Here is a 56,852-nt window from a genome sequence, read left to right as displayed (position 1 = left end):
GCAGGCCGTGCTGGGCCAGATCCAGGGCGGTTCGGCGCAGGGGTTGGGGCTGGCGGTGATGGAGGAGATCCAGACCGCCGGCGGCAAGGTGCGCAACCCGTCCTTCACCGACTACCTGATCCCGACCGTGCTGGACATGCCGCCGATGAGCATCGACGTGCTCGAACTGGCCGACCCGAACGCCCCCTACGGCGTGCGTGGCGTCGGCGAGCCGCCCACGATCTCTTCGACTCCGGCCATCGTGGCGGCCATCCGCAACGCCACGGGCTTGGCCCTCACGCGCGTACCCGTGCGTCCCGAGCACATCACTGGAACCTGAGCTTTGGAGCTTCGCACAATGACCACCTCTGTTTCGCCCGACCACGCCTGGCTGCGGGAGTCCATCGAGCTGGCCACCCGCAACGTCGCCGCCGGCGGCGGGCCGTTCGGCGCGGTGATCATCTGGGACGGCGAGGTGATCGCCACCGGCACCAACCAGGTCACCCCCACGCTGGACCCGACCGCGCACGCCGAGGTGGTCGCCATCCGCGCCGCCTGCCAGGCCATCGGCGACTTCAAGCTCACCGGCTGCGTGCTGGTGTCGTCCTGCGAGCCGTGCCCGCTGTGCCTGTCCGCCGCGCTGTGGGCCCGGGTGGACCGCGTCGTCTACGCCGCCGACCGGCACGACGCGGCGGCGGCCGGCTTCGACGACCGCGAGTTCTACGAGCTGTTCGGCAAGCCCCGCGAACTGTGGAGCCTGCCGGTGCACCAGATCTCCACGGGCGAGGACAACGCGCCGTTCACGGCCTGGCTGTCCCGAACCGACCGCGTCGACTACTGACGCACCACCCGGAGCGGCCACGAGCCGTCGAGTGCTGACCGGAGCACAAACACTCAAAACGCGTTCGGTTGGGCGAGGGCCTGCCGGCATCGCTCGGCGATGCCGCGTCGGCCTGCCGCGGCGGCTTTTCCGACGATCACGCTTTTCGATCGGCGGAAAAGGCGTTGCGGTGGGCCGACCCGCAGGCGGCATCGCCGCGCCGCGACGGAGTCGCGGCCATCGAACACAGCGCCCACCGGCATGGGAAGGATCGTCATGACCCAGCTCAGGGATGACGTACCCACGCAGTCCACACAGCTCGACCGGTTCTTCCGCATATCCGAGCGCGGCAGCACCATAGGCCGAGAAGTGCGCGGCGGTATCACCACGTTCGTGGCGATGTCGTACATCGTATTGCTCAACCCGCTCATCCTGGGCGCGTCGGCCGACATCACCGGCGCGCGCCTGACCACCGAGCAGCTCACCACGGCGACCGCGCTGGCCGCGGGCGTGATGACCATCCTGATGGGTGTCGTCGGCAACGCCCCGCTGGCGCTCGCGGCGGGCCTGGGCGTGAACGGCGTCGTGGCGTTCCAGATGGCGCCGACGATGACGTGGGCGCAGGCGTTCGGCCTGGTCGTGCTCGAAGGCCTGTGCATCGTGGTGATGGCGGCCTCGGGCGTCCGGGAGAAGATCATCAACGCCATCCCGGGGCCGTTGAAGACCGCCATCACGGTCGGCATCGGCCTCTACATCGCCCTGGTCGGCCTGGTCAGCGCCGGGTTCGTGACCCGGACGCCGGACGCGGTCGGCTCGTCGGTGCCGGTCCGGATGGGCGTCGACGGTCACCTGTCCGGGTGGCCGATCGCGATCTTCTGCCTCGGCCTGCTGCTGATGATCGTGCTGATGGCCCGGGGCGTGCCGGGGGCGGTGCTGATCAGCATCGCGGCGGCGACCGTGCTGGCGATCGCGGTCAACGCCGCGTTCGACGTCGAGGGGTGGGGGCTGGTGACGCCGAACGTGCCGGACAGCGTCGTCGCCGCGCCGGACTTCGGGCTGTTCGGGCAGGTGGACCTGTTCGGCGGGTTCGTCTCAGCCGGGGTGATCACGGCGACGGTGTTCCTGTTCACGCTGGTCCTGTCCGGGTTCTTCGACGCGATGGGCACCATCACGTCGGTGTCGGACGAGGCCGGGCTGACCCGGGACGGCAAGGTCCAGGGCATGGGCAAGATCCTGCTGGTCGACGGCGCGGGCGCGGTGGCGGGCGGGGTGACCGGGTCGTCTCCGAACACGGTGTTCCTGGAATCGGCGGCGGGCGTCGGCGAGGGCGCGCGGACGGGGTTGGCCAGCGTGGTCACCGGCGGGCTGCTGGCGGCGACGCTGCTGTTCACGCCGCTGGCGGCGGTGGTCCCGGCGCAGGCCGCCGCGCCCGCGCTGGTGGTGATCGGCGGCTTGATGATGGCCCAGTGCCGGCGGATCCCCTGGCACGACACCGATTACACGATCCCGGTGTTCCTGACGGTGGCGGTCATCCCGTTCACCTACTCGATCACCAACGGCATCGGCGCGGGGCTCGTGTCGTACGTGGTGATCAAGATCTGCAAGGGCCAGTGGCGGTCCGTCGGCTGGCTGATGACCTCGATCGCGGCGCTGTTCGTCCTGTACTTCGGGGTCGAGGGCGTGACTGCGGTCCTGCACTAGAGGAGGACCCGAAGTGCGCGAGCTGGCTTCTCTCGTGGCGGACTGGGACGGTCCGTTCGCCGTGGCGTCCGTGGTGGCCGTGCGGGGCAGCGCGCCCCGCGAGGTCGGCGCGGCGCTGGCGGTCCACCCGGACGGGCGGGTCGTGGGCAGCGTGTCCGGCGGGTGCGTGGAGGGCGCGGTGTACGAGCTGGCGCTGTCCGTGCTGGAGACCGGCCGGCCGCAGCTCGCGCACTTCGGGTACTCGGCGGAGGACGCGTTCGCCGTGGGGTTGACGTGCGGGGGCGAGCTGGAGGTGTTCGTCCAGGTCGTGACGCCGGAGATCCGGGAGGCGCTGCGCGCGGCGCGCGAGGGTCGTCCGGTGGTGCTGACGCGGTCGTTGGAGGGCGGCTCCTGTGAGGTGGCGTTCCCTTCTCACGCGGTCAGTCGTTCGTCCGTTGTGGACGGTTGGCTGGTCGAATCCTGGGGTACTGCGCCGAGGTTGTTGGTGTTCGGCGCGATCGACTATGCGGCGGCTTTGGCACGGCAGGGGAAGCTCCTCGGCTACCACGTGACGGTGTGCGACGCGCGGCCGGTGTTCGCGACGCCCGAACGGTTCCCGGCCGCCGACGAGGTCGTGGTGGATTGGCCACACCGCTACCTGGCCTCGACCCCGGTCGACTCGTCCACGGCCGTGTGCGTGCTGACCCACGACCCGAAGTTCGACGTGCCGCTGTTGAAGGAGGCGCTGAGGATGCCGGTCGGTTTCGTCGGCGCGCTGGGTTCGCGCCGCACCCACCTGGACCGGTTGGCTCGACTGCGCGCCGAGGGCGTGACAGAGGGTCAACTGGCCCGTCTGCGCTCCCCCATCGGCTTGGACCTGGGCGCTCGGACGCCCGAGGAGACGGCAGTGTCCATTGCCGCCGAGATCATCGCGGTTCGGCACGGCGGCGGCGGGCTGCCCCTGACGACCACTGACACCCCGATCCACAAGGAGGACCCGAATGGCCCTGATCTTCCTCAACGGCGGCGGGATGCGTGGCGGCCCGCTGCACCACCAGTTGCAGGGGACGCCCCTGTTGTGTGTCGCGCGTAGTGCGCCCAAGTACCGGTATTTCTCGGTGGGTGACCGGTTTCCGGCGATGCATGCGTCGGGGAGCGGGGCGGTGGTGGGTGAGCTGTACGACCTGCCGCTGACCGTTCTGCGCGATCACCTGCTTCCGGCCGAACCGCCTGAGTTGGAGATCGGGGTGATCGAGTTGGAGGACGGGAGTGCGGCGTTGGCCACCGTGTTGCGCGATGCGTACTTGGACAGCGCGGAGTTGACCGACATCACCGCTGTCGGCGACTGGCGGGCGTACCGGGGATTGCCGGGGTGAGCCGGGGTGAGCCCACTGAGGGTGACTGAATTTCTAACGCTTCGGGTGAAATCTGCACCCTGATTCACCGCGCTGGTGTCGCGACCGCGTCGATACGCTCGCCTGCGCCATACGGACCCGAGGAAGGGAATCCCCGCATGTCCGAGCAGGTGCGCCTCGACAACATCTTCCGCATCTTCACCGCCCTCGACACCGACGACGACAGCGAGATCACCTGGGCCGACTTCGCGGTGAAGGCACACGGCATCGGCAGGGAGTTCGGGCTCGACGACGCCTCGCCGGAGGTGCGGGCGCTGACCAAGGCGTACCAGGGTGTGTGGGACTACATCCGGGGCGCGGACGTGGACCACGACGACGTGGTGACCCAGGCCGATTTCCGCGTGGCACACGAAAGCGGCCGGTTGACCACCAGCGGCTTGCTGGCCAAGTGGGAACTGGCGGCCCAGGCGGCATTCACCATCGCCGACCGCGACGGGGACGACCGGCTCGACGAGATGGAGTTCGGCCGGCTTTACCGGGGGGCGGGGATCACCGACCCGCAGGTGGCCTCGATCGCCTTCGACTCGATGGACGTCGACAGCGATGGCCTCCTCACGTTGGCCGAGTTCATCACCAACACGCGAGGGTTGTTCACGGCGACCGACGAGTCCGAGAAGGGCGCGCACATGCTCGGCGAGTGACGTCGGCGACTCTTCCGCCGCTGCGTGACGGCGAGCTTTTCGCCGCGCTCCGCGCGGCGGTGCGCCAGCACAAACCGAGGGCCTCGGTTCCCCCGCCGTACGGCCTGCCCGAAGGGCTACCACGCTTTCGGTCGGGTGCAGCCGAAATTGTTGTGAGGAACGAGCAACAATTTTAGCGGCACCCGACCGAAAGTGTGGTTGGCTTTGCCAGGCCGTGCGGCGGGGGAACCGACGCCCGTCCCCCACCGGTGGCCTCCCCAGCCGCTTTTGATCTTTAAAGCGCGAAGCGCGTTCGAGCTTGAGAGCGCGGAGCGCGTCCTGTTCTGACCCGCGAAGCGTGGATTGAGGAAGCGAAGCGCGGGTTCTAAAGATTAAAGAGCCTCGCCGGCGGGCGAGCCACCAAGGATGACACAAAGCAAGGGAGTGGGTTTCTTGTGTCATCCCCGTATGGCCCGGCAAAGCCAACCACACTTTTGGCCGGGTGCCGCTAAAATTTTTGCTCGTTCCTCACAAAAATTTCGGCTGCACCCGGCCAAAAGTGTGGTAGCCCTTCGGGCGGGCCATACGGGGATGACACAAGAAACCCGGCTTGCGTTGTGTCCTCCACGGCGGACACGCCCGCCGCGCTTCGCGCGACGAAAGGCAACCGCGCTGCGCGCGGTCGGAGATCAGCGCGCGGCGGGAGGCGAGCTGGTGGCGGTGTTGTGCGGCGGAAGCGGTGCTAGGAGGGTGAGTCGAGGCCGTGGAGGGTGTGGGTGAGTAGGGCGGATAGGACCGCTTCGCTTTGGGCCACGTCGCCGGGGCGCAAGGTTCGCGCAGCCGCCTCCACCGATCCGTGGATCAGCAGTGCCCGCAGCCCCGGCTGGGGTACGCGGGCCTCCAGCAGGACGCCCGCGAGGGGGGCCAGCAGCTTCTCGTGTTCCGCGCGGATGCGGCGGCGGGATTCCTCCGGCAGGGCGTGCGCGGACAGAGCCACGACCGCGCCGTGGCTGCCGTCCACGATGATCTCCAAGACCGTGCGCAGGTAGGCCTCGACCTTGGCCGGTACGCCGTCGACCGCGTGTACCGCTGCTGCCAGCCGCCGGGCCTGGTCGGGGAGTTCATCCGTGACGATTGCCGCGACCAGTTCCTCCCGCGACTTGAAGTACTCGTAAAGCGACGGCCTCGACAGGCCCACCCGGCGGGCCAGGGCGGCCAGGGTCAGGGCGTCCGGGCCCTCCTCCGCGACGATCTCACGGCCTGCCGCCAGCAGGGAGCGCAGCCGGTTCGCGCGGTGTTCCGCGAGGGTCTCGGCGCTGATCCTGGGCACGCCGGAGAGCGTACCCCCTTGTTTTCCCGACGCCGCGTTGGAATAGTTGCCTACACAGCGTCGGGAACCTGGAGGTGCCGGATGTTCGTGGCGACCAACCGCCTGTTCGTGCCCGCCGAGCGGGCCGAGGAGTTCGAAGAGCACTTCCGCGCCAACATGCGGACGTACCTTCCCGGGGTGCCGGGATTGCGTCGCAGCACCCTGCTCCGGCCTACCCGGCCCGACCAGCCCTACGTCTCGGTGAACGAGTTCGACACCGAGGAGGACTTCAAGGCGTGGGTGGCCTCGGCCTCCTTCAAGGAGGCGCACCGGCGCAACGCCGGCATCGCCCGCCATGTGACGGGCAACGCCGTGGAGACCTTTCAGCCCAGTGAGGACCTCGTGCTCACGGGATCGTGAGGGCCTTCATCGTGTTGATCTCGTCCTGTTGCGAGACCATCACGTCGTTGGCCATCTCCTCGACCCGTGCGTCCGCGCCCGAGGACAGCAGGTCCAGCGCCATCTTCAGCGCGCCCTCGTGGTGGGCGATCATCAGCTGGAGGAACAGCCGGTCGAAGTCGGCGCCGCGGGCGGCCTTGAGGGCGTTCATCTGGTCGTCCGTGGCCATGCCGGGCATGGACTTGTGGTCCACTTCGGGCATCTTGCCCGAGTGGCCGTGTGCGGGGGCCTTCTCGCCGAACTGGCGTTGCCACTGCTCCATCGCGCCGATCTCCGGGCCCTGGGTGTCGTAGATGCGCGAGGCCAGGGCCTTCACCGTCTCGTTCTGCGCGCGTTCGGGCGCCAGCGCGGACATCTCCAGCGCTTGCCGGTGGTGGGCGATCATGCCGACGACGTACTTCAGGTCGGCCTCGTTGGGCGCCACCCAGCGGTCGGTGCCGACGTCCTCAGGGGCGAGCGTCTGCGCCTGCTCACCCGGTTTGCCCGGCACGATCACGTCCGGCGCACTCGACTCCTTCGCCGTGCACGCGGCCAGGAACGCCACCACCGCCGCCACGAACAAGATCCGCATCTGCTCCTGACCCCCTCGACTCGGCGACAACGTACCCGCCCGTCCCACGAGCCGGAAGTCTGCTCCTTACCGACTAATGGGTCTGGTGGTTAGCGTTGCGAAGGGCAATACTGCGGTCCCTGCTACAGGTTTGGAAGGGGAGACCTGAAGTGAACGCACGCGATTCGGCCCGCCGCCGCAGAGCCGGCGCGGCTCTGGGGGCGTTGGCACTGGCCGCCACGTCACTCGTGCTCGGCCCGCAGGCGCTGGCCGCGCCCGAGGTGGACGCGGACGTCGCTGGGCTGTCGGAGGCCCAGCTGTCCGAGCCCGCCCAGACGGGCACCGAGATCCCGGGTGTCGACGAGATCCGCCACACCCGCAACATCAAGCACCTCGCGAACCTGCCGAAGCCGGCTCCGTTCACCGAGGCGTCGACGTGGTCCGACCTGGCCTTCCAGGGCGGCTACGCGTTCGACGGCAACTACGACGGATTCGTCATCTACGACATCCGCAACCCGCACAAGCCGTCGATCGTGAGCACCGTGCTGTGCCCGGGCTCGCAGAACGACATCTCGGTGCACGGGAACCTGCTGTTCCTGTCCACCGACTCGTCGCGCACCGACAACTCGTGCAGCAGCAAGCCGCAGCCGGCCACGATCAAGGAGTCGTGGGAGGGCGTCAAGGTCTTCGACATCAGCGACAAGCGCAACCCGCGCTACATCGCCGCCGTCGAGACCAAGTGCGGTTCGCACACCCACACGCTGGTGCCGGACAAGAAGGGCAAGGACGTCTACCTGTACGTGTCGTCCTACGCGCCCAACGCGACCTTCCCGGACTGCCAGCCGCCGCACGACCTGATCTCCATCGTCAAGGTCCCGCTGAAGGACCCCGCCTCGGCCAGCCTGCTGACCGAGCGCGTGCTGTTCCCCGACGGCGGCAACCCGGGCCGTGACGGCGACGTCGACACCGGTTACGTGCGTGCTACCTCAGGTTGCCACGACATCACCGTGTACCCGTCCAAGGACCTCGCCGCGGGCGCGTGCATGGGTGACGGCGTGCTGTGGGACATCTCCGACCGCGAGAACCCCCGCGAGATCAACCGCGTGCAGGACAACGTGAACTTCGCGTTCTGGCACTCGGCCACGTTCAACAACGCCGGCACCAAGGTCGTCTTCACCGACGAGCTCGGCGGCGGCAGCGCGGCCACCTGCAACCCGAAGATCGGTCCCCTGCGCGGTGCGGACGGCATCTACGACGTCACCGGCCAGGGCGACGCCCGCAAGCTGGAGTTCCGGTCGTACTACAAGATCCCCCGGACCCAGGCCGACTCCGAGAACTGCGTGGCGCACAACGGTTCGCTGATCCCCGTCCAGGGCCGCGACATCATGGTGCAGGCGTGGTACCAGGGCGGCTTCTCCGTGTGGGACTTCACCGACTCCCGCAACCCCAAGGAGATCGGCTGGTTCGAGCGCGGCCCGCTGCCCGACCGCAAGGGCGGTGGTGCGTGGTCGACGTACTACTACAACGGCTACATCTTCTCGTCCGACATGGCGAAGGGCTTCGACGTCTTCGACATCCGCGACCCGCGGACGGCGACGGCGAAGCTGATCCGCGTGGGTGAGCTGAACGTCCAGACCCAGGGCCACTACCGGGAGCTGTTCCCGCGGTAGTGCACTTGAGTCGATTGTGGGGGCCTGTCCGTTCGCCGGGCAGGCCCCCTTTTCGTCAGCCGAGTTCGGTGAAGAGGGTGAGCTGGAGCCCGGCAGGCGCTTCGAGCCGGGCGTTGAGCGAGTTCCACGGCGTCTTGGTGGGCTCGGCGACCACGGTCGCGCCCGCCTCTTCGAGCTCCCGGGTGGTGGCCGTGGAGTCGTCCACCTCGAAGGCGACCCGGATGTGCCCGGCGACCCGCCGGCCGACCTCGACCTGGTCGATGTACTCGGCGTGCGGCGGGTCGGTGATCTCCAACGTGGCCCGCCCGGCCTCCAGGATGGTGACCCGCCCGCCGGGCGAGCTGAACGCGGCCCGTTCGGGCAGCCCCAGGACGTCCCGGTAGAACTGGAGTGCCTCGTCGTAGTCGTCGGCGGTGACGACCAGGCGCAGTTCGCGGACCATGTGTTCCCCCTCAGTGTCGTACGGGTTCGTTCCTGCGCTCCACGGCTACCAGCACCGCGACCAGCGCCGCCAGCACCAACGCGACCACGTGGATGGGCGCGGGCGAGAACGACGCCAGCAGCGCCAGCAGGGCCGTCACCGGGAACGCCCACGTGATCAGCCCCCGCCGCATCGGGCGCACCTGGATGTACCACACCACCAGCAGGAACACCGCGATCGGCACCGTGGTCGCGAGCCCGGCGGCCAGCGCCGACAGGTGCGACACGTGCAGGTCGTGGTCCACCGCCACCTCCAACCCCGCCCCCACCGCCGCGACCGAGGCGAAGATCAGGAAGTGCCCGTACCCCCAGGTCATGGAGAACCGCAGGGTGGTCAGCAGGTCCTGCGCCGGGTGGTCGAAGTAGAGCCACCACAGCGAGAACACGATCACCAGGCCCGCCACCGCCAGTGAGATCAGCCGGGTCTGCGAGTGGCCCGCGTCCAGGGCCTCCGCGATCGCCCCGGTGGCCGCCAGGATCGACTCGCCCAGCACGATGAGGGTGAACAGCCCGTACCGCTCGCTGATGTGGTGGGGGTGCCAGGTCGTGCGCCCGGCCCGCTCGGCCCACACCGGCACGGCCAGCTCGGCCACGACCAGCACCAGGAACCCGACCCAGAACACGCTGTCCGGCAGCCACAGCCGCGCCACCCACCCCAGCTGCACGACCGTGATGCCCAGCGCGTACCGACGGGCGCCCGCGGCCCGCTCCCGGTCCGACCGCGCGGCGCGCAGCCACTGGGCGACCATCGCCAACCGCATGATCACGTACCCGACCGTGATGACGGTGAAGTCGGCCCGGTCGAACGCCCTCGGCACGCCCGCCGCCACCACCAGCACGCCGGCGATCTGGACCAACGTGGTCAGGCGGTAGGGGACGTCGTCGGTGTCGTAGGCGGAGGCGAACCAGGTGAAGTTCAGCCACGCCCACCAGATCGCGAAGAACACCGTCAGGTAGCCGGCCACGCCGTGCCCGATGTGGTCCTCGCTCAGCGCGTGGTGCAGGTTGGCGGCGGCGGAGGCCACCGCGACCACGAAGCACAGGTCGAACAACAGCTCCAGCGGGGTGGCGACCCGGTGCTCCTCGTCGGACCTCCGGGCCGTCATCGGCCGGTACCACGCCCTCGTCATGCCCGGATCATGCACACCGCGCCGCGACATCGCACACCCGGCCCCGCCGATAGGTAGGCTCTCTATATGTAGCGTTCCTACTAATGCGGAGGTACCGGTGGCGCGGAAGTTGTTGGTGTGGCTGCACGTCATCACGTCCACGGGCTGGATGTGCATGGCGTTAGCGCTGTTCGTCGTGGTGACCTACGCCCTGGAGAACCCGGCCGCCTTCGAGGTGGCGCTGCTGCTCGACGTCGAGGTGCTCCAGTTCATGGCCACGACCTCGGCGTTCAGCGGCCTGATGCTCTCCGGCCTCACCCCGTGGGGCTTCTTCCGGCACTGGTGGGTGCTGGTGAAGACCGTGGTCACGTTCTCGCAGCTCTACATCGGCATCTTCGTGCTCAGCCCCAACCTGCACCCCGGCGGCTCGCCCACGCTGATGCGCGTCGGGTCGCTGCTGATGGCGTCGGCCCTGGCGTGCCAGGTGTGGCTGTCGGTGGCCAAGCCGTTCGGCCGGACGGCCTGGGCCAAGCCCGGCAAGCTGCCCACCGCCCAGGCCCGCGCGTTCGTCGCCTGCCTCGCCATACCGGCGGTGGACTACACCCTCGGCGAGTTCGTCCTCGACACCCACATCCCGGCGCTATCGCTGCTCACGGTGGTGGCGTTCCCCGTGGTCCGCGCGGTGCGCAGGCGCCCGGCGACCCGGTTCACCCACCCGGCGGCGTGACCTGAAACTGATAACGGTTACCATTCCCGACGATCACCGACTCGCGGGGAGGAACCGGGCGTGGCGCACTTGCTGATGGTCGAGAGTTGGGTGGGTGCGATGAGCACCCTGCTGCCGCGCGCGATCCGCGAGTCGGGGCACCGCTTCACCTTCCTGACCCGGGACCTGCACCACTACCTGCGCTCGGCGCCCAGCCACCCGCACCCGCTGCTCACCGCGGACAACGTGCTCACCACCGAGACCAACGACCTGGACACCCTGCTGCCCTTCGTGGACCAGGCGCACGCCCTGCTGCGCTTCGACGGCGTGATCTCCTCCTGCGACTACTACCTGGCCACGGTCGCGCGGGTCGCCAACCACCTCGGGCTCCCCGGGCCGCGGGCCGACGCCGTCGAACGCGCCTACCGCAAGGACCTCACCCGGCAGGCCACCACCGGCGTCCCCGGACCGCGCTGGGCGCTGGCCCACGACTGGCCCTCCACCGCGAAGGCCGCCGCCGACCTGGGCTACCCGCTGGTGGTCAAGCCGGTGGACCTGTGCGCCGGCATGCACGTCCGGGCCGTCCGCGACGAGAACGGGCTGCGGGAGGCGTTCCTGGCGCTGGAGGCGTTCCCGGTCAACGCCCGCAACCAGCCGCGCGTGCCCACGGTCCTGCTGGAGGAGCTGCTGGTCGGCCCGGAGGTCAGCGTCGAGACCGTCACCACCGGCGGCACCACCCACGTGATCGGCGTGACGGACAAGAGCATCGCCGGCGACCCGTGGTTCGTGGAGAGCGGCCACATGTTCCCCGCCGCGCTCGACGAAGACCAGGCGCGCCAAGCGGTCGACACCGCCAAGGCCGCCATCGAGGCGCTCGGCCTGGACGACTCCGTCGCGCACACCGAGGTCAAGCTGACCGCCGACGGCCCCAAGCTGATCGAGGTCAACCCGCGCCCGGCGGGCAACCAGATCACCGAGCTGGTCCGCCGGGTCACCGGTGTCGACCTGCCCGCCGTGTTCGCCCAGCTCGCCGTGGGCGAACGGCCCGACCTGCGACCGCGCACGACCGGCGTCCGCAGCGCCGCGATCTCCTTCCTGCTGCCGCCGCGCGCGGGCGTCGTGGCCGGCATCGACGCGCCCGAGCACCCGGACGTCGTGGACTGGTCGGTCAAGCCCGCCGGCCACCGCGCGGGCGAGCCCACCAGCAACAACACCTACCTGGGCCACGTCATGACCACCTCCCCCGACCACGACGCCCGCGCCCGCGCCGAGCAGGCCGTCGCGGCGATGGAGGTCCGCTACGCCGAGGACGGCCAGTGACCCTCGCCGACCTCCTGCACCGGGCGAGAACCGGTGCACTGGGACCCGACCCGGCCGGTTGCACGGTCAGCGTCGCCTTCACGACCCGCCAGGGCGCCCGGCACGCCGGGCGCGGCCAGACCTACCGCAACACCGTCGTCAGCCTGCGGGTCGGCGAGGCGGTCGGGTCGTGCGCGGTCGAACCCGGCGACGAGCCGGACGTCGCCGACTGCGCCGGGGTGACCGTCGCCGACCTGCTCGACCACCCGGACGCGGCGGTGCGCACCGCGGCCCTCGACGCCTACCTCATGCACGCCCACCCGCACGAGACGGCGAAGGCGGACATCGTGCGGATCGGCGCCGGCGACTCGCTGACCAAGTCGATGGACCGCGCCGAGGCCGTGGTCGACCTGCTCGACGCCCAACCGGGCCAACGGGTCCTGGTCGTCGGAGTGGTGAACTCCCTGCTGCACCACCTGCGGGCCAGGGGCGTCGAGTACGTGCCGTGCGACCTCAAGGGCGGCCGGACGGAGTGGGACGAGCCGATCGTCACCGACTTCCAGGACACCACCTTCGACCTGGTCATGGCCTCGGGCATGACCCTGGGCAACGGCACCTTCGAGGAGCTGCTGGCCACCGGGGCACCCGTCACCCTGTTCGCCCAGACCGCCAGCGCCATCGCGCCCTGGTTCCTCGGCGCGGGCGTGCGGGCCGTCTCGGCGGAGCCCTACCCGTTCTTCTGGCTGCACGGCGGCCCGACCACCCTGTTCCACTACCGGGAACCGTGACCATGCGCACGTCATTACTGGACCTGCTCGGCAACACGCCGGTGGCCCGCATCGACACCCCGCTCCCCCACCGGCACGGCGGTTTCTGGGCCAAGCTCGAACACCTCGGCGCCGGCGGCATGAAGGCCCGCTCGGCCGTGGCCATGCTGTTGGCCGCCAAGAAGCGCGGCGACCTGCGGCCGGGCGCGGTGGTCGTGGAGTCCACCAGCGGCACGCTCGGGCTGGGCCTGGCGTTCGCCGGCCAGGCGCTGGGCCACCCCGTGGTGCTGGTGGTGGACCACGAGCTGGAGCCGTCGATGCGGGCGCTGCTGCGCGCCCACGGCGCCCGGCTGGAGATCGTGGACCGGCCGCACCCCACCGGCGGCTGGCAGCAGGCGCGGCTGGACCGGCTGCACGCCGTGCTGCGCGGCCTGCCCGGCGCGTACTGGCCCGACCAGTACAACAACCCCGACAACCCGGCCGGGTACGCGGGCCTGGCGCGCGAACTGGTCGAGCAGCTGGACCGGGCCGACGTGCTGGTGTGCAGCGTGGGCACGGGCGGGCACAGCGCCGGGATCGTGAGCGCGCTGCGCCGGTACTGGCCGCTGCTGCGGCTGGTCGGCGTGGACACCGTGGGCTCGACGATCTTCGGCCAGCCCGCCCGGCAGCGCGTGATGCGCGGGCTGGGCAGCAGCATCCACCCGCGCAACGTGGCCTACCACGAGTTCGACGAGGTGCACTGGCTCGGCCCGGTCGAGGTGGTGGACGCCTGCCGGCGGCTGGCCCGCGACGGGTTCGTCACCGGCGGGTGGAGCACCGGCGCGGTCGCGCTGGTGGCGGCGTGGGTGGCGCGGCTGGAGCCGGGCGCGCGGGTGGTGACGGTGTTCCCCGACGGGCCGCACCGGTACCTGGGCACGATCTACGACGACGACTTCTGCGAGTCGCGCGGCCTGCTGGGCGTGCCCGCCGACCGCCCGGTCGAGATCGGGCACTCCGGCGAGATCGAGGTGACCAGCTGGGCGCGGTGCTCGACCATCACCGCACCACTCGCGGTGGGGGTGCCGGCGTGAAGCTCTCCTGGCACGTGTACGGCCTGGACCTGCGGACGCCGCTGCGGATCTCGCGGTCGGTGACGACCCGGCGCGACGCCGTGCGCGTGGTGCTGGAGCACGACGGGGTCAGGGGCCACGGCGAGGTCGTGACCAGCGTCTTCTACGACCTGGACGTGCCCCGGATCGTGGAGCTGCTCACGGGGGTCGCCCCGGTCGTGTCGGCGGTGCGCCCGGAAAACCTGCTCGCCGAACTACCGCCCTTGCCACCCGGTGTGCTGGCGGCCTTGGACGCGGCGGTGCACGACTTGCTCGCGACACGCGGCGGCGTCCCCCTGCACTCACTGCTGGGCGATCCACAGTGGACAGATGTGCCGACCGCCTTCACCATCGGCATCGGCGATCCACAGTCCTGCGCCGCCCAGGCCGCCGAGTTGACCGGTCGCGGTTTCTCGGTGCTCAAGGTCAAGGTCGGCGGCCCGGATGACGTGGCCGCCGTCCAAGCGGTCCGTGCAGCCGCCCCCGACGCGCGGCTGATCCTCGACCCCAACGGCGGCTGGACGGCGGAGCAGGCCGTGCGCGTGCTCGACGGCCTGCAAGTCGATGCGCTCGAACAGCCTTTCCCCACCGGCCGGTTCGCGGAGCTGGCCTGGTTGCGGGAGCGCACCTCGGTACCGCTGATCGCGGACGAGGACGCCGCCACCGCCGCCGATGTGAAGGCGTTGGCGGGCTTGGTGGACGGCGTGAACATCAAGCTCGCCAAGTGCGGCGGGATCACGAAGGCCCGCGAGATCATCGACACCGCCCGGGACGCGGGCCTGGATGTCATGCTCGGCTGCCTGGTCGCCAGTTCGTTGGGCATCGCGCCGGCGGTCCACCTGACCTCGCACGCCCGCTGGGTCGACCTCGACGGCCACCTGCTGCTCGCCCGTGACCCCTGGCAGGGCCTCGGTGGCGAGGACGGCACACTGCGACTCTCGGGGGCACCGGGGCTCGGCGTGGTGCCGCGATGAGGCGGTTCCCGCTGCCGGTGCGGCTGCTGCTGGTCAACCAGTTCGGCGTCAACACCGGGTTCTACCTGCTCATCCCCTACCTGGCCACGCACCTGGGCGACGTGGGCCTGTCGGCGGCGGCGACCGGCGTGGTGCTGGGCGTGCGGACGCTGAGCCAGCAGGGGCTGTTCCTGCTGGGCGGCTCGGCGTCCGACCGGCTCGGGCCGCGCCGGGTCATCATCGCCGGCTGCGCTCTGCGGACGGTCGGCTTCGGCCTGTTCGCGGTCGGCGACACGATGACCGTGCTGCTGGCCGCGTCCGTCCTCAGTGGACTGGCCGGGGCGCTGTTCAACCCGGCGGTGCGCGCCTACATCGCCGAGGAGTCCGACGACAGGGTCGGCGCGTTCGCGTTGTTCAACGTCTACGGGCAGGCGGGGGCGCTGGTCGGTCCGCTGCTGGGCAGCTTGTTGCTGCTGTGGGACTTCCGCGTGTCGGCGCTGGTCGCGGCCGGGATCTTCGCGGTGTTGACGGTGGCCCAGGCGCTCGTGCTGCCCGCCCGGGACGTGCCGCCGCACCGGGGCACCGTGCTGGACGACTGGCGGGAGAGCCTGGCGGACAAGCGGTTCCTGGCCTTCACGGTCGCGTTGACCGGCATGTTCGTGCTCCAGAACCAGCTGTACCTGGTGCTGCCGCTGGAGGTCGAGCGGCTGACCGGGTCGGCACAGGCCGTGGCGGCGGTGTTCCTGGTCTCCACGGTGGCGACCCTGCTGCTCCAGGTCCGGGTCACGCGGTGGTTCGAGAAGGCTCCACGCGGCCGGGCCATCGCGGTCGGGCTGGCCGTGATGGGCCTGGGGTTCACCGCGACCGCGTTGAGCCACGTGTGGGCGGGCGGTCTGGCCGGGCCGCTGGCAGCCGCGTTCTTCCTGTCCCTCGGCGTGATGATCGCGCACCCGTTCGTCTACGAGCTGATCCCCGCGTTCGGCCGCACCGGCCTGTCCGGCACCTACTTCGGCGTGTTCTACCTGGTCTCGGGCCTGGCAGCCACGGTGGGCAACGCCGCCGTGGGCTGGGTGTTCGGCGTGTCCGGCGTGGCGGCGTCGCTGGTGTGCGTGGCCGTCGGGCTCGTGTGCGCGGCGGCCGTGGTGTGGCTGCACCGCCGGGGCGCGTTGACCCCGACCCGAGAGGCGGCCCTGTGAGCTTGGGCGAGAACCTGCTGACCGACAACCCGGCGCTCTACGAGCACCAGTTCCCCGACCCCGACCACGTCGCCGCCCGCTGGGTGCACGACGTCGTCACCCGCTTCGGCGGCGGCACGTCCGTGCTCGACGTCGGCAGCGGCACCGGCCGCGACGCGGGGTGGCTGGCCCGCAACGGCTACGACGTCGTCGGCCTGGACAGCTCCCAGCGGATGGTGGCGTACGCGCGCGAGCACCACCCGACGCAGTTCGTGGTCGGCGACATGCGCACCTTCGCGCTCGGCCGGACCTTCTCGGTCCTCACCTGCCTGGACAGCGCGTTCCTGTACTGCCACACCAACGCCGACCTGACCGCGTTCCTCCAGCGCGCCCGGGACCACCTCGACCCCGGTGGGCTGCTCGTCGCGGAGATGCGCAACGGCGCGTTCTTCCTGGGCAACACCGAACTGCTCGACGGCGTCCGCACCCGGACCGTCGAGTGGGACGGCGTGCCCTACACCTCGCGCACCCGGCTGTGGATCGACCACGCCGCCCAGCTGCTGCGCCGCCGCCGCGAGTGGACGTGGCCGGACGCGCAGCCGCTGGTGCAGACCTCGGCGTGGCGGCTGCTGTTCCCGCAGGAGCTGCGCCACCTGCTCGACCTCGCCGGGTTCGAGGTGCTCGCCCTGTTCGACTCGCCCGGTCCGCGCACCGACGACCCGTGGTCGCCGGACGCGCGGTTGAGCGAGGCCCTGTCCGGCGACCGCCTGCACGTGGTCGCCCGCCGCTTGTGAGAGGAACCACCATGCCCACCCGCCGCCACTTCCTCGGCCTGCTGTCGCTGGCCGCCCTGTCCGGCTGCGCCCCCGTCTCCGCACCGCAAGCCGCCGCGCCCAAGAGCGGCGGGCGGCTGCGCGCGGCGTTCGCGGGCGGCGGCGCGAAGGAGGTGCTCGACCCGCACCTGGCCAACCTGTTCGTCGAGGCCGCCCGGTCCAAGGCGATGTTCGACAAGCTCGCCGACCTCGGCGCGGACGTGTCCGCGCAGCCCAGACTGGCCGAGAAGTGGGAACCCGACGCGACCCTGACCAAGTGGCGGATCACGCTGCGGGACACCAAGTTCCACAACGGGCAGCCGGTGCGGGCGGAGGACGTGCTGGCCAGCTACGCCCGCATCCTCGACCCGAACCGGGCGTTCCGCGCCAAGTCCAGCCTCGCGCTGGTCGACCTGGCGGCCAGCCGCGCGGTGGACGCCCGGACCGTCGAGTTCGCGCTCAAGCGGCCGTTCATCGAGTTCCCCAACGCCCTGGCCGCGTTCGGCGCGTACATCGTGCCCGCCGGCGCGGAAGACTTCGCCAAGCCGGTCGGCTCCGGTCCGTTCAGCTTCGTGTCCTTCGAGCCGGGCAAGTCCGTGCTGCTGAAGAAGAACCCGGACTACTGGGAGGGCGCGCCGCACCTGGACGAGCTGGAGTTCGTGATCGCCAACGAGGAGTCGGCGCGCGCGAACGCCCTGCTGGGCGGCCAGGTCGAGTACGCGCACGACCTCACTCCCACCACGGCCCGCAGCCACGCCGACGGCCGGATCTCCATCCACCGCTCCCCCAACAGCGCGGTGCAGGCGTTCGCGATGAAGCTGGACCGGCCGCCCTTCGACAACCGGGACCTGCGCGAGGCGATGTTCCTGCTGGCCGACCGGCAGCAGCTGGTGGAGTCGGTGCTGGCGGGCAGCGGGCAGGTGGCCAACGACCTGTTCGGCAAGGGCTACCAGTACTACGCCGACGACATCCCGCAGCGCACCCGTGACCTGGACAAGGCCAAGTTCCTGATCCGCAAGGCGGGCGCGGAGGGCCTGACGGTCAAGCTGGACACCTCCACCGCCGCCGCGGGCATGGTCGAGGCGGCCACGGTGTTCGCCGACCAGGTCAAGGGGTCGGGGCTGACCATCGAGGTGGTGACCGGCAACAAGGACAGCTACTGGTCCGACACGCTCAAGAACGGCTCGCTGTCCAGCTTCCGGTCCGGCGCGATGCCCATCGAGACCCACATCGCGCAGCGGCTGCTCAGCGACTCGGGCACGAACGTCACCAAGTGGGCGCGGCCGGAGTTCGACGACCTGTACCGCAAGGCGGTGTCCACTGTGGACCCGGCCGAGCGGGCGGGCGTGTACCGGGAGATGCAGCGGTCCCTGCACGCCGAGGGCGGCTACCTGATGTGGGGCTTCGCGGACTGGATCGTGGGCGCGGCCCCGAACGTCGGCGGCATCTCCACCGCGCCCGCGAACACGCTGGACTGGGCGCGGTTCGACAAGGTGTGGCTGGGGTGACCCGGTACGCGGTGCGCCGGCTGGCCATCGGGCTGGTCCAGGTGCTCGCCGTCGTCACCGCCGTGTTCCTGCTGGTCCAGGCGCTGCCGGGGGACGCGGCGGTGGCGTTGGCCGGCGACAACCCCGACCCGCGCCGAATCGAGGAGATCCGGGCGGCGATGGGGCTCGACCGGCCCGCCATCGAGCGGTTCGGGGCGTGGCTGGGCGGGTTGGTCCAGGGCGACCTCGGGGTGTCGCTGGTGTCCGGGCGGCCGGTGGTGGAGTTCCTGGCGGACGGGCTGGGGCCGACGCTGGTGTTGGCGGTGTTGGCGTTGGTGCTGCTGGTTCCGCTGTCGGTGCTGCTGGGCGTGGTGGCGGCGCTGCGGGAGGGCGGGGTGGTCGACCGGGTGCTGACCACGGTGACCGTCGGGCTGCACTCCATTCCGGAGTTCGCGCTGGCCGTGGTGTTGATCGCGGTGTTCGGGGTGCAGTTGCAGTGGCTGCCGCCTACCGCGGTCGGGGCGGATTTGTTGGCGCAGCCGCAGGTCCTGGTGCTGCCGTTGGTGGTGTTGCTGGCGCGGCCGGTGTGCTCGGTGAGCCGGCTGGTGCGGGCGGGCATGGTCGAGGCCCTCGCCTCCGACCACGTCCGGCACGCGCGGCGGCTGGGTATCGGTGAGCGGCGGGTCCGGTTCGCGCACGCCCTGCCCAACGCGGTCGCGCCGGCCGTGCAGCAGCTCGCGCGGACCACGGACTGGTTGCTGGGCGGGGTGATCGTGGTCGAGGCGGTGTTCGTGATCCCGGGGTTGGGGACGATCCTCGTGGACGCGGTCGCCGGGCGGGACCTGCCCGTGGTGCAGGGGCTGGCGGTGGTCTTCGCGGTCACGACCGTGCTGGTCAACCTGGTGGCCGACCTGATCGGCTTCCGGCTCGCGCCGCGCTCGGCGGTGGTCGCGTGATCGGGGCGTTGCTGGTCGTGGTGCCGCTGGCGCTGGCGTTGCTGGGGCCGCTGTTCGTGTCCGATGTCGGGCGCGGGGCGCCGTTCATGCCGAACTCCATGCTGGGCACCGATTTCGTCGGTCGGGACGTGTGGCAGCAGGTGTTGCTGGGCGGCCAGACCGTGGTGTTGGTCGCCTTGCTGGCCACGGTGTTGTCCTACGCGATCGGGGTGCCGTGGGGTGTGGTGGCGGCGATGTCCCGGGTGGTGGACGACGTCCTGATGCGCCCGTTGGACCTCCTGCTGGCGGTGCCGTCGCTGCTGGTGCTCATCCTGGCGGCGGCGATCGCCGGGCCGGGGCTGCCGGTGCTGATCGGGATCGTGACACTGGTCAACTTCCCCGACGTGGCGCGGATTTCCCGTGGCGCGGCGCTGGAGATCGCGGCCCGGCCCGCGTTGGAAGCCATGCGGTTGCAGGGTGAGACGTGGTGGCGGACGTCCGTGCTCTACACCGGGCGGGCCATGCTGCGGACGCTGGCCGCCGACGCTGGTGTGCGGCTCACCGGCGCGCTGTACCTGGTGGCGTCGGCGAGCTTCCTGGGCGTCGGCGTGCCGCCCGACGCCGCCGACTGGGCGGTCATGGTCGACCGCAACCGGGTCGGGTTGTTCCTGCAACCGTGGGCCGTCGTCGTACCCGCGCTGCTGATCGTGGCGCTGTCGGTCGGGCTGAACCTGACCTTCGACCGCGCCCTGCGCAAGGAGGCCGTGTGACGGTCGTGCACGTCGAGGACCTGCGGGCTGTCGCCGGCGATCGGGTGCTGGTGGACGGGGTGAGCTTCGCGCTGGCCGCCGGACGGGTGCTGGCGCTGGTCGGGGCGTCGGGCAGCGGCAAAACCACCACCGGACTGGCGTTGCTGGGCGAGCACGCGCCGGGCGTGACCGTGACCGGGCGGGTGTCGGTGGCGGGTCGGGTCGGGTTCGTGCCGCAGCAGCCCGCCGGCGCGTTGAACCCCGTGCGGCGGATCGGCGGGGTGTTCCGGGAGATCCCCGGCTCGTCGCCCGAGGCCGTGACCACGGCGTTGCGGCGGGCGCGGGTGCCGGTGGAGTTGTTGCGGCGGTTCCCGCACGAGCTGTCCGGCGGGCAGCAGCAGCGGGTGGTGCTGGCGCAGGCGCTGGTGGGCGACCCGGCGCTGGTGGTGGCCGACGAGCCGACCACCGGGCAGGACCCGATCACGCGGGCCGAGATCGTGGACGAACTGGCCTCCGTCGCGGCCCAGGGCGTGGCCGTGGTGCTGCTGACCCACGACCTGGACGTGGTCCGGGCGCTGGCCGACGAGGTGGTCGTGCTGCGGGAAGGGCGGGTCGTGGAGGCCGGGCCGGTCGGTCTGCTGGACCGGCCGCGCGAGGCCTACACGCGGGACCTGGTGGCCGCCCAACCCCGGGTCACCGTGCCGCTGGGCGGTGCCGAGCGGTCGCCGTTGATGCAGGTCAGAGGCCTGACCGCGCGGCACCGCAAGACCGTCGTGCTGCGGGACGTCGACCTCGACCTGGGCGCCGGGGAGTGCCTGGCGGTCGTCGGGCGGTCGGGCAGCGGCAAGACCACGCTGGCCCGGTGCCTGGCCGGGCTGCACGCCCGCTACGCCGGGACGGTCCGGGTGGGCGGCACGGTGCTGCCCCGGTCGTTGCGGCGGCGGACGCGGTCCCAGCTGGCCGCCGTGCAGTACGTCTTCCAGGACCCGCGGTCGTCGTTCGACCCCCAGCGGACCGTGCTGGACCAGGTCGCCCGGACGTCCGTGCGGCTGGGCGACGGGACCGGCGCGCTGGAAGGGCTCGCCGCCGTCGGCCTGGACGAGGCCACCGTGCGGCGCAGACCCGGCGGCCTGTCCGGCGGCGAACTCCAGCGGGCGGCGCTGGTGCGCGCCCTGCTGGCCCGGCCGGACGTGCTGGTGTGCGACGAGATCACGTCCGGACTGGACACCCTGACCCAGTCGAGCCTGCTGGACCTGCTGGCGGGCCTGCCCTGCGCGGTCGTCCTGGTCAGCCACGACCTGGCCGTGGTGGCCCGGCTGGCCGACCGGGTCGCCGTGCTGCACCAGGGCCTGCTGGTCGAGCACGGCTCGGCCGGTGAAGTCCTGGGCTCCCCCACCCACCCGGTGACCATCGGCCTGCTCGGCCGCGCCTTGGAACAGGAGAAGAAGACATGAACCACCGCGAAGTGGGGCCGTACGAGGTGCGCCCGGCCCGGGAGAAGGACCTTCCGGGGGCGCGCAGCGTCATGCTCGACACCTTCTACCACGAGTTCGGCTACGGCTACCGGCCCGAATGGCACGGTGACGTGGTCGACCTGGAAGGCGCCTACCTGCGGCCCGAGCGCCACGCGCTGTTCGTCGCTCTGAAGGGTGACGAGGTGGTCGGGACGACGGGCGTGCGGGCGCAAGGGCCGTCGAGCCCGCCGCACCCGTCGTGGCTGGCCGCGCAGTACCCCTCGGAGAGCACGGCGCAGCTGTTCCGCGTGTACGTGCGCCCGGACCACCGGCGGGCCGGGCTGGCCCGCGCCCTGGTGGACATGGCGGTGTCCTTCGTGGCCGCCACGCCGGGGTACCGGAAGCTGTACCTGCACACCGACGCCCGGATCGCGGGCGCGGAGCCGTTCTGGCGGTCGGTGGCCGAGGAGGTGCACGACGCCCGGGACGGCGACCCGATCTCGTTCCAGACCGTGCACTTCGAGATCCCGCTGTGAGGGTGAGGGGGCGGGCTTCTCCCGAGGCCCGCCCCCTGTCGTCAGCCGTTGTACTGGAAGACGTAGAGCCCGTGGTCCCGGTCGCTGCCCAGGACGTACTTGGCGCCCAGCTCGTCGCGCCAGACCTCGACGCCCCAGAAGTTGTTGCCGCCCTCGTCGATGAACGCGCCGACCTCCTCGATGCCGTTCTTCCCGTACTGCACGACCCGGAAGCCCGCCGCGTAGTAGGAGAGGTAGGCGATCGAACTGTTGTCCGGGTCCATCGCGACCTCGTGCACCGACAGGTCGCCGAAGCCACGCGCGTACGCCTGGTCCTGGGACTCCGGGACGGCGTAGGTGTCGATCTGGGTCAACGCGCCCGCGCCGGACCTGGGGATGTCGGCGGCGAACAGCCGCACGTAACCCCAGCCGTCGAAGACCGCCCGGATCGTGGTCGACACGCCGCCGGTCGCGGGGGACGCGGTGGTGCAGGCGTTCTCGTCGGTCACGCCCGGGACGCCGAGCAGCCGCAGGCCGGTGGCCCGGTTGACGAACACGTACGGGATGGTGCCGCTCGCGAGCATGGTGACGAAGGCCAGGCAGTCCTCGCGGACGGAGTTGAACACGATGCCGGCCGAGTAGCCGGCGGCGGTGATGTTGTCCAGCTTGGCCTGGAACGGGCACACACCGCGTTCGACCAGTGCCGTGCCGGAGCCGGTGGGCAGCGGGTCGCAGGCCAGGCCGACGTAGCTGACCTGGCCGCTGATGGTGGTGTTCTCGTCCACCGGCGGGGTGCCGGAGGCCGATACGGCGGTGTACTCCTGACCCGCGTACGGGCCGGAGTCGATCGTGGCGACCACGCGGTAGGGGTTGAAGTCCTCGTCCGTGCCGATCAGGAACTTGTTGTTCGGCGACAGCTCGGACTGGTGGGAGTTGCCCTCGGGCGAGATCTCGTGGCCGCGGGCGGCGCGCTCTTCGTCCAGGGTGGCGTAGTCGGTCTCGGCGATCAGCGTGACGTTCTTGGGGTCGGTGACGTCGAGCAGGACGTAGCCGCCGTCCCAGTAGTTCATGTTCATGATGTACCGGGAGCCGATCTTGTTGACCATCATGTCGTGGCTGAACACCGAGGTCAGGTTGGCCGGCTCGGACTGGTCGACGCCGAACAGCTCGACCAGGTCGAGCGTGTCGTTGATCAGCACCGGGTGGAACGGGTCGGTGATGTCCATGATGTCGATGTCGGTCAGCTCCTCGTCGTCGACCAGGACGACGTAGGTCCGCTTGTCCAGGGCGCTGGTCCACATCCGCATGCTGTGGGTCTGGTTCGGGGTGGCGTCCAGGCCGCCGGCGGGGTTGGTGAAGTCGCCGGTGTGCAGGGCGACCGGCTGCGGGTTCGTCGGGTCGGTGACGTCCCACAGCGAGATGCCGCCCGCGTTGGCCGGGGCGGCGCCGGGGCAGGTCTCGTTCTGGTGGGCGAGCAGGTCACCCTGGAAGTGGGCGTTGTCGACGTGCAGGACCTGGATGCCCTCGCCGGCGTAGTTGCCGTCCGCGGTCGGGATGAACGCGTCGGTCACCTCGAACGGGTGAGCCGGGTCGTGCAGGTCGACCACGTGGACACCGGTGTTCAGGCAGTCGGGCTCGCGGAAGGCGTTGAGGTAGGCGTAGTCGCCGAACGCGGTGACGTCCGCGACGCGGCCGGTGGTGCCGCCGGGGTGGGAGACTGCGGCCTTGCCGACCAGGGAAACGTTCCGGTTCACCGGGGGCAGGTGGCCGTCGTCGCCGCTGTGCTGCTTGTAGACACCGTCCGCGACCCCTTCGCCGGGGAAGTCCTCCCGGCCGCCCCCGTGGTCGGGGTGCGCGCCGGCCAGCCCGGTGACCGTGGCGCCCAGCACGACGGTCGCCGCACCCAGTACGCCCATTCTTCGCTTCAGTCCACGCATGTCACGCCTCCGAGCAGGGATTTCCCCCTCGCAGGTGCACGGTACGACCTGAACGGGTGACGCACCGGGTGAACTGTGTCGTTAACCGAGCTACCCGCCCTGCGGCGAGCTGCCGGCCGGCCGACACTCGAGGGTGGAGGGGCCGTCTACAGAGGACGGTTCGCAGTGGCAGACCAACACTTCCCGGCCTTGATCCGCCCCATGCTGGCCGTCCTGGGCGACCTGCCGGCGGTCCCGGGTTGGGCGTTCGAGTTCAAGTGGGACGGCGTGCGCGCGGTGACCTACGTCCGAGACAACCGCCTCCGAGTCCTCACCCGCAACGACCTGGACGCCTCCCGCACCTACCCAGAACTACACGCTCTCACAACTCTCTTGTCCCGCTCAGCCGTCCTAGACGGCGAAATCGTCGCCCTGGACCCCGAGGGCCGCCCCAACTTCAGCCGCCTACAGTCAAGAATCCACACCCGCCGCCCCACAGACGACCTACTGCACAGAACCCCAGTCGCGTACTACATCTTCGACCTCCTACACCTAGACAGCCGCTCACTCCTGGCGGAGCCCTACACCCGCCGCCGAGAGACCTTGGAGGCCCTAAACCTCCCCCCTCACCCCTCCATCCGCATCCCCCCATGCTTCACCGACCTCCCAGGTGAAACGGTCCAGTCCATCGCCGCCAACCACGGCCTGGAGGGCGTAGTAGCCAAACGCCTGGACTCCCGCTACGACCCAGGCCGCCGCTCCCCATCATGGATCAAGATCCCCCTGATCCAGACCCAGGAAGTGGTAATCGGAGGCTGGCGCCCAGGCGAGGGCCGCCGCTCAGGCACCATAGGCGCCCTACTACTAGGCGTCCCCACCCCCACCGGCCTGCACTACGCAGGCAAGGTAGGCACCGGCTTCACAGCTCCCATGCTCACCCACCTCCAATCCCTACTACACCCCCTACACCGCCCCACCCCACCCTTCACCACAGAAATCCCCCCAGACCACGCGAGAAACGCCCACTGGGTAACCCCCACCCTGGTAGCCGAAGTCCAATTCCGAACCTGGACCCCAGACGGCCGCCTCCGCCACCCCAGCTGGCGAGGCCTCCGCCCCGACAAGTCCCCCTCGGACATCACCACCTGACCTCAGCGTCCCCTCGCTGTCGGCGCGACCGCAGTCCGGTAGTAGGTTCCCCGCGGTGAGCAGTATCCGGATCGACCTCGCGGAGATCGAGAACGCGGTCGGCAGGACCACCTTCGGTCGGGGAACCGCCTACGCCGACCAAGGCGCGGTGCTGCGCGTGGTGTGGGACTCGGCTGAGACGGCGCTGCACGGGAGGGTGCGCGGGCGCGGGGACGTCTACGAGTCCTCGGCGTACTTCGACCTGGCCGGTGACGACGTCGTCACGTTCGCACATGGCGAGTGCACCTGTCCTGTGGGTCTCAACTGCAAGCACGTTGTCGCGGTGGTGCTCACGGCCACGCGCAGGCGCGCACCCGCCCGCACAGCGCCGGAACCGACCTGGGACCAGTCGTTCGACGAGCTGCTGGGCACCGGACAGGACGTCGGCGCGGGAACTCCGCTGGCCGTCCAGCTGTCGTTGGGACAGGGCAGGTCCCGCGCCCGGCCGGGCGTCGCCGTGCTCGCGCGGGTCGTGCGGCAGGGGAAGACCGGCTGGGTCACGAGCGGGATGAGCTGGAACCGGCTCACCGGATACCAGGTCGGCGGGTACTCCGCGGAGCACCTGGCGTTGCTGCGCGAGGTGTACGGGCTGTACCTGGCGAGCACGGACTCCTCTCACCACAGCTACGGGGAGACCACGATGATCGATCTCGCGTCGATCGACTCGGCCACGCTGTGGTCGTTGCTCGACGACGCGCGGCGGATCGGCCTGCGGTTCGTGCACGAGCGCAAGGCGTGGGGTGACCTGGACATCTCCGGCGTCGCGCGGATCGCACTGGACGTCACCGGGGACGGGACGGCCCGAGTGGTGAGCCCGGTGCTCGACGTCGACGGGGCCCCGGTCGAGCCGGTCGGCTTCGTCGGGGCGAGCGGACACGGCTTGGTCCACGTCGACCCGGCCGACCGGGTCGCCGACGGCGACTACCGCATCTGGCGATTCCGACTGGCCAGGTGCGCCACACCGGTCCCGCTCGGGCTTCGCAGGCTGGTGCTGGACCAGCGCCGGCTCACGGTCCCCGAGTCCGGGCACGCCCGGTTCCGCGACGAGTTCTACCCGCGCCTGAGCCGCCTGGCACCCGTGATCTCCTCCGACGGCGCCTTCACACCCCCGGTTATCTCCGGCCCCACCCTGGTCGTGCGGGCCGAGTTCGGCGCGGGGCACGCCGTGGACGTCGGCTGGGAGTGGGCGTACGAGGTCGGTGAGTCCCGGCTGCGCGTGCCGCTGGACGCGCCCACGGCCGAAGGCGGCTACCGCGACCCCGACGCGGAGCGCGCCGCACTGGCGTCGCTCGAGCGGTTCGACCCACGCCCGGACCAGGTCACGCTGACGGGCCTGGACACGATGCGGTTCACCACCCAGGCGCTGCCCCTGCTCACCGGGCACCCCGGGGTGCTGGTGGAGACCCGCGGCGCCCCGGTCGACTACCGCGAGGCGACCGACGCGGTGTCGATCGGCGTGTCCACCGACGAACGGGCCGGCGACCCGGACTGGTTCGACCTCGGTGTCACGATCGGCGTCGAGGGCACACCGGTGCCCTTCGCCGACGTGTTCGCGGCGCTCAGCCACGGTCAGTCGCACGTGCTGCTGGACAACGGCGCGTACTTCGCCCTGGACAAGCCCGAACTGCGGGCGCTGGCCGGGCTGATCGAGGAGGCCCGCGCACTCCAGGAGACACTGAGCGACCGACTGCGGATCAGCCGGTTCCAGGCCGGTCTGTGGGAGGAGCTGGCCGGGCTCGGCGTGGTGGAGCACCAAGCGCGGGCGTGGCAACGTCAGGTCGAAGGGCTGTTGTCCGCGGGGTCGCCCCGCGGAGCCGAGGTGCCGGAGACCTTCGCCGCCCGACTGCGCCCCTACCAGGTCGAAGGGTTCGCCTGGCTCGCCTTCCTCTGGGAAGCACGGCTCGGCGGCATCCTCGCCGACGACATGGGGCTGGGCAAGACAGTGCAGTCTCTGGCGCTGATCTGCCACGCCAGGCGGCAGGCTCCCGACGACCCGCCGTTCCTCATCGTCGCGCCCACCAGCGTCGTGTCGAACTGGGTCGCCGAGGCGGCGCGGTTCGCACCCGGGCTCGACGTCGTCGTGGTGCCGGAGACGTCACGGCGGCGCGGTCGGCCGCTGGGCGAAGTCACCGCGACCGCGGACGCGGTGATCACCTCCTACGCGGTGTTCCGGATCGACATCGACGAGTTCGCCGCGGCGCCGTGGTCGGGCTTGGTGCTGGACGAAGCCCAGTTCGCCAAGAACCACCAGTCGAAACTCCACCAGTGCGCCCGCCTGCTGCCCGCCCCGGTCAAGCTGGCGATCACCGGCACACCGATGGAGAACAACCTGATGGAGCTGTGGTCGCTGCTGGCCATCACCGCTCCGGGCCTGTTCCCCAGCCCGACCAGGTTCCGCGAGTACTACGCCGTGCCGATCGAGAAGCACGGCGACACCGAGCGCCTGGGCCGGCTGCGGCGGCGGATCAAGCCACTGGTCAAGCGGCGCACCAAGGAACAGGTGGCCGCCGACCTGCCCGCGAAGCAGGAGCAGGTGCTGGACGTCGAACTGCACCCCCGCCACCGCAAGGTCTACCAAACCTGGTTGCAACGCGAGCGGCAGAAGGTGCTCGGCCTGATCGACGACATGGACCGCAACCGGTTCACCATCCTGCGATCACTAACCCTGCTGCGACAGCTCAGCCTGCACGCGGGCCTCGTCGACGACCAGCACCACGACCTGCCCAGCGCCAAGGTCGAGAGCCTGGTCGAACAACTCCACGACGTCGTCGACGGCGGCCACCGGGCGTTGGTGTTCAGCCAGTTCACCGGTTTCCTGGACAAGGTGCGCACCGCCGTGACCGCAGCCGGCATCGAGCACTGCTACCTGGACGGCAAGACCCGCGACCGAGCCGACGTGCTCCAACGGTTCAAGGACGGCGCCGCGCCGGTCTTCCTGATCAGCCTCAAAGCAGGAGGCGTCGGCCTGAACCTGACCGAGGCCGACTACTGCTTCCTGCTCGACCCGTGGTGGAACCCGGCCACCGAAGCGCAGGCGGTCGACCGAACCCACCGGATCGGCCAGACCAGGAACGTGATGGTCTACCGCCTGGTCGCCAAGGACACCATCGAGGAGAAGGTGATGGCGCTCAAGGCCAGGAAGGCCGAACTGTTCACCAGCGTCATGGACGACGGCAACACCTTCGCCACCACCCTGGACGCCGACGACATCCGCGCCCTGTTCACCGGCGACCGATGACCCGCCCCGCCGTCTCCCGATTGGCGAGGCCAGGGCACGGTCCGGACCGCGCACCCTCGCCACGCGCCATCTCACGACGCCGGAGCAAGGGAGCAAGCCGCGTCGGGAGAGCTTGCGCCCAGGTGGCCAGAGGGAAGATCTTCGGCTGCCCCGACATTCCGCCCGGCGGCGTGCGGAACGCGCGGGCGTAGGCTTTCAGGGATGCGGATCGGCGAGCTGTCCAAGCGCACGGGCGTGAGTCCGCGCTCACTGCGGTACTACGAAGAGCAGGGCCTGCTGATCAGCTCACGTTCCGACGCGGGGCAGCGTCACTATTCCGATGCCACGGTCCAGCGCGTGTCGCTTATCCGACAGCTTTTCGACGCGGGTATGTCCAGCCGGGTGATCGCGACCGTGCTGCCATGTGTGGACGTCCCCGGTGACCTGGGCGTCGCCGAGGAGACGTTCACGGCGATGACGCACGAGCGTGCCCGGATCGACGCCGACATCACGCACCGGATCGAGACCCGGGATGCGCTCGACGTGCTGATCAGGGCCAACAGTCGGCACCGGGCGGAGCTGTCCACGGCCCCGGAACCGGTGACACGGTCGACCTGATGCTGTGACCTGCACCTCAGCCGCTTGCCCCTCACATCGATGTCAGAGGTGAGGATGGCGACAGCGCCCGGAGTCACCGGCCTTGACGGCGGACGTCCGTTTCCCCGCGTGCTGGGCATGGAGGCAGCGGGAACCGTGCTCGCCCTGGGCGAGGACGCCGAAGGGCTCGAGGTGGGTGACGTGGTTTTCGGCTTCGCGCTCACCGGTGGCGGCACCTACGCCGAGACGACGGTGCTGTCCGCGCCGAACACCGCGCGCATCCCGGCGGGTCTGTCCGCGACCGTGGCGGCAACACTGCCAGTGGCCGGGACGACCGCGGTGGACGCGCTTGACCAGCTCGTCCTCCCGGCCGGTGCCACGGTCCTGGTCAACGGGGTCGGGGGCGGGGTCGGCCTCGCCGTCGCCCGGCTGGCCATCGAGCGCGAGCTGCGTGTGATCGGCACCGGGAGTACCGCCAAGCGCGAGCACGCCGAAGCCATCGGGGCGCGGTTCATCGACTACACCGCCGAGGACGTCGTCGCCGCGGCACGCGAGCTGGTCCCGGACGGCTTCGACGGGATCGTCGACCTGGTCGGAGGCACCTCGCTGCGGACGGTCGCTCCGCTGGCCCGTGATCCCCACAACGTCATCGCCGTGGGGGATGTGTCAGTGCCCGAACTCGGCGGGCGACTCGTCGAACGTCGCCTCGACCGCGAGAACCTGGAACGCTCCGCCCGTCTGGCCCTCGACGGTGTCCTCACGCCCGTGATCACCGTGGTCCATCCACTCTCCGACGCCCCGGCAGCGCTCGCGACCGTCGAGAACGGCCACACCTCGGGCAAGGTCGTCATCAAGGTGGCATGAGAAGGGCCCGGCCGACCACGCTCGTGAGCAGCCGGCTGGGCCACGCGACCGTGGCGTTCACCCTCGACTCCTACTCGGCGGACATACCCGACCTCGACCAAGAGGCCGCAGAGGACATCGGCGTTGTTCCCGCCGAAGATCGAGGAGGACGACTCCTGACCGTCTGAAGCACCACTTCGCCACCGTTTCGGGCACCGCCCGCCGGTATCCGCTGATTCGCGCGGCCCGTGAATGGCAAGATCCCCTCTGACCGTGCTGGTCAGAGGGGATCTTTGCGGTGTGGGCGATACAGGGATCGAACCTGTGACCTCTTCGGTGTGAACGAAGCGCTCTCCCGCTGAGCTAATCGCCCGTATTCGGTTTTCCTGCCCCGCTCTCGCGGTGTGTCCATACCTTACAACATCAACCCGGCTAGCTAAAAATCGGGCTGGCCAACCACGGCCAGTCGAGCCCCAACCAGCCTCCGACCAGCGCGAACGCCCCGAGCGCCCAGCACGTGGCCGCGACGACCAGGCCGGTGGCGGCGAGGACCAGGGCCTTGACGGCCAGGTTCTGGCGCTTGAGCCACTCGACCCAGGCGTCGTAGTAGCGCTTGGCGAAGCGCAGCACTCGGCCGGCCCACTCGAACTCCGTTGCCAGGATCGCCAGGCCGGCGAAGACGACCAGCCAGCCCGGACCCGGGTACGGGATCATGAGGAAGCCTGCCACCAGCACCAAGCCGCCCACCACGCCCACGCCGATGCGGTAGGTCAGGTTCAGGGCCGGGTTGCGGCGGAACCAGTGGCGGTGGGTGGGCTTGGTTTCGTCTTGTTGCTCGGTGGTCACCTGCACATCATCGCTCACGACGCCTCCACTTGGCCGGAAGCCAGCTTGTTCGTCGGCTTCTGGGGGGCCGTGCGGCCCGGCTCCAGGGAGATCGCGAACAGCTGGTGCTTGTGCGCCTCCTGCGACCAGCTCAGCCGCTCCAAGCCTCCGGACTTGACGTCGAAGGTGGCCAGTGCGACGGGCTCCGGGGTGCTTGCGCCCCACACCACGTAGACCTGGTCCGAAGCGTTGTTGGGTGGCAGGGCGGTTTCGATCACCATTGCGTCGTCGGTGCCCGACAGCAGGACGCCCAGCTTGTCGCCGGACTCCGAGCGCAGCACGGCGCGGTTCGTGCCTGGGTCTGCGGCCATCCGAAGTGCCTGGTCGAGCAGGGCCACCTGTTGCTGTTGCTGGGCTACCTGATCACCCAGCTGGCTGATGCGCACTCCGCCGAGGACTACGGCGGCCACCAGCACGACGGCTGCCGCGGCGGCCAGCAGGCGCGGGGCGGTGGAGCGCTTGCGGTCCAGTGGGATCGGGTGGGTTACCGCCTGCGGCGGCGCGTGTTCCTGTGGGGTGTGTTCCACGGCGGTCATCAGGTTGGCCTTGAGCCGCGCGGGTGGGTCGTACTGCCGCACGGAACCGCCCAGTGCGGCGGTCACCTCCTCGGTGGCCCGGACCGTCTCCCGGCACCGCGCGCAGCCGGGCAGGTGGGCGCGCAGCAGCGCCTCCTCGTCCGGTTCGAGCGAGTGCATCGCCCAACCGACCGCGAGCTCCTCGTGAGGGCACCAGTCGTCCCTCCGCTGCCCGGTCACCGATGTGCTCCCGTCGTCTCGCCGCCGGTCTCCCCGGCCCATGCCGTCCGCAGTGACGTGCGCAACCTCCGGATCGCCGCGAACGTCCGCGACTTGACCGTCCCGAGCGGGATGCCGGTCAGCGCCGCGACTTCTATCTGCGTGTAGCCGCCCAGGTAGGCCAGCGCGATCACCTGCCGCTGGTCCTCGGGCAGCCGTTGCAGCGCCGCCCGCACCTCGGCGCCGACCACGCCGGTCAACGCCGCGTGGTCCGCGCCCTCGGTCGGCGGCACTGTGTGCTCGGACACCTCGTCGGTCAGCGGCACGTTCCGCCGCCGGCGTGTGTCCTCGCGGCGCACGGCGTCGACCGCCCGGTGGTGCACTACGGTCATCAGCCACGTCCCGAAGCTGCCTCGCGACGCGTCGTAGCCAGCGGGGTTGCGCCACAGCACCAGGAACGCCTCTTGGACGACGTCCTCCGCGAGGTCCGGGTCCACGCACACCCGCCGCGCCAGCGAGTACGCCGGACGCGCGTAGCGGTCGTAGAGCTCGCCGAAAGCGCCGCGGTCGCCTTCGGTCACCCGCTGCACCAGCGCGCTGTCGGAGGGTCGCCCGTCAGGGCCGTTCCTCGGCGCCGGGGCGGGTGAGTCAGCCACCAGAGATGTCCTCACGTCCAACATTCGCGCAACAGCCGGTACCGGGTTCAGGTTAAACCCAGCAAGATGTGGTGCGGCGCAGATGGCACGGACACGCAACGCAGCGACTTGGTCGCCCACCGGAGTTCCATTGGCCCGGATGGGTGATAAACCACCCGATGTCGAGCGTTCCTCGCCACATACACGTCACATCTAGAGAATCCGGTCGTTTCCTTGACGGGGAAGGGAGAAGTGGGTAACGACGATGCGCAACGACCACGTGACGCTCCGCTCAACAGCGGTCTTCGACCTGTTGGCGCCGAGGACACCGGCCGTGCCGGTGCAGGTGGAGCTTCGATATGACACGAAAGATCCGTACGCGGTGGTGGCCGCCTTCCGCACCGGCCGCGCCGGTTGGGTCGAATGGGTGTTCGCCCGCGACCTCCTGGCGGACGGCCTGATCGCGGACGCGGGTGACGGTGACGTCCGGATCCGCCCGGCGGCCGACGACCCCGAAGTCGTCGTGATCGAACTGAGCTCCCCGTCCGGTCACGCCATGTTCGAGGCGTCCGCGCAGGAGCTCGCCGACTTCCTGGACCGCACCTACGACGTGGTGGTGCCGGGCAACGAGCACCTGTGGGTCGACGTGGACGAGGCCCTGACCCACCTGATCTCGAACGACTTGACCTGAAAGTGCAGGTCGCGGGCCTGCGGGGGCGTCAACCACCCCCCGATTTGATCCCGCGCGGGGGGATGTAATAAAGTTCCTCCTGCACCGAGAGAGACCGGAACGGCAAGACCCCAAAAGGGTAAAAGGTCCGGGAAATCACGGGGCATGCGGATGTAGCGCAGTTGGTAGCGCATCACCTTGCCAAGGTGAGGGTCGCGAGTTCGAGTCTCGTCATCCGCTCGGCAGAGGGCCCCTTGGGCTCAGGCCAGTCTTCCTGGTGCTAGCCTTCAGGAATCTTGGCGGAGTGGCCGAGTGGCTTAGGCAAGGGCCTGCAAAGCCCTGTACACGGGTTCGATTCCCGTCTCCGCCTCGGACGATTAGCTCAGCGGGAGAGCACTACCTTGACACGGTAGGGGTCACTGGTTCAATCCCAGTATCGTCCACAACCGAAGTACGCAAGTCAGAAGCCCGGTCCTCGATCACGAGGGCCGGGCTTCTTCCGTGGAGCGGGTGTGACGCAGCCCACCGTCCCTCCGCGAGTCGAGGGCCCGAGCGACCATGACGCTCGTCACATCACCCCGCGGTCCGAGCCGTGGCTGATCATGAACCCGTCCAGCGCCTGAGGCTCCAGCAGCACAGCGCGTACGCCCTGGAGGGGCAGGGTGTCGTAGTCCTGTCGGGCTGGAATGTTGTTCACGGCCCTCGCGTCCGTGTGAAGCGGGAGTAACGTCGGGAGCAAGGCGGGGCACTCGGGGGTCGAGGTGGTCCGCGAAGGGGGATGGCGCGATTCTCGCGTCGCAGGGGGGAAATATGCGCGCCTTAAAGGCGTCTGTTGTTGTGCTGTCCACACTTTCCGTAGCACTGGCCGGCGTGCCGTCGATCGCGCATGCCGCCGCGCCTGTCACCAGGCCGGTTGCCGAGTTGTTCGGTGCGCACGCGTCGTTCGGGCTGGCGGGGGACGGGGTCAACACCGCTACCGGCAACTTCACCCGCACGTCCGAGGACCTGCGGTTCGGGGGCTTGCGGTGGGCTCGGACCTACAACTCGTTGGGTGGCTGGACCACCAGCTACAGCGCCCACCTCGTGCCGGGTGACGGCTCGGTCGCGTTCCATGACGACGACGGGCGCGTGTTGACGTTCGTCGCGGACGGGCAAGGGTTTCGGCGGCCTGCTGACCTGGAAGCCGATCTGTCGCGGGTGGACGGTGGGTTCGCCCTGCGTTACAACGACGGCGACGTGTGGTCGTTCGACGGGGCCGGTCGTCTGACGCGCCTTGCCGCGGACGGTGAGCAGGTGTCGTTGAGCCACGGCGAGCGCCTTGACACCGTCACGCACGACGCGGGTGAGCGGTTGTCGCTGTCCTACAACGCTTCCGGTCAGGTGGAGCGGGTCACATCCGGTGACGGGCGGGCCGTGTCCTACGGCTACACGGACGGTCGCCTCACCTCCGTCACCGCACCCGACGGCGCGTCCGCGCGTTACGAGTACGAGGGCGGGCGGCTCACGGCGGTGTTCGACGCCGAGGGCAGGAAGACGGTCGGGCTGACCTACGACGATCGCAACCGCGTGCGCCACCAGGACTTCACGGCCGGTGGCGGGGTGGACCTGGCCTACGACGACAACGGTGTCACGACCGTCACGGCGACCTCGACCGGCGCGCGGGCGCTCTACGAGCACGACCCGGCGGGCCGGCTGGTCAAGGCGACCGACCCGGCCGGCAACGTCGTCACCAGGACGTTCGACGACCGTGGGCGCACGACCGGCGCGACCAGTCGTGGCGGCGCGAAGGTGGCGCTGGAGTACGACGGGCGCGGCAACGTCACCAAGCGCACGGTCGGCGAGAGGTCCACGACCTACACCTACGACGACCGCGACCGGCTCACCAGCGCCACCGACGCCGGGCAGGGCGTGACCAGGTACGGGTACGCGGGCGAGAGCCGGGTCCCGTCCGAGGTCACCGACCCGAACGGCGCGGTCACCCGCAACACCGTCACCAACGGCCTGGTCACCGAGACCGTCGACGCGGCGGGGGTGAAGACGACCTTCGGCTACGAGGGCCGGCGGCTGACCTCCAGCACCGACGGCGTGGGCCAGACCACCCGGTTCGGCTACGACGCGGCGGGCCGCCGCACCACCACGACCTCGCCGACCGGGCGGGTGTCCGCGGTGGAGTACGACGCGGCCGGCCGGGTCACCGCGCGGACCAGCCCTTCGGGTGCGGTGGAGCGCGACCGGTACACCTCGTCCGGGTTGCTGGTCGAGACGACCGACCCGACCGGCGCGGTCACCGCGCACGACCACGACGGCGCGGGGCGGCGGGTGGCGAGCACCGACCCGCTGGGCCGCCGCACGACCTACGCCCACGACAGCGACGGCAACGTCACCACCAGCACGAACCCGGCGGGTGGCGTGAGCCGGTACACCTACGACCCGTTCGGCCGCGTCAGCACGGTCACCGCACCCGCCGGCGAGGTCGTGCGCTACACCTACGACGCCGATGGTCGGCAGGCCGAGCGCGTCGAGCCCGCCGGGACCGAGGTCACGGCCTACGACCAGCTCGGCAACGTCGTCTCCACCACCGACGCGGCGGGCCGCACCACCCGCTACACCTACGACAGCCAGGACCGCGAGATCACCCGCACCGACCCGATCGGCGCGGTGTGGCGTACGGCGTACGACGCGGCGGGCCGGGTGTCGTCGCGGACGGACCCGCTGGGCGCGGTCACGCGCTACGAGTACGACGCGGCGGGCCGGCTCACCGCGTTGATCGACCCGCTGGGGTCCAGGACGCAGTACAAGTACGACGCCGCTGGTCGCCTGGTCGAGACCGTCGACCCCGAAGGCGGCGTGGAGCGCAACGAGTACGACGCCGATGGCAGGAGGGTCGCGCAGACGTCGCCGGCCGGCCTGGTCACCCGGTACACCTTCGACGCGGACGGGCGGATCACCACGTCGACCGACCCGCGCGGTGGGGTGTCGAAGTTCGAGTACAACGCGCGCGGCGAGGTGGTCGCCACGACCACCCCGACCGGTGCGGTGCGGCGCATGGAGTACGACGCGGCGGGTCAGCTGGTCGCGGCGGTGGACCCGTTGGGGGCGCGCACGTCCTACGGGTACGACGCGGCGGGCAACCTGACCTCGCTCACCGACGCCAAGGGCGCCGTGACCGCGTTCACCTACGACGCGGGCGGCCGGCAGACGTCCTCGACCGACCCGTTGGGCCGCACCACGCGGCGCGAGTACGACGCGGCGGGCAACCTGGTGAACGTCGTCGACCCCGAAGGCCGGGCACTGCGCCAGGAGTTCGACGCGGTGGGTGAACTGGTCAAGCGCAGCGCGTCCGACGGCAGCACCACGACCTACACCTACGACGCCAACGCGCGGCGGGCCTCCATGACCGACGCCACCGGCACCTACCGCTACGAGTACGACTTGGTGGGTCGCCTGACCGGCGTCGTCGAGCCGGACGGCGCGAAGTTCGGCGCCACCTACGACGCGGCCGGGCGCCGCACGGAGCTGGCGTACCCGGACGGGCTCAAGGTCGCCTACCGCTGGAACCGCAACGGCCGGCTCGTCGGGCTGACGGACCCGAAGGCCGGCGAGGTGTCCTACAAGCTCGACCAGGACGGCCGGTTGGTGCACGAGGACCTGCCCGGCAAGTGGGCCCGGTCCTACGCCTACGAGGGTGGGCTGCTCGCGCGGTACGAGGAGGACGGGGCGACCAAGCAGCGGACCGCGTTCACGCGCGACGCCGACGGCCGGATCGTCACCGAGACCGACGGCAGGCCGCACGCCGAGGGCGGCGGGCGCACGACCGAGTACCGGTACGACGCCGCCGGCCGGCTGGTGGCCGTCAACGGCAAGCACGACGCCGCGAGCTTCGACTACGACGTCGTGGGCAACCGGACGCGCATCGCCCGCGGCCACGAGGAGACGCGGCTGACCTACGACGCGGCCGACCAACTGCTCGCCGCGGACACCGGGCGGCGGCACACGGACTACCGCTACGACTCCGTGGGCCGGCTGGTCGAGCGCAAGTCCGACCGGAAGTCCCCGCACGACGAGTCCACCGGGCGGGGCGAGACGCTCGCCGTGTCCTACAACGGTTTCGGCCTGCCGGTGGCCACCACCCGGACCCGGGGCCACGACGTGGGCCGCACGCAGGCGTCCTTCAACGGCGACGGCCTGCTGGTCGCGCTCACCACGGGCGACGAGCGGTCCGGCGGGTCGGACACCACGCGCTACCGGTGGAGCGTCGGCGACGTCGTCCCGCAGATCGTCGTGCAGCAGCGCGGGAAGGAGCAGGTGGACTTCGTCTACGGCCACGGCCGCGTGTTCGCCGACGAAGGCCGCAAGTCGGCCACGTTCTCCCGGGACGCCCACAGCTCGGCGCTGCGCACCGGGCAGACGCACGAGTGGGTGCAGGCCGACGAGTACGACGAGTTCGGCGCGCCCGAACGCCCCGACGCCGAGGCCGACACCCACCGCGACCGGCCGAAGTTCGGCTACCGCGGCGAGTTGGCGCGCGACGACGCCGTGTACCTGAGGGCCCGGGTGTACGACGCCGGGGTCGGCCGGTTCACCACCCGCGACCCGGTGGCGACCAAGGCGGGGCAGGTCAACCCGACCAGCGCCTACGCCTACGCCGACAACGACCCGGTGAACTTCACCGACCCGCTGGGCGAGTGGTCGCTGGCCGACGCGATCCTGCGGGCGGTGGCGGCGGTGTTCGCGGCGGCGGCGGTCAGCCCGTGCCCGCCGGCGGGCAACTCCATCGAGCGGCACGACAAGTGCTTCCAGAACCACGTGTACCGCACGCGCGGCTACATCCCGGAGGACTGCCTCGACGCCGACCACTCGTGCCTGGACGCGCTGTGGCACGGGAGGCAGCCGGAGCGGGCGTCGCAGGCGTTCACCATCCACGAGCTGAACGTGCGGCGGCAGAGCGTGTGGGACGACTTCTGGGACAACCGCGGCTGGTCGACCACGATCAGCGAGCGCGTGGACTGGGAGGTCGGCCCGCCGGCCAACTACATGAACACCTTCCGGATCGACATCGTCACCGAGGAGAAGTGGATCTACGAGGTCAAGCGCTGGAGCGGCGGCGCGGAGGCGGAGGTCAACGCCCAGCTCGGCTACTACCAGTACGAGGCCGACTGGTACGACAACGTCCGCTTCGACCGCGGGGTGGAGCTGAAGGACTGGGCCGACACGTTCCAGGTCAGCGAGGGGTTCTGGGACTTCCTGAGCGGCGGCAAGACCGTCTACGTGTGGGGTTACGGCAACCCGTCCGGGCACGTGTACTTCGAGGAGAAGGACAGGACGCCGGAGCGGGTGCGCAACAAGGTCCGGATGAACCGGTTGGGCGAGTCGTTCCCCATCCCCATCCCGATCCCCGTTCCGGTGCCGGTCCCGGTGCCGGTCTGACAGGCTGGGACGCATGACGATCGTCGTGCGGCGGGACGTGCTGGCCGGGCTCGGGGCGCGGGGAACCGCGCTGGTCGAGGTCCGGTCGGCCGATCCCGCCGCCGCGGCGGTCGTGCGCGAGGTGCTGGCGGGGCGGGCGAAGTACGTGTCGCCGCCGCACGCCCTCCCGTCGGGGTGGTTGGTCGTCGTCGACCCCGACGGCGTGGACCCGGACCTCGACCGCGTCGAGAACCGCTTGCGGGACGCGGGTGTCGCGGACGTCGAGGTGACCTTGGCGCCTCGCGTGGACGAGCTGCCGCTGCGCTCGGCCGGTCCGGTGGCGCGTGCGTGGCTGCGCGCTCCCCTGGCCCAGCCGCTGGGCGACGCCGTGCGGGAGGCGCCGCTGTGGCTGGGTGAGGTCGCACTCGACTGGGTGAATTCACCTGAGGCTGTCGGTGTCGTGGTGTCCGCCCAAGTGCCCGCTCCGGCGGTTCTGCCGGCGTTGGAGACCGGTGCGCCCGTGGCCGTCGTGGGGCCGGAGAGGGCGGCGGCGGTCACCGGCGGTTTCCGCGACGTCCTGCCCGCAGCGACCTTGACCGCGGCCGGGGACGTGGTGGCCGAGATGGTGGCGCTGCGCTCGGCCGTGCTGGCTTCGTCGGCACGGCTGGCGTGGGCGGGCGTGTCGGCGGACGTGGACGGCCGGGACGTGCTGTCGGCGACCTGGGAGGACCGCGAGGGCACGCGACCGGACGTGGAGCGGCTCCCGGACTTCCTCGTGCCCGACGCCCTGTGGTGCCAACTCCTGACCGCCGGCCACGTGGACCGGCTGGGTGGCGTGCCCGACGGCGCGCGCGAGGTCCCGGGCGGGTGGGAGCTGACCGTGGGCTCGCCCGAGCAGTGGGTTCCCGGCCACCCGGAGTCGTCGGCCGTGCGCGCCCACGCCCGCTCGCTCCTGGCCGCCTGCCTGGTGTCCCGCGACGAGGAACAGTCCCTCTCCCGGGAACGCCTGCAACAGGCCCGAGCGCGGGACGCCTCCTTCTTCCGCCGCTCCTGACCCCCTTCGCTCCGCTGATCAGGGGTTTTCGCACGGTCTGAACACTTTCGTCGCGCGTTGGCAAAGACGAGGTGCAAGGGCGGAGCGAAACCCGAGGAGCTTCATGTCGTCAGACGCGGAACTGATCGGCAGATCGCTGCGCGGAGACACCGATGCCTTCGTGGAAGTGATCAGCCGGCACGAGACGGCGATCGGGAACTACCTCGCGCGCAGGGTGGGACGTCAAGCCGCCGAGGACGTGCTCGGCGACGTGTGGGTGGCGGCCTACGAGTCCCGGGCGACCTACGACCGCTCGTACCCCGAAGCCCGGCCCTGGTTGTACGGGGTCGCGCTGAACAGGTTGCGGCGGCACTGGCGGTCCGAACCGGCCGAGGAGCCGGCGTCGGACCTGACCCGCGTGGCGAGCGACTGGGATCCCTGGCCGGCGGTGGACGCCCGCGTGGACACGCAGGCGCTGCTGCGCAGGGCCCTGGCCCGGCTCAAACCGGAGGAACGGGAGGTCCTGGGCCTGGTCGCCTGGGAGGACCTGACCGTCGCGGAAGCCGGACGGGTGCTCGACATCCCCGCGGGCACGGCTCGCCGCTTATTGCACCAGGCGCGCAAAGCGTTGCGAGAAGCGCCGGAAGTGGCCGCGCTGCTGCAAGTCCCGACGACGTGAGAAGACGACACATGGATGAGATGGACCTGATGAAGAAGCTGAGCGATGTGCCATCCCCTGGTCCGGAGGCCTACGACCGCGCTCGCGCGGCGCTGCGGACGGCGATGGCGGAACCCGCGGACACCGTCGTGCGGCCGAAGCGCCGGTTCTCCTGGCCCAGGGTGGGTGTCGCGGCGGTGGGCGCGGCGGCCGTCGCCGTCGCCGTGGTGATGGGCACGACCGGCGGCACCGTCCCGACCGGCCCCTCCCCCGAGGCGGCCCCGCCGGTGGTCGAGTCGCCGCCCGTGGTCGAGTCACCGCTGGTGGAACTGGCCTCGCAGGTCAAGGCCGCCGCCACGCTGCCGGGTGACGCGTCCCTGATCATCTCCACGAAGACCGCGCCGGACAACTCGCCGGACGTCTTCTACACGGTCTACGCCGACGCGGGCCAGATCTTCAAGGGGGACTCGGCGCAGAGCCTGGCGTCCTCGGTGGCCAAGAACGACGACACGGCCCACCCGTTCGACGCGAGGGTGCTGGCGGCGGCGCGGCAGGCCGCGACCGGCGACGTGGAGCAGGCCAGGATCGCGATGGTCACCGCCGGCAACAACGCCCTGGGGATCGGCCTGAGCCCCGCCGAGGCGGACAAGGCCTGGGCGGACGCCCAAGCGGAGCTCGCGGAGTCGTTCCGCAAGTTCGGCAAGGAGCCCCCGGCCCCCAGGCCGCGCCCGACGGGCACGGAACTGGAGAACCTCATCAGCAACCACCTGTGGAGCAACACCACGTACGCGCTGTTCGTCGGCGCCGCCAACGCCGAGGTCCGCGCGGGCGTGCTGAACCTGCTCGCGACCATCGACGAGGTGACCGTCGGCGAGGCCACCGTCGACGGCCAACGCGCGCTGACCATCACCGCCAGCCCCGAGATCCTGGGCGGCGACGCGTCGGCGGTGCTCACCCTCAACGCGGACAACGGCCTGCCCATCCGCAACGAGGTCTTCCCGGCCCCGAACTCGCCGAGGCCGTCGCAGTACGCGGTGGTGAACTACGCGTCGTCCCGCGTGACCCTCGCCGACGTGGCGGCGGGCAGGATCTGACCCTTTCCCACGTCGTTTGACGCCAGGAGGCCGGACCCCACCGGCGGGGTCCGGCCTCCTTCCGGCGAGCGGAGGTTCCCGCTGTGCTCAGCGGTTCGCCATCCCGGCACCCGCGGCCGGCGGGGTCCACTCGAACCGCACCCGGCTCAGCCATCCCGGGAGGTCGCTGAGCACGTAGAGCTCGCCGCGCACGTCCGTGCCGACCGCGGTCGGCTGGATGGGGAAGCTGCCGATCTCGGCGGAGTCGTAGCCGCCGCCGGACTTGGGGCGCACGGCGAAAACCCGGGTCGAGCAGTAGTCGCTCGCGACGTAGGTGCCCCACGCCTGGGGAGTCCGGTACCCCCGGTACACCACGCCGCCGGTCACCGAGCAGTTGCCGTTGTAGTGGTCGTACTCGAAGACCGGGTCGGTGTACCGCACACCGGACCGGCACTGCTGCGGGTCGAACACCGGGGTGCCCTCCCGGCAGGACCAGCCGAGGTTCGCGCCACCCTGCCACGGGCGGATGTGGTTGATCTCCTCGACCAGGCCCTGGCCGACGTCGCCGATCCACAGCGAGCCGTCGACCGGGTCGACGGAGAACCGCCACGGGTTGCGCAGCCCGTAGAGCCAGATCTCCGGCCGCGCGCCCGGCGTGCCGACGAACGGGTTGCCGAAGGGCACGCAGTAGGGCTTCGGTCCGCAGGCGCGGTTGACGTCGATCCGCACGATCTTGCCGAGCAGGGTGCCGAGGTCCTGGCCGGTCTTGAACGGGTCGAACGCGCCGCCGCCGTCACCGAGGGACCAGTAGAGGTAGCCGTCGCGGCCGAACGCCACCTGCCCGCCGTTGTGGTTGCCGTACTCGGCGTGCTCCTGGGTGAGCAGCACCTGCACCCGGTCGGGTGCGCCGATGGGCACTCGCGCCAGGGTCAGCTCACCGGCCGGCAGGCTCGTGTAGGCCACGTAGAGGAGTCCGGTCCGGGCGAAGTTCGGCGCGGGCGTGATGCCGAGGAGGCCGCGCTCGTTGTCCGACGTGTCGATCCGGCTGGTCAGGTCCAGCACCGGCTCGGCCGCCAGACCGGTGTCGGGGTGGTAGGCGCGGACTGTGCCGTCCTTCTCGGCGATCAGCATCCGACCGTCCGGCAGCCCGGTGATCGCGATCGGACGCCGCAACCCGGACGCCACTTGTTCGGACACCACGGACAGCTCGGTGAGCGGTACCGCGGAGGAGTGGGATGGGCCGGCCGCGGCGCTGCCACTCGGTGATAACGAGGGCAACAGCAACGCGGTCAGGGCCGCAATGAGCAGGCCGGCCAGCAGGGTGACCGGGCGACGACGTCGTCGCAACATGGTTCGGCTCCTCGAGCAGGGTGTGGAGGACACGTTCTGGGAGCGCTCCCAACGTACCGCGACTTCCCGACTACATCCAGCCACCGCCTTGCCGCCCTCCGGGGCCGCTCGAATCGGTGGTGTCCGCAGTTGTGCGTTGTGGCTGGTGGGTGGGTCGGTTGTGGTGGCGGAGGGTCGGGCGGGTGCTGCTGAGGTCTGGGGTGGGTGTTGGCGGGGTTCGGTGCTGATGGTGTGTCGGTTTCCCAGACCGGTACGGCTTCGGGTGAGGCGCGGTTCTACCAGGCGGGACGGGACGTCAACCTCGAGGCTCCGCCGGTGGTGCCTCGGATGGAGTCGGTGCCTGCGGTGGCGGGTGTTGGTCGTGTTCCGGTGGGTTCGGGTGTGTTCGTGGGCCGGTCGGGTGAGTTGGGGCGTTTGGAGGCCGCCGTCACGGGGTCGGGTGGCCGTGCTGTTGTGGTGGCGGTGCACGGCTTGGGCGGGGTCGGCAAGAGCACGTTCGCCGCGCGGTTCGCCGAGTTGCACGCCGGGCGGTTTTCGCCGGTGTGGTGGGTGACCGCGGACTCGGCGGCGGCGATCGACGCCGGGTTGGCGGAGTTGGCGGCTGCGGTGGCGCCGGAGACGGCGGTGTTGCCGTCGGAGCAGCGGGTCGAACTGGGCGTGCGGTGGTTGGCGACCCATGAGGACTGGTTGCTGGTTCTGGACAACGTGACGTCCCCGAAGGATGTGGCCGGGTTGTTGGGCCGGGTGCGGACCGGGACGGTGCTGCTCACCAGTCGTCAGCGTTCCGGGTGGCGGGGTGTGGAGATGGTGCCGCTGGACGTGCTCGCCTACGACGAGGCCGTGGAGCTGCTGACCCGGATCGTGCGGTCGGAGTGGCCGGAAGCCGACCTGGACGGTGCGGAGGCGTTGTGTGCGGAGTTGGGGTGGTTGCCGCTGGCGGTGGAACAGGCGGGTGCCTACCTGGCCCAGACCCGCATCACGCCAACCGCTTATCTCGACCGGTTGGCGCGGTACCCGGCGAGGATGTTCACCGCGACGGCCGAGGGCGGTGACGCGCAGCGGACGATGGCGCGGGTCTGGCACGTCACCCTCGACCGCTTGGCCGACACCCCCACCGCGGGCTGGTTGCTGCGATTGTCAGCGTGGTTCGCCCCCGACGGCATCCCCCGCGCCCTGCTCGCCGAGGCGGTCGAAGAACCGGAACTGTCGGAGGCGCTGGGCCGGTTGGCGTCCTACAACATGATCACCTTGACCGCGGAGACCGTGACCGTGCACCGCTTGGTCCAGGCAGTCACGCGCACCCCCGACCCGACCGACCCGCACCGACAGCCCACCGACATCGCCGCCGCCCGCGACACCGCCGCCACCACCCTGGCGACCGCTCTCGCCGAACAGCACCCGAAGAATCCAGCCAGCCGGCCGGTCTACCGGACGGTCCTGTCCCACGCAAGGACCCTGCTGGCCCACACCACACCCGACACCGACACCTCCCACACCGGCCGAGTACTCAACGACCTCGGCCTCTTCCTCCAAGAGCAGGGCGACATCAGGACCGCCATCGCCTTCCACACCCGCGCCACCAGCACTTGCCACCGCCTCGCCGGCCCAGACGATCCGGACACGCTGACCTCACGCAACAACCTGGCGAGCGCCTACGAGTCGGCAGGTGATCTGGACCGGGCGATACCGCTGTACGAAGCCAACCTCACCGACTCCGAGCGGGTGCTGGGCCCAGACCACCCGGACACACTGTCCTCGCGCAACAACCTGGCCTTCGCCTACCACGAGGCCGGCGATGCGGGTCGGGCGATACCGCTGTTCGAGGCCGCCCTCGCCGACTCCGAGCGGGTACACGGCTCCCACCACCCCACAACCACGGCTATCCGCTCGAACCTTGACGAAGCACGAGCGATCTGAGGCCGTCACCTCTCGTTCGGCCGGTCTCGAGTGTCTGCGGTTGCGGGCGGTGGGGAAGTGGTTGGTCAGGTGTCCGGTGAACGTGGTGCCGCCGGGCCTCGGTGTGCGAGGCTCGGCGGCACGGCGTTCAGGAAAGCCTTGGCCCGGCTTAGGTTAGATGGATGAGCCGCCGCCGGAGGTGTTGGACCACCAGGCGCTGTAGGCGTTGAGTGAGTAGCGCTTCTGCACGCCGTTGGTCGAGGTGATCTCCAGGCCGAACTGCATCGTGTCGAAAGTGGTGTTGCGCAGGAGGTTCCGGGATGCGGCCCAGCGCCAGACCTGGGAGGCGTCGATGGTGCCGGTGTTGGTTTGTTGGGCCGGGATGAGTTGTAGGACGTTCCAGCCGGGGTCGGCCTGCCAGACCGATGCGTACAGGATGCCGCCGATGGTCACGTTGGACGCGATCTGCCTGCCCCAGCCACCCGCCTGCCCGCTGGCCCAGCTGGTGAAGACCATGATCTCGTCCTGGTTCCCGGTCGACCAGAGGTCGCTCGTCCAGTTCCAGTGGTCGCCGCCGGTGACGGGGGCCGACGACGTGTTGTACCAGAAGCCCGCCGAGTGCAACTGCGACAACGGGGTCTGGGGTCGGACCGAGGTGTTCGGGTAGGTCTTGATCCCGCCGCCGGAGTGGCTCGCGTCGACGTACCAGGACTTGATGCTGTTGACGGTCAGGCACTGGCGGCCGTAATTCGCGCCCCAGATGTTGTTGTAGATCGTCCAGGTGCCTTGCGTGTACTGACCCCACCTGTCGCATGTGGAGTACACCTGGGCCCGCGCCGGAGACGCGAAGCTCAGGAACCCGGCGATCACGGCGACGATCAGGGCCGCGCGCCGGCTCAAGCGGGCCGGCATGCTGCGCACGGTCATCGAACCTCCCCTTTGATGGCTCGAACAGCGGGAGGCCGACTGTGTGTTTTGAGACGCAAGGCTGTCAACGGTTTCGACGAATAGTCGTACCAATTGAGATCAGCCGCCGGGAGATCATCGGGTGCCACTCGGCTGGGGACGGCGGGTCAGGTGGGTCGACCCGCCGTCCACAATGGTCGGTCGTCACATCACCTGGCTGAAACCGCTCCAACCGTGGCCGATCTCCCGTGGCGAGGAGAGGGCGAGGTTGTTGTTCGGGTAGTAGAGGAGCTTGCCGTCAGAGGTCACGCCCAGCACGTCGGCATGGCCGTCACCACTGAAGTCACTGGCCATGACGTGCCTGAAATCGCTCCACCCGTGCCCGATCTCCCGTGGCGAGGACAGGGCGTAGTCGTTGTTGGGGTAGTACAGGAGCTTTCCGTCCGCAGTCACTCCCAGTACGTCTGCCGCACCGTCACCACTGAAGTCGGCCGCCATCACGTGACTGAAACCGCCCCACCCGTGCCCGATCTCTCGCGGGGAGGAGAGGGCGTAGTCGTTGTTGGGGTAGTACAGGAGCTTTCCGTCCGCAGTCACTCCGAGCACGTCTGCCGCACCGTCGCCACTGAAGTCGGCTGCCATCACGTGGCTGAAACCGCCCCAACCATGACCGATTTCCCGTGGCGAGGAGAGGGCGTAGTCGTTGTTCGGGTAGTACAACAGCTTTCCGTCAGCGGCCACGCCCAGCACGTCCGCGGCACCGTCACCGCTGAAGTCAGCAGCCATCACGTGACTGAAACCGCCCCAACCATGACCGACCTCCCGCGGCGAAGACAGGGCGAGGTTGTTGTTGGGGTAGTAGAGGAGCTTGCCGTCGGACGCCACGCCCAGCACGTCGGAATGCCCGTCACCGCTGAAGTCGGACACCCGCTCCATGTCGATGGTGCCCTCGATGATGTTGCGGTAGCGCAGGGCGCGGTAGTGGGAGGTCGGGTGGCCGGACAGCGTCGACTGGCTGAACGACGCCCCGGTCACCTTGTCCAGCGGCGTGGAGCCGAAGCTGTAGTACCAGAACCTCGTCTTCGTGCTGTTCTCCCAGCCACCGAAGAGGATCGCGTGGTAGGGGTACCGTCCGCCGTCGTCGTTCACGCGGTCGTTGAGCAGATCGCCGGGACGCAGGTCGCTCCGCGAGATCGGCACGGTCAGGCCAGGGTCGTCGAGGCCGTCGGTGTTCGGGTCGGAGCCGAGGTGCCAGGCCATGCCGACGTAGCCGGAGCAGTCGCGTCTGTACTGGCGTGTCCGGCCGACGTCCCACGCCTTCGAGGTCTGGCTGTAGGTCATGTCCGAGTTGTGGCGGCGGTTGTACCAGTCGGTGGCACGAGCCAGCACCTCGGTGCGGGTGATGCCACCGCCGATCGCCGAGGCGGCCGTGACGTCGGCCTTGGCGGGCGCCGGCACCACCAGCGCGGTCGCGGCGATCAACACCGCGACCGCCCCCCTGATTGTTGGTTTGTTCATGCACGGGAGCCTCCTCGCACCCCGCTAACGAATCACTAAACAGCGGTGAAGTGCGAAAATTAGTACCTATGTCGGCGCTTGGGTGAGTGCGCTCAAGTTGCCGCCGACGCCGACGGCGATGCCGACGTCCTGGGCCTGAGGCGACGCAGGTGCTTCGGATGGTCATAGCGGTGTTGTGACCGTAGCCCGAACCCTCCATGCGGCGCGTCCCTACGTCGGTGGCGGAAACTGCCCTTCAACCATCCCCATGTCACGCCGCTCGACGCAGCCCGCGCGCTTGGCGTCTTTTGCCGCCGGTTTCGCTCGAAGGCCAAGAGTGGAAGAACGTCCAGCTGCTCGACGCGTGGTCAGGGGTCGAGCGCTACATGACGCGAGGGTCACCGGAGGACGCCGTGGTCGCCAGGGCGGCCGTGGACGCGCTGTTCGAGCACGTCGGCGAGAACGCGAGCACCGTGCTGTTCCTGGCCGACCAGAACTTCTCCCACGCGGAGATCGCCGAGATCCTGCGGCTCACGCCGCGTGCCGCGGAAGGACGGCTCCGCCGTGCCCGGCACGCCGCCCGTACGTCGATCGAGGAAGGAGGCCGGTGATGCCACCGCCCATGACCGATCTGTCGACCGGTTTGCACCGGGGGATCAAGCCCGCTTCCTTGGCCGGATCGTCGGTCGGCGACCCGGTCGCGGAGGGGATCGCGGGACGGGTGTCGCCGAGTGCCGTTGCCGCCCTGGTCGACCGCACGGCGAGCGTGCGCACTTCCGGTCCGGTCGATCCTCCACCGGCGGCGGTGCTGTCCGCGGACCAGGAGGCTCTCAGCACGCAGGTCCGTGGCGCCGTCGCCGGTGACCGCCGGGCCATCGAGAGGCTGGTGGCCGCGCTTGTCACCGATCACAAGCCGCGGAGAAGTCGGCAAAGGGCGTTGAGGAGGTAGACGACCGGATCGTGAGGTCGGCGTGCGGACGGACCCGGCGGCGAATGTCACGGGCGTAGCATCGGCGCGTGGCGGATGGGACCGATGCCGGTGCTTGGCTGGTGATCAGCGTGTCGACGGCTGGTGGGCCGGAACGGGCGCGCGGGAACGTCACCTGTGCGGCGGACCAGTGACGGGCTCGTTCTGGTGGGATCTGCTCGTCGGCCTCGCTGCCGCCCTGCTGGTGACCTGGCTGGCTCTGGTGGTCGTGCTGGTCGTCGCCCGTCCGCGTGGTGGCCTGCTGCGCGAAGCGTTGCGCGTGCTGCCCGACGTGCTGCGACTCGTGCGCCGGCTGGCGGCCGACAAGACGCTCCCGCGCGGGGTCCGCGTCCGGCTCGGGTTGCTGCTGGTCTACCTCGCCCTGCCGATCGACCTGATCCCCGACTTCATCCCCGTCCTCGGCTACGCCGACGACGCCATCATCGTCACCGCCGTGCTGCGCGGTGTGGTGCGCCGCGCCGGGCTCGACGCCGTTCGGGCGCACTGGCCCGGCACCGAGGACGGGTTCGCCGCGGTTGCCCGGCTGACCGGACTGAACCGCGGCGAACCGGGGTGAGCCGTCCCTACTGGCCGAAACCGGCGTCGGCGATGATCTGCTTGGCCGCGTCGCCGTCCATGTAGTCGATGAACGAGTCGATCAGGCTGCCCTTGGCCGGCTTGTCGACGGTGTAGAAGAACTCCGGCGCGCGGAACCGGTAGTCACGGCGGGTCGCCACCGCCGCCGGGTCCACCCCGTCGAGGGACAGCACAACCACGTCCGGGTTGGCGTCGTGCGCCTTCTGCGCGGCGGCCAGCTCGACGTAGCCGATCGCGCCCGGGATCTGCGCCACGGTGCTGAGCACGTCGGCGCCCTCGGTCTTCTCGCACCGCAGCACCGGCGGCGGCACTTCCTGGACGGGCGGCGTGCAGTCGCGGGACGCCGTCGCCTTGGGCTCGCGCTCCCCCAACACGGAACCCTCGAACGCCGCGCGCGTGCCGGACTGGAAGTTGCGGCTGACGATCGTGATCGGCAGCGAACCGTCCTCCCGCCACGACCGGCGCGCGCCGGTGTAGATCGCCTTCAACTCCTCGGTGGTCAACCCGGTCACGCCGGCGCTCTTGTGGGCCACGAGCGCGAACGTCGCCGTGCCGACCGGGTGCGGCACGAGCCGGTTGTACTTGGGGCCGTCCGCCGGGCCGTCGGTCATCGCGATCCGGGACACGCCCGACCCGGCCGAGTCGACCAGCCGGTCCAAGCCCGTGTAGGTCGACACGCCCGCGACCGTCACCTCGGCGTCACCGCACTTGTCCATGTAGGACGCCGCGACCTTCTCCGCGACCGGCGCGAACGCGCTGGACCCCTCCACGACCAGCCGCCCGGCGGCGCAATCCGACGAGCGCGGGGCCACCACCCCAGACACCACGAGCGCGACCGAGGCGCTCACCAGCACCATCGCCACGGCGGCCAGCCACATCGACCGCCGGCTCGGCCCGTCGCCGGTCGTGGTGTCGTGCACGACCCGTCCGCCGACCAGGAAGGCCTCGCACGCGACCGCCGGCTTGACCTTGGGGTCGGGCTCGCCCGACAGCAGCACCAACAGCTTGATCCGGTGCTTGCGGTTCAGCGGGACCTTGGGCAGCACCAAGGCGTTCTTGCCCACCGGCGGCCAGGATGCGTCCTCGTCGAACATCCGCAGGACGGCCCGGTCGGCCTCGACGACCTCGACGTCCACGACCCGCCGCCCGGCGAAGTCCAGCCGCAGCGGGGCGGCGAAGTCCCCGGGCCGGATCGCGGCGCTGCCGGTGTTCATGATGCGCACCAACGCGAAACTCGGCTTGTCGACCGCCTTGCCGCGGTTCTTCAGCTCGACGTCGATCAGGTTGCTGCCCCGCGCCGGCGCGATGCCGATCGGGGTGTCGAGGTGCACGCGGTAACTGATGCGTTTGCGCTTCACCCACCATGCCGCCAGCGACAACACCACGGTCACGAGAAGCGTGATCACACCGATGGCGACCTGCGGATCCGATAACGCGGACGACAAGCTCGTCCCACTGCCCATCACGAATTCCTCCCTCAGCGGGGAGTGTAAGTGGGGTGATCACCGCCACATCGGCTGTTCACCTCCTCTTTGTGACGTGTTCGCACATGAGGATTCGTTTTCGCTCACCGATGCCCGAATTCACGTCGTCGCGCAACGCGGACGACCTGCGGGCCGAAAGACATGGGTCATCACGCCCTTCGAGTCCACACGCGACTCCTCCAGGCGGAACGCGAGGTCCGGGCCGGTCTCCACCACGAACGCCACGACCCCGATCCGACACCTGCCCCGGAACTCTTCCGAGGCAGGTGTCCAACCGATCGGTTACCGCGCCGGAGGCGGGTTGAGCGGGAGCCACTCGTCGAACCGGGTGGTAGACAGCCGCGCGTCCGGACCCGGCAGCAGGCTGTCCTTCTCCAGCAGCGCGCCGAAGTACCGAGCGCCCGGGTCGGTCACGACCTCGCGCTGGTCGCCCTGGAACGCCAGCCCCTTGCGGATCAGCTCGTCGAGCCCGAACTGCTCGGGACCCGCCACCTCTACCACGCCGTTGAGCGGTGTCCCCACGGCGGTGCGGCCCACGGCGGCGGCCACGTCGTCGCCGGCCATCGGCTGGATCAGGGCGTCGGACAGGCGGACGGTGTTCCCGTCGGTGGCCGCCTGGGCGATGCTGCGCACGAACTCGAAGAACTGGGTCGCGTGCACGATCGAGTACGGCAGCCCCGAATCCCTGATCAGCTGCTCCTGCACCACCTTCGCGCGCATGTACCCGCTGTCGACGAGCCGCTCGGTGCCCACGACCGACAGCGCCACGTGGTGCCCCACCCCGGCCTTCTCCTCGGCGGCGAGCAGGTTCCCGGTGGACGTGCGGAAGAACTCCAGCACCGCGTCGTCGGCGAACGACGGCGAGTTGGAGACGTCGACCACGACCTGTGCCCCGGCCAGCACCTCCTCCAGGCCCTCCCCGGTGAGCGCGTTCACCCCGGAGTCGGGCGAGGCCGGCACCGCCTCGTGCCCGTGTTCGCCCAGCTTGCGCACGAGTTTCGAGCCGATCAGGCCGGTGCCACCGATGACGACGATCTTCATGACGAGCCTCTCCGCTGGGGCGCCCGGCCGGTCCGGGCGCCTCGGTCGCAGCTGAGACCGGACAGGCCTCCCGGTTGTGACGAACGTCGGACCGGGGCCTCCCGCCACGGGGAGTACGTTCGCGGTGCGGGAAGCGGCACGCACGGCGACGGAGGCGGGGTTGACGGATTCCGGGGTTGCCCTGGAGCCGGGGGGAACGGACGACCTGGAGCAGGCCGCGGCGACCTTCACCACCGTGCGGCCCCGCCTGTTCGGGATCGCCTACCGGATGCTCGGCAGCGTCGCCGAGGCCGAGGACCTGGTCCAGGACGTCTGGGTCCGGTGGCAGACCTGCGACCGCTCGAAGGTGGTCCACCCGGCCGCGTTCCTGGCCACGACGGCGACCCGCCTGGCCATCAACGCACTCCAGTCGGCGCGCGTTCGGCGCGAGACCTACGTCGGGCCGTGGCTGCCCGAACCCGTCGACACGAGCGCCGACCCGTACCTGGGCGCCGAACGCGGCGAGGCGCTGGAGTTCGCGGCCCTGCTGCTGATGGAGAAGCTCACCCCCAACGAGCGCGCCGCGTACGTGCTGCGGGAGGCCTTCGACTACGCCTACGGCGAGATCGCCGAGATCCTCCGGTCCACCGAACCCGCGGTGCGGCAACTGGTCAGCCGGGCGCGCAAGCACGTGGCGGGCGAGCGGCGCCTCCCGGTGACCGCCGACGCCCAGCGCGAACTGCTGACCACCTTCCTCACCGCCGCCCGCACCGGTGACATGACCGCCCTGGAGCGCCTCCTCGCGGCGGACGTGCTCAGCCTGTCCGACGGCAACGGCAGGCTCGGCGTCGCCCGCCGCCCGATCGTGGGCGTGCCGGACTTCCTGCGGTTCCTGAACGCGATCGCCGAGTGGTTCTGGGACGACCTCGACGTGCGGTGGGTGGCCGCGAACGGGCGGACCGCCGCCGTGCTGCTGCGCGACGGCGCGGAGTTCGGCGTGCTCGCGCTCGGCGCCACGGCCGAGGGCATCGACCGGCTGTGGTGGCTGCTCAACCCGGAGAAGATCACGTCGGTGTCCACCGCGCTGCACTCGCCGGTGGCGAAGATCGCCGTGGTCCCCGGCCACGTCCGACGGCAGCGGAGGGCCTGACCGCCCGCAACGCGGCCCGTCGTGGCGGGCCGTCTCGTCAGACCCGCAGCTCGTGGGCATGGCGCCGGCGTCCCGGGGGTATCCCCCGGTCGAGTGACCGACGATGCCGAAACCGTGGGAGCAGCCATGCCTTGGGTTCGCCGACACCGCCGCCACACCCCCTACAGCTGGTTCCGCGGCACCACCGTGCGCAGCCACTACCGCCGAGCGCCGGGCCGCGTGCCCGTGCTGCCGATCGTGGTCGCCGTCGCCGTGATCCTCCTGATCATCGCGTTGTTCTGAGTGGAGTAACGGTCCTGCGCCGTTTGCGACATTCCCGGTGTGGAGGACGAACGCGTCGTGCTGCTGGTGGTCGAGCCGGACCCGGACGTCGACCCGGACAGCGCCGACCGCCTCGCGCGCCGACTGCGGGCCGAGGTGGCCCAGCTCGACGTCGACGCCCGGCTGGCCGCGGACGGCCCGGTGCCCGAGGGCGCCAAGGGGGTCGACGCGGTCACGCTGGGTGCCGTCGTGGTGGCGCTGAGCGCGGCCGGCGGGGTGTTCCCGCTGGTCATCGAAACGGTCCGGGACTGGCTCGCGCGGCAGGGCGCGCGGCACCGGGTGTCCGTCACCATTGACGGGGACACCATCGCGTTGGAACGGGCGTCCGCGGACGAGCGGCAGGCACTGGTCGACGCCTACGTGCGACGGCACTCGGGGTGACCCCGTGGGCCGTCGGCTGGCGCTGCTGATCGCGACCTACGAGTACGAGGACACCGGGCTGCGCCGCCTGACCACGCCCGCGCACGACGCGGAGGCCCTCGCCGAGGTGCTGGCCGACCCGTCGATCGCCGGTTTCGAGGTCACCACCCTGGTCAACGAGCCGCTGCACCGCGTGGGCCGGGCGATCGGCGAGTTCTACCGCGACCGCCGCCGCGACGACCTGACGCTGCTCTACTTCACCGGCCACGGCCTCAAGGACGACGAGGGCCGCCTGTACCTCGCGATGACCAACACCCACCGGGACAACCTGCTGTTCACGGGGCTCCCGGCCGAACAGGTCGACCAGGCCGTGGAGAGCTGCGCGTCCCGCCAGAAGGTCCTCGTGCTGGACTGCTGCTACAGCGGCGCCTTCCCGGCAGGGCGCATCGCGAAGGCGGACACCACCGTCCACACCCTCGAACGCTTCCAGGGCCGGGGCCGCACCGTGCTCACCGCGTCCGACGCCACCCAGTACTCCTTCGAGGGCGACCGGCCGCACGGGCGCGCCACGCAGTCGGTGTTCACCCGCTACCTGGTCGCGGGCCTGCGGGACGGCAGCGCGGACCTCGACGGCGACGGCGACATCACCGTGGACGAGCTGTACAGCTACGTGCACGACCGCGTGGTCGAGGAGATGCCGCAACAACGCCCGAAGAAGCAGGACGACGTGCAGGGCCGCACGATCATCGCGCGCAACGTCAACTGGACCCTGCCCGCCCACCTGACCAACGCCCTGTCCAGCCCCCTCGCAGCTGACCGCCGCACCGCCCTCGACGGCCTGGCCCACCTCCGCCGAGTCGGCAACGACCAGGTACGCGCCCGAGCCGACCAGGAAATCCGCCGCCTGACCACCGACGACAGCCAAGAGGTCTCCACCGCCGCCACCGCCCTGCTCACCAACACCCCACTCCCTCCAACCACACCTCCTCCCCCACCCTCTGTCCCCGCCACGCCCGCACACCCCACCAGGCCCAAGCTCCACCGCCTCACCTCCCGCCACCTCCTCACCTCCCGCCGCACCCTGATCGCACTGCTCGCCGCCGCAGCCCTAGCCATCACCACAACCATCTGGCTCAACCGGGACAGCACCGCACCCCCCACCTCGCCGGAATCACGCGTCATCACCGCCACCGTCGAACGAGTCGTACTCAGCCCCGACGCCAAAACCCTCGCCGGCTTCACGACCACCGGCGGCGAACGCGTCCACCTCTGGGACCTCACCACCGGCCAGGACATCGACACCCTCGACGGCTCCATCGGCACCTTCGCCTTCAGCACCGACCCGAACACCATCGCCCTCGCCTCGGGCGGCGGCGCGGCGGTGCTCTGGGACCGGTCCACCCATCTCGCCCGAGCCACCCTCCCGGGCACCGGCGCAGGACCGCGGATCGCGTTCACCCCGGACGCCAAGACCGTCGCCACCGCCGGCACCTGCACCTGCGATCCGCCGTTCGACAACCCGGTCCACCTGTGGAACACCGCCGACGGGCAGGAGAAAGCCACGCTCACCGGCCACACCAACGGCGTCCAGGACATGTCCTTCAGCCGGGACGGCCGCCTGCTGCTCACCGCCGCCGTCGACCACACCATCCGCGTCTGGGACGTCGCCACCGGCAAGACCACCGCCGTCATCAACGCCGGCTACACGACCGAGTTCGCCCCGGACAGCACGATCATCGCCGCCAGCAGCCACTTCACCGAGAAGATCAGCCTGTGGGACGCCAACGGCCGGCTCATCCGCCTGCTCGACGCCAGCGGCGAGCCCGTCTCGTTCAGCACCGACGGCAAGACCCTCGTCACCACCGGCTTCGACCGGAAAGTGGTGCAGCTGTGGGAAGTCGCCACCGGCAAGCTGGTCGCCACCGGCACCCCGGACGGCCCGTGGACGGTCAGCCCCGACCACCGAACCGTCGCCGTCGGCGCTCCCGACCACTCGGTGCTCCTGGTCGACGCCACGACCACCACCACGAGGAGCACGCTGACCGGCCACACCGCCCGCGTCACCGACCTGACCTACAGCGCCGACGGCCGGACCCTGGTGTCCGCCGGGAGCGACAGGACGGTTCGCGTGTGGACGGTGGGCTGAGGGCACAGGTGAAAACAAAAAGACGCTCGCGCTGTTTTCGGGCGGAAAACAGCGCGAGCGTCCAACACATCTAGTACATGCCCTACGGGTATGAGCTGATGTACACCGGCACGCCGATCTTGGTGGTGTCGGCGGCGTCGCCGAGGCCGTTGACGACGTGGTCGATCGTGCCCGCGCTGAGGTTCACGGTCATGATGTGGTGCAGCCGCACGCCGGGCGTCGACGGCACCTCGAACCCGTTCTCGGTGTGGATCGACGGGTTGTTCTGGTTGAACACGTAGACACCGCCGCCGTGCAGCGTGTGGTGCCGAACGCCGTCCGCGACCTTGTAGCCGGCGTAGCCCTCGACCGGACCGTTCATCCAGTCGGCCTGCGTGGGCGGGTCGTAGGGCAGTTCGTTCTGGTACAGCACGGTCGTGCCGTGCTCGCCGTTCCAGACCGTGTTGTGCCGCTGGAAGTGCTCGACGAACAGGCCGGTCGCGGTCACGTGGTCACCATTGACGACGACTCCCGTGCGGCCCGTGTTGGTGTTCCAGCGCTGGGTGTCGGTGAAGCCCTCGACACCGTGGTCGCCGCGCCACACCCACGTGTGGTCGATCAGGACGTGGTCGCTGTTGACCTCCAGCGCCGTGTCGGTCTTGCCGACGTGCGGGCCTCCGACGCGGAAGTACACATCGGACAACGTGGTCGGGTTGCCCGGCAAGCTCCAGCCCCGGGTGTTCTTGCGTCCCACGCGCAACAGCACCGACGACTCCTCGGTACCCGCGTCGACCGTGACACCCGCGACGACCACACCCGGCACGTCCGCGATGTCCAGCGGAACCGAGCCACCGACCGCCGTCAACGTGGCGTGGCCGAGACCGAGCACGACCGTGCCGGGCCGCTTGACCTCGATGCTGCGCGCAATGTCGTACACGCCGGGCGTGAGCAGGAGGTGCTTGCCACGGGCGAGCTGGCGGTTGATCTCGCGCACGGAGTCGGTGGGCTTGGCAACGAAGAAGTCGGTCAACGGGACCGTGCGCCCCGGCGTGAGACCGTCCGCCCACGAGATGCCCCGGCTGTCACGGCGGGCCTGCGGGACGCGGACCTGGTACCGGTCGCCGTCGAGGAACAGGTAGGGCTTCTCACGGCTGATCGGCGTGCGGTCGAGGGTCGTGTAGGGCGGGTTCGGGAACGCCGCGTCGACCGGCGCACCGACCACACCGGAGAAGACCTGGTTCCACACACCGTTGGACCAGCCCGCAACCTCGCTGTTCCGTGTGAGCCACTGCTGCTGCGACCCGTTGACGACCTGCGGCAACCGCGAGTCCGCGATGAACCCGCCACTGGCGTACTGGGGACCGGCGGTGCAGTAGTCCATGAGCGAGAACGTCCCGCCGGTGACGTTGAGCCGCCGCACCGAGACCGCCTGCGACACGGCCCAGAAGTTCGCCGAGGAACGGCAACCGTCCTGACCTTTGGCATCGACGTTGACGGTGAGGTTGGACAGGGTGCGCCAGAAGTTGACCAGCGCCAGGCAGTTCCCGGTGCCACCGTCAGCCAGGCACCGGTTGTAGACCTCGACCTTGCCGTTGATGACGACATCGGTGGGCGAGGCACCCAGTCCCGCGATCTCGGTGTAGTAGCCGACCTTGATCTGCAACGGCTGCTCAGCGGTGCCATAAACACCCGGCTTGAACAGGAACGCGTGCCGGCGAGTCCCCATCTCGTCATCCACACGCGCCGCATGCGTGGCGTCCAGCGCAGCCTGGATCTCACCGACCGGCGTGCTCGGGTCGAACACACGCACATCGGCACCAAGATCCTGCGACCTAGGGCGGTCAGCGGTAGCGGCCCCAGGCACCAGGCCCGTGGCAACCACCGCCACCACAACTGCCGACGCTTGTCTTCGGACGCGACGCGAGAGGAAGCGCATGATCGTCATCGACCTGCCTATGCAAGGAGTTCGGGGCGGATGCCACCCGCGAGAGAGCGCTCTCACAAGCGGGTGCGCCATTCTTACCCGCCCCCACCACGTTTTCCAAGAGCACAACCACTTCCCGGTACTTCCCCCAAGTCCCGGTACGCCCGCAGCACACCGACCCCGCCGCTTTCCGCGCGCAGCGCGGCCCTCGCGCGCGCAGCGCGCAGTAGGTGTCACCTACAAGTGGAGGGCCTCGGTTCCCCCACCGTATGGCCCGCCCGAAGGGCTACCACAGATTCTCCGGGTGCAGCCGAATTTTTTGTGAGGAACGAGCAAAAAATTTAGCGGCACCCGGAGAATCTGTGGTTG

53 protein-coding genes, 4 tRNA genes and 1 pseudogene (1 of these 58 running past the window's edge) are annotated in these 56,852 nt (G+C 70.4%); 41 read left to right on the top strand and 17 right to left on the bottom strand.

Annotated features, from left to right (window positions below):
- Positions 1-319, top strand: the end of a protein-coding gene (locus WBN91_RS18290) for a molybdopterin cofactor-binding domain-containing protein (protein WP_337722027.1). The gene continues 1,898 nt to the left of window position 1, outside the view; the window shows 319 of its 2,217 coding nt (coding positions 1,899-2,217); its start codon lies beyond the left edge, outside the window; its stop codon occupies positions 317-319.
- Positions 320-337: 18 nt separating this feature from the next.
- On the top strand, positions 338-820 hold the full coding sequence (locus tag WBN91_RS18285; protein WP_337722028.1) for a nucleoside deaminase: 483 nt from the start codon (positions 338-340) through the stop codon (positions 818-820).
- Positions 821-873: 53 nt separating this feature from the next.
- On the opposite strand, the gene WBN91_RS18280 is transcribed toward WBN91_RS18285, so the two are convergent.
- Entirely contained in the window at positions 874-1,209 is a 336-nt protein-coding gene (locus WBN91_RS18280; RefSeq protein WP_337722113.1) for a hypothetical protein, read from the bottom strand.
- Between WBN91_RS18280 and WBN91_RS18275 the strand changes: the two genes are divergently transcribed.
- The 4 genes from WBN91_RS18275 (at position 1,199) to WBN91_RS18260 (ending at position 4,535) form a co-directional block, all read left to right on the top strand.
- On the top strand, positions 1,199-2,500 hold the full coding sequence (locus WBN91_RS18275; RefSeq protein WP_443217744.1) for an NCS2 family permease: 1,302 nt from the start codon (positions 1,199-1,201) through the stop codon (positions 2,498-2,500). The two genes, WBN91_RS18280 and WBN91_RS18275, sit on opposite strands and share 11 nt — an antisense overlap.
- 13 nt (positions 2,501-2,513) lie before the next feature.
- A complete protein-coding gene (locus WBN91_RS18270) occupies positions 2,514-3,572 on the top strand; it encodes an XdhC family protein (protein ID WP_337722029.1) in 1,059 nt (352 codons plus the stop codon).
- The gene (locus WBN91_RS18265) at positions 3,481-3,855 is read left to right on the top strand and encodes an allophanate hydrolase-related protein (protein ID WP_337722030.1); all 375 of its coding nucleotides are present in this window, start codon (positions 3,481-3,483) and stop codon (positions 3,853-3,855) included. Before WBN91_RS18270 ends, WBN91_RS18265 begins: the two co-directional genes overlap by 92 nt.
- 137 nt (positions 3,856-3,992) lie before the next feature.
- Complete coding sequence (locus WBN91_RS18260) at positions 3,993-4,535, top strand: EF-hand domain-containing protein (RefSeq protein ID WP_337722031.1); 543 nt, start codon at positions 3,993-3,995, stop codon at positions 4,533-4,535.
- 721 nt (positions 4,536-5,256) lie between these two features.
- On the opposite strand, the gene WBN91_RS18255 is transcribed toward WBN91_RS18260, so the two are convergent.
- The gene (locus tag WBN91_RS18255) at positions 5,257-5,844 is read right to left on the bottom strand and encodes a TetR/AcrR family transcriptional regulator (protein WP_337722032.1); all 588 of its coding nucleotides are present in this window, start codon (positions 5,842-5,844) and stop codon (positions 5,257-5,259) included.
- Between the two features lie 81 nt (positions 5,845-5,925).
- Between WBN91_RS18255 and WBN91_RS18250 the strand changes: the two genes are divergently transcribed.
- A complete protein-coding gene (locus WBN91_RS18250) occupies positions 5,926-6,243 on the top strand; it encodes an antibiotic biosynthesis monooxygenase family protein (protein ID WP_337722033.1) in 318 nt (105 codons plus the stop codon).
- Here the strand turns inward: WBN91_RS18250 and WBN91_RS18245 are convergent.
- Positions 6,230-6,853 carry a DUF305 domain-containing protein gene (locus WBN91_RS18245; protein ID WP_337722034.1) on the bottom strand — a complete coding sequence of 208 codons (624 nt, stop codon included), beginning with the start codon at positions 6,851-6,853 and terminating at the stop codon, positions 6,230-6,232. The genes WBN91_RS18250 and WBN91_RS18245 overlap by 14 nt on opposite strands.
- A 149-nt stretch (positions 6,854-7,002) precedes the next feature.
- Between WBN91_RS18245 and WBN91_RS18240 the strand changes: the two genes are divergently transcribed.
- Positions 7,003-8,502 carry an LVIVD repeat-containing protein gene (locus WBN91_RS18240; protein WP_443217743.1) on the top strand — a complete coding sequence of 500 codons (1,500 nt, stop codon included), beginning with the start codon at positions 7,003-7,005 and terminating at the stop codon, positions 8,500-8,502.
- A gap of 55 nt (positions 8,503-8,557) precedes the next feature.
- Here the strand turns inward: WBN91_RS18240 and WBN91_RS18235 are convergent, their stop codons facing one another.
- Together WBN91_RS18235 and WBN91_RS18230 are read right to left on the bottom strand one after the other, a co-directional pair.
- Positions 8,558-8,944, bottom strand: coding sequence for a VOC family protein (locus WBN91_RS18235; RefSeq protein ID WP_337722035.1), 387 nt, complete (start codon positions 8,942-8,944; stop codon positions 8,558-8,560).
- Positions 8,945-8,954: 10 nt separating this feature from the next.
- Positions 8,955-10,112 carry a low temperature requirement protein A gene (locus tag WBN91_RS18230; protein ID WP_337722036.1) on the bottom strand — a complete coding sequence of 386 codons (1,158 nt, stop codon included), beginning with the start codon at positions 10,110-10,112 and terminating at the stop codon, positions 8,955-8,957.
- A 97-nt stretch (positions 10,113-10,209) separates the two neighbouring features.
- On the opposite strand from WBN91_RS18230, the gene WBN91_RS18225 reads away from it, so the two are divergent.
- From WBN91_RS18225 to WBN91_RS18170, 12 genes are read left to right on the top strand one after another with little or no spacing between them, the layout of a single operon-like run.
- Positions 10,210-10,818 carry a hypothetical protein gene (locus WBN91_RS18225; protein WP_337722037.1) on the top strand — a complete coding sequence of 203 codons (609 nt, stop codon included), beginning with the start codon at positions 10,210-10,212 and terminating at the stop codon, positions 10,816-10,818.
- A gap of 60 nt (positions 10,819-10,878) precedes the next feature.
- Positions 10,879-12,117 (top strand): ATP-grasp domain-containing protein, encoded by a 1,239-nt coding sequence (locus WBN91_RS18220; protein WP_337722038.1) that lies wholly within the window; start codon positions 10,879-10,881, stop codon positions 12,115-12,117.
- Positions 12,114-12,884, top strand: coding sequence for a Rossmann-like domain-containing protein (locus WBN91_RS18215; protein ID WP_337722039.1), 771 nt, complete (start codon positions 12,114-12,116; stop codon positions 12,882-12,884). The genes WBN91_RS18220 and WBN91_RS18215 overlap by 4 nt, the downstream gene beginning before the upstream one ends.
- A 2-nt stretch (positions 12,885-12,886) precedes the next feature.
- Positions 12,887-13,933, top strand: coding sequence for a PLP-dependent cysteine synthase family protein (locus WBN91_RS18210; RefSeq protein WP_337722040.1), 1,047 nt, complete (start codon positions 12,887-12,889; stop codon positions 13,931-13,933).
- Positions 13,930-14,925 carry a dipeptide epimerase gene (locus WBN91_RS18205; protein WP_337722041.1) on the top strand — a complete coding sequence of 332 codons (996 nt, stop codon included), beginning with the start codon at positions 13,930-13,932 and terminating at the stop codon, positions 14,923-14,925. The genes WBN91_RS18210 and WBN91_RS18205 overlap by 4 nt, the downstream gene beginning before the upstream one ends.
- Positions 14,922-16,100 (top strand): MFS transporter, encoded by a 1,179-nt coding sequence (locus WBN91_RS18200; RefSeq protein WP_337722042.1) that lies wholly within the window; start codon positions 14,922-14,924, stop codon positions 16,098-16,100. The genes WBN91_RS18205 and WBN91_RS18200 overlap by 4 nt, the downstream gene beginning before the upstream one ends.
- Entirely contained in the window at positions 16,097-16,873 is a 777-nt protein-coding gene (locus WBN91_RS18195; protein WP_337722043.1) for a class I SAM-dependent methyltransferase, read from the top strand. Before WBN91_RS18200 ends, WBN91_RS18195 begins: the two co-directional genes overlap by 4 nt.
- 11 nt (positions 16,874-16,884) lie before the next feature.
- Positions 16,885-18,399, top strand: a complete 1,515-nt coding sequence (locus tag WBN91_RS18190; RefSeq protein WP_337722044.1) for an ABC transporter substrate-binding protein — start codon at positions 16,885-16,887, stop codon at positions 18,397-18,399.
- The gene (locus tag WBN91_RS18185; RefSeq protein ID WP_337722045.1) at positions 18,396-19,334 is read left to right on the top strand and encodes an ABC transporter permease; all 939 of its coding nucleotides are present in this window, start codon (positions 18,396-18,398) and stop codon (positions 19,332-19,334) included. The genes WBN91_RS18190 and WBN91_RS18185 overlap by 4 nt, the downstream gene beginning before the upstream one ends.
- A complete protein-coding gene (locus WBN91_RS18180) occupies positions 19,331-20,083 on the top strand; it encodes an ABC transporter permease (protein WP_337722046.1) in 753 nt (250 codons plus the stop codon). The genes WBN91_RS18185 and WBN91_RS18180 overlap by 4 nt, the downstream gene beginning before the upstream one ends.
- On the top strand, positions 20,080-21,516 hold the full coding sequence (locus tag WBN91_RS18175; RefSeq protein ID WP_337722047.1) for an ABC transporter ATP-binding protein: 1,437 nt from the start codon (positions 20,080-20,082) through the stop codon (positions 21,514-21,516). Before WBN91_RS18180 ends, WBN91_RS18175 begins: the two co-directional genes overlap by 4 nt.
- Positions 21,513-22,052, top strand: a complete 540-nt coding sequence (locus WBN91_RS18170) for a GNAT family N-acetyltransferase (protein ID WP_337722048.1) — start codon at positions 21,513-21,515, stop codon at positions 22,050-22,052. The genes WBN91_RS18175 and WBN91_RS18170 overlap by 4 nt, the downstream gene beginning before the upstream one ends.
- Positions 22,053-22,093: 41 nt before the next feature.
- Here the strand turns inward: WBN91_RS18170 and WBN91_RS18165 are convergent, their stop codons facing one another.
- Positions 22,094-23,968: a PA domain-containing protein gene (locus WBN91_RS18165; RefSeq protein ID WP_337722049.1), complete on the bottom strand. Its 1,875-nt coding sequence runs from the start codon at positions 23,966-23,968 to the stop codon at positions 22,094-22,096.
- Between the two features lie 201 nt (positions 23,969-24,169).
- Here WBN91_RS18165 and ligD point away from each other — a divergent pair, with 201 nt between their 5' ends.
- From ligD to WBN91_RS18140, 5 genes and pseudogenes are all read left to right on the top strand, one after another.
- Complete coding sequence (gene ligD, locus WBN91_RS18160; RefSeq protein ID WP_337722050.1) at positions 24,170-25,096, top strand: non-homologous end-joining DNA ligase; 927 nt, start codon at positions 24,170-24,172, stop codon at positions 25,094-25,096.
- Positions 25,097-25,151: 55 nt separating this feature from the next.
- Entirely contained in the window at positions 25,152-28,373 is a 3,222-nt protein-coding gene (locus tag WBN91_RS18155; RefSeq protein ID WP_337722051.1) for a DEAD/DEAH box helicase, read from the top strand.
- 201 nt (positions 28,374-28,574) lie between these two features.
- Positions 28,575-28,970 carry a MerR family transcriptional regulator gene (locus WBN91_RS18150; protein WP_337722052.1) on the top strand — a complete coding sequence of 132 codons (396 nt, stop codon included), beginning with the start codon at positions 28,575-28,577 and terminating at the stop codon, positions 28,968-28,970.
- 72 nt (positions 28,971-29,042) lie between these two features.
- Positions 29,043-29,813 (top strand): annotated as a pseudogene (locus tag WBN91_RS18145) (zinc-binding dehydrogenase); the annotation flags it as partial.
- Positions 29,810-29,980, top strand: coding sequence for a hypothetical protein (locus WBN91_RS18140; protein ID WP_337722053.1), 171 nt, complete (start codon positions 29,810-29,812; stop codon positions 29,978-29,980). The pseudogene WBN91_RS18145 and the gene WBN91_RS18140, both read left to right, overlap by 4 nt.
- Positions 29,981-30,093: 113 nt before the next feature.
- On the opposite strand, the gene WBN91_RS18135 is transcribed toward WBN91_RS18140, so the two are convergent.
- The 4 genes from WBN91_RS18135 to WBN91_RS18120 form a co-directional block, all read right to left on the bottom strand.
- A tRNA-Val gene (locus WBN91_RS18135) sits at positions 30,094-30,165 on the bottom strand.
- A 59-nt stretch (positions 30,166-30,224) separates the two neighbouring features.
- Positions 30,225-30,656: a TIGR02611 family protein gene (locus WBN91_RS18130; protein WP_337722054.1), complete on the bottom strand. Its 432-nt coding sequence runs from the start codon at positions 30,654-30,656 to the stop codon at positions 30,225-30,227.
- On the bottom strand, positions 30,653-31,372 hold the full coding sequence (locus WBN91_RS18125) for an anti-sigma factor (RefSeq protein WP_337722055.1): 720 nt from the start codon (positions 31,370-31,372) through the stop codon (positions 30,653-30,655). The genes WBN91_RS18130 and WBN91_RS18125 overlap by 4 nt, the downstream gene beginning before the upstream one ends.
- A gap of 56 nt (positions 31,373-31,428) precedes the next feature.
- Positions 31,429-32,091 (bottom strand): RNA polymerase sigma factor, encoded by a 663-nt coding sequence (locus tag WBN91_RS18120; RefSeq protein WP_337722056.1) that lies wholly within the window; start codon positions 32,089-32,091, stop codon positions 31,429-31,431.
- A gap of 220 nt (positions 32,092-32,311) precedes the next feature.
- Between WBN91_RS18120 and WBN91_RS18115 the strand changes: the two genes are divergently transcribed.
- The 4 genes from WBN91_RS18115 to WBN91_RS18100 all read left to right on the top strand — a co-directional run bounded on the left by WBN91_RS18115 (position 32,312) and on the right by WBN91_RS18100 (position 33,159).
- Positions 32,312-32,737: an SsgA family sporulation/cell division regulator gene (locus WBN91_RS18115; RefSeq protein WP_073893954.1), complete on the top strand. Its 426-nt coding sequence runs from the start codon at positions 32,312-32,314 to the stop codon at positions 32,735-32,737.
- A gap of 146 nt (positions 32,738-32,883) precedes the next feature.
- Positions 32,884-32,956, top strand: a tRNA-Gly gene (locus WBN91_RS18110).
- Positions 32,957-33,014: 58 nt separating this feature from the next.
- Positions 33,015-33,086: transfer RNA gene (locus WBN91_RS18105), tRNA-Cys, on the top strand.
- Position 33,087: 1 nt separating this feature from the next.
- A tRNA-Val gene (locus WBN91_RS18100) sits at positions 33,088-33,159 on the top strand.
- A gap of 125 nt (positions 33,160-33,284) precedes the next feature.
- Here WBN91_RS18100 and WBN91_RS18095 read toward each other — a convergent pair.
- Positions 33,285-33,413 (bottom strand): hypothetical protein, encoded by a 129-nt coding sequence (locus WBN91_RS18095; RefSeq protein WP_337722057.1) that lies wholly within the window; start codon positions 33,411-33,413, stop codon positions 33,285-33,287.
- A gap of 113 nt (positions 33,414-33,526) precedes the next feature.
- Between WBN91_RS18095 and WBN91_RS18090 the strand changes: the two genes are divergently transcribed.
- The 4 genes from WBN91_RS18090 to WBN91_RS18075 all read left to right on the top strand — a co-directional run bounded on the left by WBN91_RS18090 (position 33,527) and on the right by WBN91_RS18075 (position 40,907).
- Positions 33,527-38,143 (top strand): RHS repeat-associated core domain-containing protein, encoded by a 4,617-nt coding sequence (locus WBN91_RS18090; RefSeq protein ID WP_337722058.1) that lies wholly within the window; start codon positions 33,527-33,529, stop codon positions 38,141-38,143.
- Positions 38,144-38,156: 13 nt separating this feature from the next.
- Positions 38,157-39,176, top strand: a complete 1,020-nt coding sequence (locus WBN91_RS18085; protein WP_337722059.1) for a hypothetical protein — start codon at positions 38,157-38,159, stop codon at positions 39,174-39,176.
- A gap of 103 nt (positions 39,177-39,279) precedes the next feature.
- Entirely contained in the window at positions 39,280-39,834 is a 555-nt protein-coding gene (locus WBN91_RS18080; protein ID WP_337722060.1) for an RNA polymerase sigma factor, read from the top strand.
- 11 nt (positions 39,835-39,845) lie between these two features.
- Complete coding sequence (locus WBN91_RS18075) at positions 39,846-40,907, top strand: hypothetical protein (RefSeq protein ID WP_337722061.1); 1,062 nt, start codon at positions 39,846-39,848, stop codon at positions 40,905-40,907.
- Between the two features lie 87 nt (positions 40,908-40,994).
- Here the strand turns inward: WBN91_RS18075 and WBN91_RS18070 are convergent, their stop codons facing one another.
- Complete coding sequence (locus WBN91_RS18070; RefSeq protein WP_337722062.1) at positions 40,995-42,236, bottom strand: PQQ-dependent sugar dehydrogenase; 1,242 nt, start codon at positions 42,234-42,236, stop codon at positions 40,995-40,997.
- Positions 42,237-42,563: 327 nt separating this feature from the next.
- Between WBN91_RS18070 and WBN91_RS18065 the strand changes: the two genes are divergently transcribed.
- Positions 42,564-44,153 carry a tetratricopeptide repeat protein gene (locus WBN91_RS18065; protein ID WP_337722063.1) on the top strand — a complete coding sequence of 530 codons (1,590 nt, stop codon included), beginning with the start codon at positions 42,564-42,566 and terminating at the stop codon, positions 44,151-44,153.
- A gap of 153 nt (positions 44,154-44,306) precedes the next feature.
- Here the strand turns inward: WBN91_RS18065 and WBN91_RS18060 are convergent, their stop codons facing one another.
- Together WBN91_RS18060 and WBN91_RS18055 are read right to left on the bottom strand one after the other, a co-directional pair.
- Positions 44,307-45,059, bottom strand: a complete 753-nt coding sequence (locus WBN91_RS18060) for a hypothetical protein (protein ID WP_337722064.1) — start codon at positions 45,057-45,059, stop codon at positions 44,307-44,309.
- A gap of 183 nt (positions 45,060-45,242) precedes the next feature.
- Complete coding sequence (locus tag WBN91_RS18055; protein ID WP_337722065.1) at positions 45,243-46,556, bottom strand: FG-GAP-like repeat-containing protein; 1,314 nt, start codon at positions 46,554-46,556, stop codon at positions 45,243-45,245.
- 365 nt (positions 46,557-46,921) lie between these two features.
- Between WBN91_RS18055 and WBN91_RS18050 the strand changes: the two genes are divergently transcribed.
- From WBN91_RS18050 to WBN91_RS18040, 3 genes are all read left to right on the top strand, one after another.
- Entirely contained in the window at positions 46,922-47,146 is a 225-nt protein-coding gene (locus WBN91_RS18050) for a sigma factor-like helix-turn-helix DNA-binding protein (protein WP_337722066.1), read from the top strand.
- 11 nt (positions 47,147-47,157) lie between these two features.
- Entirely contained in the window at positions 47,158-47,484 is a 327-nt protein-coding gene (locus WBN91_RS18045; RefSeq protein ID WP_337722067.1) for a hypothetical protein, read from the top strand.
- A 169-nt stretch (positions 47,485-47,653) separates the two neighbouring features.
- On the top strand, positions 47,654-48,079 hold the full coding sequence (locus WBN91_RS18040; RefSeq protein ID WP_337722068.1) for a YkvA family protein: 426 nt from the start codon (positions 47,654-47,656) through the stop codon (positions 48,077-48,079).
- 7 nt (positions 48,080-48,086) lie between these two features.
- Here the strand turns inward: WBN91_RS18040 and WBN91_RS18035 are convergent, their stop codons facing one another.
- The gene (locus WBN91_RS18035; protein WP_337722069.1) at positions 48,087-49,505 is read right to left on the bottom strand and encodes a substrate-binding domain-containing protein; all 1,419 of its coding nucleotides are present in this window, start codon (positions 49,503-49,505) and stop codon (positions 48,087-48,089) included.
- Between the two features lie 360 nt (positions 49,506-49,865).
- The gene (locus WBN91_RS18030; protein WP_337722070.1) at positions 49,866-50,624 is read right to left on the bottom strand and encodes an SDR family oxidoreductase; all 759 of its coding nucleotides are present in this window, start codon (positions 50,622-50,624) and stop codon (positions 49,866-49,868) included.
- A gap of 124 nt (positions 50,625-50,748) precedes the next feature.
- Between WBN91_RS18030 and sigJ the strand changes: the two genes are divergently transcribed.
- From sigJ to WBN91_RS18010, 4 genes are all read left to right on the top strand, one after another.
- The gene (gene sigJ, locus WBN91_RS18025) at positions 50,749-51,753 is read left to right on the top strand and encodes an RNA polymerase sigma factor SigJ (RefSeq protein ID WP_337722071.1); all 1,005 of its coding nucleotides are present in this window, start codon (positions 50,749-50,751) and stop codon (positions 51,751-51,753) included.
- Between the two features lie 126 nt (positions 51,754-51,879).
- On the top strand, positions 51,880-52,035 hold the full coding sequence (locus WBN91_RS18020; protein ID WP_337722072.1) for a hypothetical protein: 156 nt from the start codon (positions 51,880-51,882) through the stop codon (positions 52,033-52,035).
- 39 nt (positions 52,036-52,074) lie between these two features.
- Positions 52,075-52,455, top strand: coding sequence for an effector-associated constant component EACC1 (locus tag WBN91_RS18015; protein ID WP_337722073.1), 381 nt, complete (start codon positions 52,075-52,077; stop codon positions 52,453-52,455).
- A 4-nt stretch (positions 52,456-52,459) separates the two neighbouring features.
- A complete protein-coding gene (locus WBN91_RS18010; protein WP_337722074.1) occupies positions 52,460-54,580 on the top strand; it encodes a caspase, EACC1-associated type in 2,121 nt (706 codons plus the stop codon).
- Positions 54,581-54,662: 82 nt separating this feature from the next.
- On the opposite strand, the gene WBN91_RS18005 is transcribed toward WBN91_RS18010, so the two are convergent.
- The gene (locus tag WBN91_RS18005) at positions 54,663-56,369 is read right to left on the bottom strand and encodes a hypothetical protein (protein ID WP_337722075.1); all 1,707 of its coding nucleotides are present in this window, start codon (positions 56,367-56,369) and stop codon (positions 54,663-54,665) included.
- Between the last annotated feature and the right edge of the window lie 483 nt (positions 56,370-56,852).

This window comes from Saccharothrix sp. CCNWYY140 (assembly GCF_037401995.1).
Taxonomy (GTDB): domain Bacteria; phylum Actinomycetota; class Actinomycetes; order Mycobacteriales; family Pseudonocardiaceae; genus Actinosynnema.
The sequence above is the reverse complement of the archived record's forward strand: the minus strand, read 5'-3'. Positions and strand labels throughout refer to the sequence as shown.

Excerpts from the sequence above, each read along its gene's own strand:
- WBN91_RS18210 (WP_337722040.1), top strand. The coding sequence starts at position 12,887 with ATGCGCACGTCATTACTGGACCTGCTCGGCAACACGCCGGTGGCCCGC.
- WBN91_RS18030 (WP_337722070.1), bottom strand. The coding sequence starts at position 50,624 with ATGAAGATCGTCGTCATCGGTGGCACCGGCCTGATCGGCTCGAAACTC.
- WBN91_RS18060 (WP_337722064.1), bottom strand. The coding sequence starts at position 45,059 with ATGACCGTGCGCAGCATGCCGGCCCGCTTGAGCCGGCGCGCGGCCCTG.
- WBN91_RS18190 (WP_337722044.1), top strand. The coding sequence starts at position 16,885 with ATGCCCACCCGCCGCCACTTCCTCGGCCTGCTGTCGCTGGCCGCCCTG.
- WBN91_RS18080 (WP_337722060.1), top strand. The coding sequence starts at position 39,280 with ATGTCGTCAGACGCGGAACTGATCGGCAGATCGCTGCGCGGAGACACC.
- WBN91_RS18090 (WP_337722058.1), top strand. The coding sequence starts at position 33,527 with ATGCGCGCCTTAAAGGCGTCTGTTGTTGTGCTGTCCACACTTTCCGTA.
- WBN91_RS18230 (WP_337722036.1), bottom strand. The coding sequence starts at position 10,112 with ATGACGAGGGCGTGGTACCGGCCGATGACGGCCCGGAGGTCCGACGAG.
- WBN91_RS18275 (WP_443217744.1), top strand. The coding sequence starts at position 1,199 with ATGTCGTACATCGTATTGCTCAACCCGCTCATCCTGGGCGCGTCGGCC.
- WBN91_RS18140 (WP_337722053.1), top strand. The coding sequence starts at position 29,810 with ATGAGAAGGGCCCGGCCGACCACGCTCGTGAGCAGCCGGCTGGGCCAC.
- WBN91_RS18075 (WP_337722061.1), top strand. The coding sequence starts at position 39,846 with ATGGATGAGATGGACCTGATGAAGAAGCTGAGCGATGTGCCATCCCCT.
- WBN91_RS18085 (WP_337722059.1), top strand. The coding sequence starts at position 38,157 with ATGACGATCGTCGTGCGGCGGGACGTGCTGGCCGGGCTCGGGGCGCGG.
- WBN91_RS18170 (WP_337722048.1), top strand. The coding sequence starts at position 21,513 with ATGAACCACCGCGAAGTGGGGCCGTACGAGGTGCGCCCGGCCCGGGAG.
- WBN91_RS18260 (WP_337722031.1), top strand. The coding sequence starts at position 3,993 with ATGTCCGAGCAGGTGCGCCTCGACAACATCTTCCGCATCTTCACCGCC.
- WBN91_RS18020 (WP_337722072.1), top strand. The coding sequence starts at position 51,880 with ATGCCTTGGGTTCGCCGACACCGCCGCCACACCCCCTACAGCTGGTTC.
- ligD (WP_337722050.1), top strand. The coding sequence starts at position 24,170 with ATGCTGGCCGTCCTGGGCGACCTGCCGGCGGTCCCGGGTTGGGCGTTC.
- WBN91_RS18250 (WP_337722033.1), top strand. The coding sequence starts at position 5,926 with ATGTTCGTGGCGACCAACCGCCTGTTCGTGCCCGCCGAGCGGGCCGAG.
- WBN91_RS18285 (WP_337722028.1), top strand. The coding sequence starts at position 338 with ATGACCACCTCTGTTTCGCCCGACCACGCCTGGCTGCGGGAGTCCATC.
- WBN91_RS18280 (WP_337722113.1), bottom strand. The coding sequence starts at position 1,209 with ATGTACGACATCGCCACGAACGTGGTGATACCGCCGCGCACTTCTCGG.
- WBN91_RS18050 (WP_337722066.1), top strand. The coding sequence starts at position 46,922 with ATGACGCGAGGGTCACCGGAGGACGCCGTGGTCGCCAGGGCGGCCGTG.
- WBN91_RS18125 (WP_337722055.1), bottom strand. The coding sequence starts at position 31,372 with ATGCACTCGCTCGAACCGGACGAGGAGGCGCTGCTGCGCGCCCACCTG.
- WBN91_RS18045 (WP_337722067.1), top strand. The coding sequence starts at position 47,158 with ATGACCGATCTGTCGACCGGTTTGCACCGGGGGATCAAGCCCGCTTCC.
- WBN91_RS18165 (WP_337722049.1), bottom strand. The coding sequence starts at position 23,968 with ATGCGTGGACTGAAGCGAAGAATGGGCGTACTGGGTGCGGCGACCGTC.
- WBN91_RS18120 (WP_337722056.1), bottom strand. The coding sequence starts at position 32,091 with ATGTTGGACGTGAGGACATCTCTGGTGGCTGACTCACCCGCCCCGGCG.
- WBN91_RS18265 (WP_337722030.1), top strand. The coding sequence starts at position 3,481 with ATGGCCCTGATCTTCCTCAACGGCGGCGGGATGCGTGGCGGCCCGCTG.
- WBN91_RS18070 (WP_337722062.1), bottom strand. The coding sequence starts at position 42,236 with ATGTTGCGACGACGTCGTCGCCCGGTCACCCTGCTGGCCGGCCTGCTC.
- WBN91_RS18245 (WP_337722034.1), bottom strand. The coding sequence starts at position 6,853 with ATGCGGATCTTGTTCGTGGCGGCGGTGGTGGCGTTCCTGGCCGCGTGC.
- WBN91_RS18200 (WP_337722042.1), top strand. The coding sequence starts at position 14,922 with ATGAGGCGGTTCCCGCTGCCGGTGCGGCTGCTGCTGGTCAACCAGTTC.
- WBN91_RS18235 (WP_337722035.1), bottom strand. The coding sequence starts at position 8,944 with ATGGTCCGCGAACTGCGCCTGGTCGTCACCGCCGACGACTACGACGAG.
- WBN91_RS18115 (WP_073893954.1), top strand. The coding sequence starts at position 32,312 with ATGCGCAACGACCACGTGACGCTCCGCTCAACAGCGGTCTTCGACCTG.
- WBN91_RS18065 (WP_337722063.1), top strand. The coding sequence starts at position 42,564 with ATGGAGTCGGTGCCTGCGGTGGCGGGTGTTGGTCGTGTTCCGGTGGGT.
- WBN91_RS18150 (WP_337722052.1), top strand. The coding sequence starts at position 28,575 with ATGCGGATCGGCGAGCTGTCCAAGCGCACGGGCGTGAGTCCGCGCTCA.
- WBN91_RS18055 (WP_337722065.1), bottom strand. The coding sequence starts at position 46,556 with ATGAACAAACCAACAATCAGGGGGGCGGTCGCGGTGTTGATCGCCGCG.